The 48,357-nt window shown below is 35.4% G+C and carries 44 protein-coding genes and 1 tRNA gene; 18 read left to right on the top strand and 27 right to left on the bottom strand.

The window, feature by feature from the left end; all coding sequences use genetic code 11:
• Positions 1–89 precede the first annotated feature (89 nt).
• Positions 90–1,115, bottom strand: a complete 1,026-nt coding sequence (locus SB679_RS22680; protein WP_410704565.1) for an alpha/beta hydrolase — start codon at positions 1,113–1,115, stop codon at positions 90–92.
• A 480-nt stretch (positions 1,116–1,595) separates the two neighbouring features.
• Here SB679_RS22680 and SB679_RS22675 point away from each other — a divergent pair.
• Positions 1,596–1,669: transfer RNA gene (locus tag SB679_RS22675), tRNA-Arg, on the top strand.
• Here SB679_RS22675 and SB679_RS22670 read toward each other — a convergent pair.
• Both SB679_RS22670 and SB679_RS22665 read right to left on the bottom strand, forming a co-directional pair.
• Positions 1,623–3,197, bottom strand: a complete 1,575-nt coding sequence (locus SB679_RS22670; RefSeq protein ID WP_410704569.1) for a recombinase family protein — start codon at positions 3,195–3,197, stop codon at positions 1,623–1,625. The two genes, SB679_RS22675 and SB679_RS22670, sit on opposite strands and share 47 nt — an antisense overlap.
• A 51-nt stretch (positions 3,198–3,248) precedes the next feature.
• Complete coding sequence (locus tag SB679_RS22665) at positions 3,249–3,470, bottom strand: hypothetical protein (RefSeq protein ID WP_410704564.1); 222 nt, start codon at positions 3,468–3,470, stop codon at positions 3,249–3,251.
• 561 nt (positions 3,471–4,031) lie between these two features.
• On the opposite strand from SB679_RS22665, the gene SB679_RS22660 reads away from it, so the two are divergent.
• A complete protein-coding gene (locus SB679_RS22660; protein ID WP_410704563.1) occupies positions 4,032–4,475 on the top strand; it encodes a JAB domain-containing protein in 444 nt (147 codons plus the stop codon).
• A 229-nt stretch (positions 4,476–4,704) separates the two neighbouring features.
• Here the strand turns inward: SB679_RS22660 and traN are convergent, their stop codons facing one another.
• From traN to SB679_RS22615, 9 genes are read right to left on the bottom strand one after another with little or no spacing between them, the layout of a single operon-like run.
• Entirely contained in the window at positions 4,705–5,604 is a 900-nt protein-coding gene (traN, locus tag SB679_RS22655; protein WP_410704562.1) for a conjugative transposon protein TraN, read from the bottom strand.
• An 18-nt stretch (positions 5,605–5,622) separates the two neighbouring features.
• Positions 5,623–6,942: a conjugative transposon protein TraM gene (gene traM, locus SB679_RS22650; RefSeq protein WP_410704561.1), complete on the bottom strand. Its 1,320-nt coding sequence runs from the start codon at positions 6,940–6,942 to the stop codon at positions 5,623–5,625.
• A gap of 1 nt (position 6,943) precedes the next feature.
• The gene (locus SB679_RS22645; RefSeq protein ID WP_410704560.1) at positions 6,944–7,204 is read right to left on the bottom strand and encodes a hypothetical protein; all 261 of its coding nucleotides are present in this window, start codon (positions 7,202–7,204) and stop codon (positions 6,944–6,946) included.
• 10 nt (positions 7,205–7,214) lie between these two features.
• The gene (gene traK / locus SB679_RS22640) at positions 7,215–7,838 is read right to left on the bottom strand and encodes a conjugative transposon protein TraK (RefSeq protein ID WP_410704559.1); all 624 of its coding nucleotides are present in this window, start codon (positions 7,836–7,838) and stop codon (positions 7,215–7,217) included.
• A gap of 16 nt (positions 7,839–7,854) precedes the next feature.
• Positions 7,855–8,847 (bottom strand): conjugative transposon protein TraJ, encoded by a 993-nt coding sequence (gene traJ, locus SB679_RS22635; protein ID WP_410704558.1) that lies wholly within the window; start codon positions 8,845–8,847, stop codon positions 7,855–7,857.
• Between the two features lies 1 nt (position 8,848).
• Positions 8,849–9,454 carry a DUF4141 domain-containing protein gene (locus tag SB679_RS22630; protein WP_410704568.1) on the bottom strand — a complete coding sequence of 202 codons (606 nt, stop codon included), beginning with the start codon at positions 9,452–9,454 and terminating at the stop codon, positions 8,849–8,851.
• A gap of 48 nt (positions 9,455–9,502) precedes the next feature.
• Positions 9,503–12,010, bottom strand: coding sequence for a TraG family conjugative transposon ATPase (locus SB679_RS22625; protein ID WP_410704557.1), 2,508 nt, complete (start codon positions 12,008–12,010; stop codon positions 9,503–9,505).
• Complete coding sequence (locus SB679_RS22620) at positions 12,007–12,339, bottom strand: DUF4133 domain-containing protein (RefSeq protein WP_410704556.1); 333 nt, start codon at positions 12,337–12,339, stop codon at positions 12,007–12,009. The genes SB679_RS22625 and SB679_RS22620 overlap by 4 nt, the downstream gene beginning before the upstream one ends.
• Before the next feature lie 10 nt (positions 12,340–12,349).
• Entirely contained in the window at positions 12,350–12,655 is a 306-nt protein-coding gene (locus SB679_RS22615; protein ID WP_410704555.1) for a DUF4134 domain-containing protein, read from the bottom strand.
• A 335-nt stretch (positions 12,656–12,990) separates the two neighbouring features.
• On the opposite strand from SB679_RS22615, the gene SB679_RS22610 reads away from it, so the two are divergent.
• From SB679_RS22610 to SB679_RS22560, 11 genes are all read left to right on the top strand, one after another.
• On the top strand, positions 12,991–14,466 hold the full coding sequence (locus SB679_RS22610) for a tetratricopeptide repeat protein (RefSeq protein WP_410704554.1): 1,476 nt from the start codon (positions 12,991–12,993) through the stop codon (positions 14,464–14,466).
• 175 nt (positions 14,467–14,641) lie between these two features.
• Entirely contained in the window at positions 14,642–15,217 is a 576-nt protein-coding gene (locus SB679_RS22605) for a helix-turn-helix transcriptional regulator (protein WP_410704553.1), read from the top strand.
• A gap of 450 nt (positions 15,218–15,667) precedes the next feature.
• Entirely contained in the window at positions 15,668–16,594 is a 927-nt protein-coding gene (locus tag SB679_RS22600) for a hypothetical protein (protein ID WP_410704552.1), read from the top strand.
• 707 nt (positions 16,595–17,301) lie between these two features.
• Positions 17,302–18,285, top strand: coding sequence for a hypothetical protein (locus SB679_RS22595; RefSeq protein WP_410704551.1), 984 nt, complete (start codon positions 17,302–17,304; stop codon positions 18,283–18,285).
• Positions 18,286–18,408: 123 nt separating this feature from the next.
• Complete coding sequence (locus SB679_RS22590; RefSeq protein WP_410704550.1) at positions 18,409–19,644, top strand: hypothetical protein; 1,236 nt, start codon at positions 18,409–18,411, stop codon at positions 19,642–19,644.
• Between the two features lie 61 nt (positions 19,645–19,705).
• Positions 19,706–20,143, top strand: coding sequence for a hypothetical protein (locus SB679_RS22585; protein ID WP_410704549.1), 438 nt, complete (start codon positions 19,706–19,708; stop codon positions 20,141–20,143).
• A gap of 49 nt (positions 20,144–20,192) precedes the next feature.
• Complete coding sequence (locus SB679_RS22580) at positions 20,193–20,573, top strand: hypothetical protein (protein WP_410704548.1); 381 nt, start codon at positions 20,193–20,195, stop codon at positions 20,571–20,573.
• An 84-nt stretch (positions 20,574–20,657) separates the two neighbouring features.
• On the top strand, positions 20,658–21,347 hold the full coding sequence (locus SB679_RS22575; protein ID WP_410704547.1) for an alpha/beta hydrolase: 690 nt from the start codon (positions 20,658–20,660) through the stop codon (positions 21,345–21,347).
• A 385-nt stretch (positions 21,348–21,732) separates the two neighbouring features.
• Positions 21,733–22,164, top strand: a complete 432-nt coding sequence (locus SB679_RS22570) for a transposase (RefSeq protein WP_410704546.1) — start codon at positions 21,733–21,735, stop codon at positions 22,162–22,164.
• Entirely contained in the window at positions 22,140–22,487 is a 348-nt protein-coding gene (locus SB679_RS22565) for a helix-turn-helix domain-containing protein (protein WP_410704545.1), read from the top strand. Before SB679_RS22570 ends, SB679_RS22565 begins: the two co-directional genes overlap by 25 nt.
• Before the next feature lie 992 nt (positions 22,488–23,479).
• On the top strand, positions 23,480–24,733 hold the full coding sequence (locus tag SB679_RS22560) for a hypothetical protein (RefSeq protein ID WP_410704544.1): 1,254 nt from the start codon (positions 23,480–23,482) through the stop codon (positions 24,731–24,733).
• Positions 24,734–25,627: 894 nt separating this feature from the next.
• Here the strand turns inward: SB679_RS22560 and SB679_RS22555 are convergent.
• The gene (locus SB679_RS22555) at positions 25,628–26,473 is read right to left on the bottom strand and encodes a hypothetical protein (protein ID WP_410704543.1); all 846 of its coding nucleotides are present in this window, start codon (positions 26,471–26,473) and stop codon (positions 25,628–25,630) included.
• A 902-nt stretch (positions 26,474–27,375) separates the two neighbouring features.
• Here SB679_RS22555 and SB679_RS22550 point away from each other — a divergent pair.
• Positions 27,376–27,573 (top strand): hypothetical protein, encoded by a 198-nt coding sequence (locus tag SB679_RS22550; RefSeq protein WP_410704542.1) that lies wholly within the window; start codon positions 27,376–27,378, stop codon positions 27,571–27,573.
• A 665-nt stretch (positions 27,574–28,238) separates the two neighbouring features.
• Here SB679_RS22550 and SB679_RS22545 read toward each other — a convergent pair.
• Genes SB679_RS22545 through SB679_RS22535 form a run of 3 tightly spaced genes read right to left on the bottom strand, consistent with a single transcriptional unit; the run spans position 28,239 to position 30,059 of the window.
• Positions 28,239–28,874 carry a conjugal transfer protein TraD gene (locus SB679_RS22545; protein WP_410704541.1) on the bottom strand — a complete coding sequence of 212 codons (636 nt, stop codon included), beginning with the start codon at positions 28,872–28,874 and terminating at the stop codon, positions 28,239–28,241.
• 3 nt (positions 28,875–28,877) lie between these two features.
• On the bottom strand, positions 28,878–29,279 hold the full coding sequence (locus SB679_RS22540; RefSeq protein ID WP_410704540.1) for a DUF3408 domain-containing protein: 402 nt from the start codon (positions 29,277–29,279) through the stop codon (positions 28,878–28,880).
• Positions 29,280–29,291: 12 nt separating this feature from the next.
• Entirely contained in the window at positions 29,292–30,059 is a 768-nt protein-coding gene (locus SB679_RS22535) for a ParA family protein (RefSeq protein ID WP_410704539.1), read from the bottom strand.
• Positions 30,060–30,720: 661 nt separating this feature from the next.
• Here SB679_RS22535 and mobA point away from each other — a divergent pair.
• Complete coding sequence (gene mobA / locus SB679_RS22530; protein ID WP_410704538.1) at positions 30,721–31,152, top strand: conjugal transfer protein MobA; 432 nt, start codon at positions 30,721–30,723, stop codon at positions 31,150–31,152.
• A gap of 7 nt (positions 31,153–31,159) precedes the next feature.
• Positions 31,160–32,443, top strand: a complete 1,284-nt coding sequence (mobB, locus tag SB679_RS22525) for a conjugal transfer protein MobB (RefSeq protein ID WP_410704537.1) — start codon at positions 31,160–31,162, stop codon at positions 32,441–32,443.
• 32 nt (positions 32,444–32,475) lie between these two features.
• Here the strand turns inward: mobB and SB679_RS22520 are convergent, their stop codons facing one another.
• Entirely contained in the window at positions 32,476–33,483 is a 1,008-nt protein-coding gene (locus SB679_RS22520; RefSeq protein WP_410704536.1) for a PDDEXK nuclease domain-containing protein, read from the bottom strand.
• A gap of 169 nt (positions 33,484–33,652) precedes the next feature.
• On the opposite strand from SB679_RS22520, the gene mobC reads away from it, so the two are divergent.
• Positions 33,653–35,653 carry a conjugal transfer protein MobC gene (mobC, locus tag SB679_RS22515; RefSeq protein WP_410704567.1) on the top strand — a complete coding sequence of 667 codons (2,001 nt, stop codon included), beginning with the start codon at positions 33,653–33,655 and terminating at the stop codon, positions 35,651–35,653.
• A gap of 67 nt (positions 35,654–35,720) precedes the next feature.
• Here mobC and SB679_RS22510 read toward each other — a convergent pair whose 3' ends face one another.
• The 5 genes from SB679_RS22510 to SB679_RS22490 all read right to left on the bottom strand — a co-directional run bounded on the left by SB679_RS22510 (position 35,721) and on the right by SB679_RS22490 (position 40,451).
• Entirely contained in the window at positions 35,721–37,808 is a 2,088-nt protein-coding gene (locus tag SB679_RS22510) for a DNA topoisomerase 3 (protein ID WP_410704535.1), read from the bottom strand.
• Between the two features lie 49 nt (positions 37,809–37,857).
• On the bottom strand, positions 37,858–39,291 hold the full coding sequence (locus SB679_RS22505) for a DUF3945 domain-containing protein (protein ID WP_410704534.1): 1,434 nt from the start codon (positions 39,289–39,291) through the stop codon (positions 37,858–37,860).
• Positions 39,292–39,733: 442 nt separating this feature from the next.
• Positions 39,734–39,937, bottom strand: coding sequence for a hypothetical protein (locus tag SB679_RS22500; RefSeq protein ID WP_410704533.1), 204 nt, complete (start codon positions 39,935–39,937; stop codon positions 39,734–39,736).
• Positions 39,906–40,055, bottom strand: a complete 150-nt coding sequence (locus tag SB679_RS22495) for a hypothetical protein (protein WP_410704532.1) — start codon at positions 40,053–40,055, stop codon at positions 39,906–39,908. Before SB679_RS22495 ends, SB679_RS22500 begins: the two co-directional genes overlap by 32 nt.
• Before the next feature lie 108 nt (positions 40,056–40,163).
• Positions 40,164–40,451, bottom strand: a complete 288-nt coding sequence (locus SB679_RS22490; protein WP_410704531.1) for a hypothetical protein — start codon at positions 40,449–40,451, stop codon at positions 40,164–40,166.
• Between the two features lie 150 nt (positions 40,452–40,601).
• On the opposite strand from SB679_RS22490, the gene SB679_RS22485 reads away from it, so the two are divergent.
• Positions 40,602–41,210, top strand: a complete 609-nt coding sequence (locus SB679_RS22485; RefSeq protein ID WP_410704530.1) for a DUF4142 domain-containing protein — start codon at positions 40,602–40,604, stop codon at positions 41,208–41,210.
• A gap of 178 nt (positions 41,211–41,388) precedes the next feature.
• On the opposite strand, the gene SB679_RS22480 is transcribed toward SB679_RS22485, so the two are convergent.
• From SB679_RS22480 to SB679_RS22460, 5 genes are all read right to left on the bottom strand, one after another.
• Positions 41,389–41,748 (bottom strand): prevent-host-death protein, encoded by a 360-nt coding sequence (locus tag SB679_RS22480; protein ID WP_410704529.1) that lies wholly within the window; start codon positions 41,746–41,748, stop codon positions 41,389–41,391.
• Positions 41,749–42,478: 730 nt separating this feature from the next.
• The gene (locus tag SB679_RS22475) at positions 42,479–43,012 is read right to left on the bottom strand and encodes a hypothetical protein (RefSeq protein WP_410704528.1); all 534 of its coding nucleotides are present in this window, start codon (positions 43,010–43,012) and stop codon (positions 42,479–42,481) included.
• Entirely contained in the window at positions 43,009–44,409 is a 1,401-nt protein-coding gene (locus SB679_RS22470) for a polymorphic toxin-type HINT domain-containing protein (protein WP_410704566.1), read from the bottom strand. Before SB679_RS22470 ends, SB679_RS22475 begins: the two co-directional genes overlap by 4 nt.
• A 190-nt stretch (positions 44,410–44,599) precedes the next feature.
• Positions 44,600–45,019 (bottom strand): hypothetical protein, encoded by a 420-nt coding sequence (locus SB679_RS22465; RefSeq protein ID WP_410704527.1) that lies wholly within the window; start codon positions 45,017–45,019, stop codon positions 44,600–44,602.
• Between the two features lie 8 nt (positions 45,020–45,027).
• Positions 45,028–48,357, bottom strand: a 3,330-nt coding sequence (locus SB679_RS22460) for an RHS repeat domain-containing protein (RefSeq protein WP_410704526.1), incomplete at its 5' end; no start/stop codon positions are given.

Below are 48,357 nucleotides of genomic sequence, written 5' to 3'. Positions count from 1 at the left end.
AAAGCAAAAACAAATTTGCTCTGGTTTAATTATTTATTTTTGTCCTTTAATCTGTATCGGAGTTTCAGGACTAGTCACAATGTCATGCTTTATTTTTTGTCTGTGACGGTTGGCAGGACATCATTTAATAAAGTAACCAACATTTTTCCGGGCTCTTCCCAAGGGATCAGATGGGCAGAATTCTCAAACCAGATTCCTTTTTTGGCTGGGGCTTTTACATTTTGGAGCCAGATATCCGTAGGTTCAGATGGCGTTGTGTAATCATGGCGTCCCATGAACATGAAGACGGGGATCGGAAAGCTTTTAACGCCTTTGAAATCTACGTTTAAAAATTCAGGTAAAAGTCTTTTCAACGTAAAAAGACTTCCTGCGCCAAGAGCATCAAGATCCTTTTCCGAATAGTCTGAGAACAGCAGAGGAGCCTGAAAATAATACCTTGAATTATTCCTGAATGCAGTAAGTCCTCCATAATATTGTGGCCATTTTCTGGCAATGATAATTCTTGCTCTTGTTATGGGTTGATTTCCGGGATAGGGCGCGATAGATTTCAATTCTTTGATAGCTGTATCATTTTTTAAACTTATGGCTTCTTTTAGAGCGTATTCAACGCTTAGCCGTTCATTATCTCTTGTATTGATGATCTGTCCGATGCCTATGTATGAATAGAATAGATCAGGTCTTTTCAAAGCTGCGTTCATGGAAACAATAGTTCCCCAGCTGTGCCCCATCAGTATGACTTTTTTCTTCTTATATTTTTTCTCAATATACTCTGCCAGTTGAATAACATCTTTTACATACTGATCAATATGTATGGTTTCTCCTATATTAATGGTATCATTAATAGCATAGGTTTTTCCCGCCGCTCTCTGATCGTAATTAACTACCGTAAAATATTCCTCAATGGGCCTTTGAAACATCCACATCACCGGAGATATAGGGGAAGCCGGTCCTCCGTGTACAAACAGGATAATGGGGTTTTCCTTATTCTGGCCCCTTATATAGACCTGCTGTTTTATATTTCCTATAGTAACAGAATAGCTCGCCTGAATACCATTAGGCGAAACAATAGAATCTAAGTCTCTAATGAATTTCTTTAGCTTTTGAATACTCATCATTTAAAACCTTATTTTGGGCGAAAAATGCGACTGTCCAAAAAAATAAAAGGGCTGATAATATTTTATTTCTCATAATTTTTGATTTAGAAAAATTCGTATTGTGTTTACTTTATGAGTCTAAAATTTATTTTGAATGTTACAGTGTTATTTTAAGTGATTATATATCAGTAGTTTGTAATTTGTTTCTTTTGTTTGGAAAAAATATGTTCAATACATCGGGATTGTTATTGATTTGAAAGGCAAATCAAAAAATCAATGATTTTTAGAATTAACCTTTTTCATACGGGATAAATTGTAAAAAAATCAGTATTTTCGCAGTCGGAAATGATCTTCGGAACTCAAACTATCAAACGTACAAAGGATATAAAGTCTTAGGCGTACAGGTTGTAGGAGGAATGAAAAATGAAAAATTACTTTCTAATAAATGTATTGAGTGATCAATAATATATACATAATTGATTATTAATTACTTATATAATGGGCTGCGTAGTTCAACTGGATAGAATATCAGATTTCGGCTCTGAGGGTTGGGGGTTCGAATCCCTTCGCGGTCACACAGACGGACAAAGCATTTTTTTGGATGCTTTGTTCGTCTTTTTTATCACGTAACTTCCTGTTTATGTATAAGATATGATCGAGTGCGGAATTTAGTTTGGGTGTTCGAAATGCATTTTCTTCAAATTCAAGTTTTTCAGCTAAAATCGAACACAGAATTGAGCGTTTTGTCTCTGTATCTCCCTTGGCATATAGCTTTGAAAGGTTTGGGATAACATGTAAAGCATTGTCTATTTTTTGTTTTATGTCTAAATTTTTTCGTGTTAACTTTCGATCATGTAATGCAATTTCGAGGTTGTCAAGTCTCATTTTAGTATCGGATTTTACAAGTTGATAATCTTCATAATCAAGCATGTCATTAAGATACTTTTCACGGGCACTGTCTAATTTTTTATTTAGGACTTGAATTTGTTTTGAAAGATCTTTCTTTTTGTCATCTACATTTTTCTGAATATGTTTAAAATTGTATAAGATGATTTCTTTCAGAAGCTGCTTTGCTCCATCATTAAATTCCATGTTTTTCAATTGTTCTTCAAAGGCTAAATTGACGATTTTCGAATTGTGCCGATATCCGCATTTGGAATTACAATGGTAATAGTAGTAGATTCTTAGCTTTCCTTTTGATCCGCTACCGGAAATATGTTCACCACATCTAGGACATTTTAAAAAGCCTCGTAGAGGCAATTGCTCTAATGATTGTATTTTTCCTTGGGGGCGTTCTTCCCTGGTTTTTCCGTTAAGCACTTGTTGAACTTTAATGAATAGGAACTCAGAGATCAAACTTTCGTGTTTTCCTTCAACAATACATTCCTCTTCTTCTTTGTAAGCTTTTATAAATACTTTACCACAATAGACAGGGTTTCTAATAGAATTATAGAATGAACTTCGACTAATATCAGCCCCTTCCATAGAATTCATTTTCTTTCTTATCTGTTCAATAGCATATTTACCCTTAGAAAGTTCATTGAAAGCCCACCGCATATTTGATGCTTCAGGCTCTTTTATGGCGATATATTTCCTTCCATCTTCAGTACATTTATTAATATACCCATAAGATGCTGTTCCCATAACTCTACCTTCTTTCTGCGCTCTTCTCATTCCGAAAAATGTATTTAATGCTCTTCTGTCATTTTCAACTTCCGGAGCAGCAAGATAAATTGCAAGCATCATTTTATTCTCAGGAATGCTTGTGTCTAAAGGTTGTTCAATGGCCTGTGGAGATATATTATGATTCTCTAAAAGCTTTATCATTTGATAGGCATCACCGGCATTTCTGCTGAATCTATCCCATTTCGTAAATAGGACAAAATCAGATTTTGTGCTTCTTTTTTTTATATAACTAATATATTTGGCCCATTCTGGTCTGTTAAAATTTTTTGCTGAGTGGTCTTCAAATATCGTTTGACCGACCGTTAAATCATTTTGCTTGCAATATCTCTCAAGTCTTTCCAACTGATCTCGTTGGGAGTAACCTTTATCAGCTTGTTCGTCAGTAGAAACCCGAATATATAAATCTGCTGTCTTCATGATGCTTCTTGTTTAGATTTAAGGTGTTAGTATCCAGTGCAATATATGGAATTATTTTAAAATAAATTCCTTTATAGTAAGCTCTGCAATTTTGTGAATTAATTCCGAAATTTCTTTTATTTCTTCATCAGATAATGAAAATCCTGCGTCTGAAAGTATTTTTTTTGATTTTTCAAACGGTAGTTTTTGGACATGAGTTATAGAGTATATCGATTTAGACATCCTTGGTTTAAAATTATCTTTTTTAAATCTCCTTCTATGATCCTTTTTCATAAAGCTGACTTATTTACGGAATGTCTTTAACACTAGTCATTTTATTATTCAAACTTAAATTATGATTTATAACTGATGATAAACAGTTAATTACTTAGTAAGGGAGATAATGTCCTTTATTGACACTCTCATTTTTAAAGGGATTATACAAATCAATCGGAGTATACTTTGAGGTATTCAATTTTCTTCAGTATGTCTTATATGAATGAATAGAAATTTTGCATTCATTTTACTTCAATAATAATTTGAAAATGAAATATTTTCCATAATAAACCGGTAAAAAGGCAGCTAAGGTATAGCGGTCAGCTATCTTCTATTTCCACCCAAAAGACTACGGCATAAACGGTTTCCTCCCTAAAGGTGCCCTCCAATTATTCCGTTTCCTTTTGGCTTTCCGCATTGTCCGCTTAGATTATCTGCTTTCTTTTTTTCGGTTTTTCTTTTGAAAAACATCTACAGAGTCTTATGGAGGCTTTAATAAAGGAAGGAGAAAAGGTGGAAAATAGAGACATTAATTAAGTGCGGGAAATATCAGTCTCTGCCGTACTCAGAGCAAAAAAGATGAGATTTAATATAGTTAATGAAATTAAATTAAGTTATTCCAGACAAGGAAACTGTGAAAGATTAATAACAGACTCAAAAGATGCTGTTGATGTATTTAGGGAACATTTTGACAGTGATGAAATTGACTATAGAGAATCATTTTATACACTCTATCTAAGCCAGGCGAATAAAGTTTTAGGAATAAAGAAAATTTCTGAATCCGGAATTTCCTCAACTATTGTAGATGTTAGGATTATTATGCAGGCTGCTCTTTTATGTAATGCATCATGCATTATTATTGCGCATAATCATCCTTCAGGAAAGTTAAAACCTTCAACGGATGATGTAAAAATGACTCAGAAAATAAAAGAAGCTTCTAAATTTCTCAACATACAGTTGCTTGATCATTGCATTCTAACCTCTACCGAATATCTGTCATTTGCAGATGAAGGGATGTTATAGGTTTTTTTAAGAACATATAATACAAAGAGAACGGCAATTAAAAAATTGCCGTTCTCTCTATTTAATTTTTTTTGGCGAAAAGACCAGTCCCTCTCTTTGATCGGAAGTGTCTTTTCGCTGCTAATTAGAATAGTATGGACTTTAATAATCAAACAGTAGATTTTGCTTTGCTAATCATGTCTTATAGTGAATTATTGATGTAGGTGTAAGCATCAGCATGTACCGTATTTCACTTCATGTTTAAATGGATATTCTGAATAATCTTAGCATTAATAAGATCTGTATTTTTAATCCTAATTTTCTGATGACGACCACCATTTCTTTCAAATATTTCAATTTCCAATACCTGACCATCCAGCAAGGTAAATTGGTCCATAAGATAAATAGCCTTTGCTTCACTCTGATGACTGACAGCATGAATTGGTTCATATGTACGGAGTGGTGTTAAAACTTTATCTTGAACTACTGTGCGTTTCAGTCTCTTTTTATCAGCTATTTTGAAATTGATAAAGTCAACATTATAATTGATATTACTTCTGTTCTTTAACTGAATGATAAAATAAAACTTTCCGTCATCTACATACAGAGAATTTAACAGAAACTGAATCCCAAAACTTTTTGTGCTGATATGTTTAATAGTACGCTTAGTATTTTTATACAGTGTTCTCATCATATCTTCGATAATCGATGATGGGCCTCCTGCGAGTTCTTCAAACAGTACGTCAGTAGAATATCTATTTTCAGTAGTCCTTTGTAGCTTCAAAAGGTCATAGTTGAGGGTCTGGGGATAGGAACTGTATAACACATCAAAGGTGTAGAATCTGCCGTCCTGAGTAATCACAGAAAAATTGGTTTCTTCATCAAAATCTCTTACTGAAGATTTTATCCTAAGGACATTTCCAATTTCATCCGCTTTGCTGGCAATTAGATAATTACTTCCTAAATCTACATAGCGGATAAGAGAAGGAAATAATAGATGTGTCGTTTTATTGTATGTAATTTCCATTTTGTAAGGTTCTAATCTCGCTTGATTGAGGGAATTAAGACCTGTTGTTTCCTGAGCACTTATTTTATATGCTGAAAAAATAATAAGGGCTGATAACAGCCATTTATTTAGTATACATTTCATTGTTTTTTTTATTATTGATTAATTATTCTTTGAAACTAGAAAGACCTGATGTCCTGCTTTTATGGTAACTTTTGGTAATCTGATTTTTTTCTGAAAATAGCCCGATATACCCTGAACGACTCCACGGGTAAGATCAGCGGCGACCTGTTGTCCTGCAGATTGGGTCATCATAATATTTGTTCCCGAATTCTGGCCCATATTACCTACGATATCAGTCATGGCACTCTGTTCAGGAGAGTAGGGAATATACAGTCCCAACTGTCCGTCATTATCATGAACGTTGATTTCAACAGGCTGGATAAACCCATTATATTCTATAGCTGATATTTTCAGCTGTAATCTTCCACCCTGAAATTTACTCATAGCTTTTAGCAGTGTTCCCGGTGGAATTTTAACTTTCCCAATGATTATAGGTTCCAGCAGTCTTAAAGATAACGTGCTTTCAGCAGTCATCAATTTTGTTTCATGAATTACGGCGCGGATACTATTCCTATTTTCAAAATTGATCGAATGTTCACTCTGAATGCCTGTAAATCTGTTCTGATGAAGTCTTTCTAAAAATAAACTATCAGAAGGTTCATGATATAAACTGGAAACAATACTGCCTCTAACTTGCTTTACTGATGTAATATCTCCTTTGTGATGATATGGGACTTCTTCGGAGGTTTCTTTCACTCGAGCTTTTTCTTGCTGTGTAGGTATCGGAAGATATTTTGCCGCCATCTGATACGATTTTTCCATCAGTTCAAGCTGGTCGTTGATTCCGACACTCTTGGGTAGCAATTCTTTTTGAGATGCTTCATTTTTAAGCCTGCTAATCTCCCGCCTCAGATTATCAACTTCCTGTTGATCCCGACCATAAAAGGAACTAAGTGCCTGCTGTGTGTTTTGATAGCTGTTTACTGCACTCTGATTGGCTGCACCAATATTTTTAGAAGGGGCATTTGAATTCAAATTGAACGCTTTATCATTCAAATTATTTGACGAACTTGAATCATTCCAATAATCAGATAGGGTAGTTAAGGCTTTCTTTTTTTCTTCATTTTTCTGCTCCAACAACTGTTGTTCATAAGCTTTCTGTTTGTCGGACTGAAGTTGATCAGCAGCTGCCTGCGGAACGGACGCATTAAAACCTGCATTCTTAGCAATGACATGATCTTTATTCGGTTTAAAGATCAGGTATAAACACCCGGCACAAACGATTGTCATTAAAAAAAAGATGACAGGTTTCTTTAATTTTTCCCGTTGTTGCTTTCTGGTATCTTGAAATTCTTCTTTATTGGGAGATCCAGAAGATCCTTCTGTAATTCTTATTTTATTGTTGATTGAATCTTTCATTTTAATGTTTTTGATGTGAATGGATTTCAGGATTTTTCTTACGATCAGTGTCTGAGGGAACACTTTTAATATATGTTCCGGGAATAATCTTTTGAGTATTTACAGGTTTTGACCAGATCTGTAGAAATGCAAAAACATTTAACAGTAGATAGGTAGCAAAAAAGATCTTTGTAAACATTCGTTGTCTATCATAAGGCAGGGCTTTCCACTTTTGCTCTGCCTGATCAATATAACTGTCTATGGCTGTTCTTAACTTTTTCATGATACTCGGTTTAGCGGTCAACAGTTTCAATATCCCTGTTCTCAACAACATTAAATTTTTCTATGGTAAATCCTTGGGGATTGTTGTCTGACCTTACTGAGTTGACCAGTGAGCAGTTGGTAACCAGACTGCGTATGGTCAGATTGCTTGACCGTATAATGAACTGCCTGGCGAAGGTCTTCACCTCATAAGGGTAGTTGCTGAAACTGGCAACCACACTATCCACTTCAATTCTTTGCTGAATATTTCCGGAAATAATTCTGTTATAATATCCTTTTTCCGAAAGGTCTTTATAGTAGTCAAAGGCAGACTGATCAGCCATATTAAAAGCTCTTTTGACATTGCTTTCAATCGCATTTTTATCAGGAGCAAGGGTGAAAAGCAGTTCGTGAAAACGTCTGACATGTTCCCTTGCTTCTACAGGACGGTTGATCGACATATCCTGGGATAACGCTACCATGAGAGATTTTCCATTATCCAAAACATAGATCTTTTTTCTTTGCTCTTCGGCGAAGCTATAGGATTGATAAACAACCAGTCCTACAACACCAAAGCATAACAGGGCAAAAACAAAAGTGAATAACCTGATCTGCTTAAAACTGTTTTCAATATTTCTTAAGGTTTTAAATTCCATTAGGGTTTGATTTTAATTATTTCAGTAGTTTCCCGGATATATTACCTGTTGCTGATCCTGCCGCCGCTCCGGCAATATTTCCGGATTTCTGAGCGGTCTGATTGACATTGCGTGTAAAGTTTCCTGCTCCTCCAGCCTGAATAACCCAGCCTGTGACCGTTGGAACGGTAAAATATCCGATGATTCCAATAATCATATAAATGATATATACCGTGTTGGAAGTGTCTGGGATGAAATCAGGATCAGAAAGCATTTCAATATCCCTTTCCAGAATAAGAGACTGAATCTTGGCCAGTATCGCACTGAATATATCGGCAACCGGAAGCCATAAATAAACACTGATGTATCTGGTCAGCCACTGGGTGAGTGTCGTTTGAAAACCATCCCATACAGAAATCGCGAATGCTATAGGTCCGAGTATGGATAGTACAATGAGGAAGAATGTTCTTATGGTATCAATAACGAGTGCTGCTGCCTGAAAAAGAATTTCCAAAAACTCACGAAAGCCATCACGTATATCTTTTTTGATCGCAAACATTTCCCGCTCCATATACATTCCCGACATAGTAACCAGGTCTGAAGGCGACCAGCCAAGCTCCTCCAGTTTCTTGTCAAATTCTTCGTCAGAGATCAAATAGGCCATCTCAGGATTTCTGAGCATGGCCTCTCTTTCCAATACATCTTTTTTTTGCTGCAGTTCATTGAGATCGAGAACCTGACCTTCAAGCATGGAGTGACTTCCCTGTACAACAGGACTCAGGACCCCATTGATACTTCCCAGTACAATGGTTGAAAAAAACATAATGCAGATTCCTACGGCAAAAGGCCTTAACATCGGAAACAGGTCAATGGGTTCCGCTCGGCTTAGTGCCTGCCAGACCTTAAGAGAAACATAAAATAATGCTCCTAGTCCCGCAACCCCCTTTGCCACTGCTGCCATATCAGCACATAAAGGCAGCATCTCCTCGTACACCGAACGGAGTACCTCGTGTAAGTTAGCAGATTCCATACTACCAATATTTTTGATTAGAGGTTCCATAAAGGTCCAAAACCCTTTGGGTATTGTTTTGTTTCTTTGCTCTTAAATAGCTGACAGAAATGTTTTTGTTGGTATAGTATCGTACCAGATTATGATAATTTTTAACCTCTTTATACACTTTGTCAATCACATCCATACGTTCTTTATCATTCAATGAAAGTTGGGTAGAGGTGACGATTTGCTTGAGCTCTTTAAGAAGTTCAGTGCTCTCCGTTAATAGGGTAGAATAGCCATTGGCAATGGCTGTAAGTTCCTGCGCATTGAAATTCGGATCATTAAGCATCTTTCCAAAATTCTTCACATACATTTCTGAAACATCACCAACGAGTAATACAGTCTGTTGAACTTTGCGGGCGTCTTTAACCAGATTATTGACTGCTTTCAGCTTATCATAGTATTCTTTACCCTGTTCATAGACTTTTTTAACTTCATTAAAGTTTTTAACCACGTTACTTACCGTATTTGAGGTTTGAACGATTTCATTGGCTGAATTCAATATTCCGGATGCAAGATTGGCGGGATCTGTGACCACAAATTGTGCTTTGATCAATGTTGTTGTAGCAAGAAAAGCTACCATTAGTGTTTTAATGATTAGATTTTTCATTGTCGTAAATTTTTAAATGATTTAATTTTCTTTGTTCGTTTTAATCTTTTTGAGGGATATCCTCTTTATGGCCTGCTCAACATTTCCCTCAAATTCCGAGGCCAGGTTCATCACTTCCATTTTCTCAGTTTCCTCAGTCGTATAGGCTAAATATTCTTCATTGGAAACCTCCGTTGCATACACCGCTGAATGAGTTCCTCCCAGTCCAATCCATACCTCTTTATAAAGTCTCTTTGGATCGTTGTTCATATTGATCGACAGCACCTGAGATTTTTCTTTATCAGTAAGACCTAGCATGGCCTGAATGTCATCGAATTTATTCATGTACTTACGCTGATCCAGAAGGATCTTACAGTCAGAATTATTAATAATGCTTTCCTTGACAATGGGTGACTGGATGATATCATCCACTTCCTGAGTCACTACAATAGCTTCCCCAAAGAATTTTCTCACGGTTTTAAAAAGGTATTTAATGTATTCTGCCATCCCCTCCTTGGCAATCGCTTTCCAGGCTTCTTCAATAAGAATGAGCTTCCTGATTCCTTTCAGTCTCCGCATTTTGTTGATGAAAACCTCCATGATAATGATCGTCACTATGGGGAACAGGATCTTATGATCTTTGATGGCATCTATCTCAAAGACAATAAAACGCTTAGAGAGAAGATCCAACTGCTTATCTGAATTGAGTAAATAGTCATATTCTCCACCCTTGTAATAAGGTTCCAGTACATTGAGGAAATTAGCGATGTCAAAGTCTTTTTCTCTAACCTGTTTTTCGTTGAGTATCTTTCGGTAATCATCTTTCACATATTCATAAAACCCATTGAAAGAAGGGTACATATCACTTACCTTAATTCGTTTTATATAACCGCTGACTGCATTGGATAGAGCTACTTCTTCGGAACGGGAAGGAGGTTCATCATCTCTTTTCCAAAGGGTAAGGATTAATGTTTTAATGCTTTCCCTTTTCTCAATATCAAATACACCGTCATCCGTATAAAAAGGATTGAAAGCAATTGGATGATCTTCAGTGTAGGTGAAGTAAACACCATCTTCGCCTTTAGTCTTTCCTTTGATCAGTTCACATAAACCCTGATAAGAATTTCCGGTATCTACCAGAAGAACATGGGCTCCCTGTTCATAATACTGACGTACCATATGGTTGGTGAAAAAGGACTTTCCGCTTCCTGATGGTCCGAGGATAAATTTGTTACGGTTGGTGATGATTCCCTGTTTCATGGGAAGATCTGAAATATCCAAATGAATGGGTTTGCCGGTAAGCCGGTCTGCCATCTTAATGCCAAATGGGGATGGCGAATTTTGATAGTTGGTTTCCTGGGTGAAAAAGCACAGCGCAGGTTCGATGAAGGTGTAAAAGCTTTCTTCACTTGGAAAATCTCCCGCATTACCAGGAATTCCTGCCCAGTATAAAGTGGCAGCGTCGGTAGTATTATGACGAGGCTTGCATTCCATCAGTGCCAAGGCGCTTCCTGTGTCGTTCTTAAGCTGTTTGAGTTCAGCTGGATCATCAGACCATGACATCACATTGAAATGGGCCCGAATAGACTGCAGTCCGAATGAATGGGCTTCATTGAGATATTTCTCGATCCATTCTTTGTTGATCTGATTAGCTCTGCTGTATCTTGCGAGTGAGTGCATATTGCGGGCAGACTTTTCAAATTTACTGAGGTTTTCATCGCTGTTATCAATAAACAGGTATTGATTGTACATATGATTACAGCTCAATAAAAGACCAACAGGAGAAGCAAACGATAGGAGACAGTCACTTCTGTCTGTACTCAGTTTTTCATATCGACTATGTGAGGACACCGTTCCTGAGAGGTCATCAGTATCGGATAGAGTATGTATACTGATACGGTTGTTCCCAATTCGCATTTCCTCGGCACCAAGATTAAGATCTTGTAATGATGGATTAATTTCTCTGGATAAAGTCAGGTACTGCTCAAGTAAACCAGACTTTGTTTCAGTTCCTGTAATTTCATCTGCGGTCATTTTTTCCAGATGAATATAGCCACTGTCATTGATAATTCTTTCGAACTGATCGACAGCCTCCATAAATCGGGTAACGGTTTCTTTATCTCTTATATCCTTGGGGATAAGAATACCTCTGCAAAGCGATGAAAAATTGCTTTGCATTTTCATTCTTTCCTTGCTGGTTTGGGTAATAAAGAGATAACAGTAATGATTGAGAAAAGCCCTCTCATTAAAGTGCCTTTCAAAAGATTTTGAAAGAAAACTCTGGTCTTCTGCTGACAGATCAGGAGCATAATTTTCTTTGATGAACCAATCCTGCTTGTGAACTATCGTGTAGTCAGGGAGTGTCTTGATTGCTTTGAACCATGCAGAATGTATCGCATCATATTCCGATGAGGCTACTGTAAAGAGTTCCGGTAATCTAACTTTAAAGCAAACCGTAACATCTGCGTCTTTTGAAATAATACAATGATCTTCAACGGCGAGTAAAGGGAATTTACTCTCCAGTGTTGCTGCTTTGGAAGTATTTCTCATACAGCCTGTCTTTTAGGGATTATTTTGATATACCTCAATACATTCTTACGGCTGATGATGTATCGTGGATGCTTTTTCTTAGCACCCAGCTTCATGAGTCCGTGTTCTCCATATTTTCTGTTCATTGAGAAGGTCTGCCAAATCAAAAGACTACTTGCAGATCCTCCTGTAAAGAGGCAGATGTAGTGAGTAACTCCTGTCATATACATGATCATTACCAGTACAAGTAATGCTAATAATCCGCCTGAAAAAATGAACAGGTACTGAGCTTTGAGTCCATTGAACTCAACGGTTCTTCCTATGCCTTTATTGATGTGGTAGGTTTTCATAATAGATAACTTAAAGGAAGAATGAGCGAAGAATTGTTGCCGCTACAATAAGAAATATACAGGCTCCGAACCAGCTTGCTGCAGTCTTTGAGGTATCGGGGTCACCACTGCTGAATTTATTGTAAACCTTGGCGCCTCCAATGAGGCCTACCACAGCGCCAATGGCATAGATGAGTTTTGTGGCAGGATCAAAATAGGAGGTGACCATTTGGGTGGCTTCAGCGATTCCGGCAGTACCGTTTCCCTGTGCTATAACAGTTAAACTAATCAGTATCGTTACTGTTGTCAATACAATTTTTTTTCTTTGTCTTTCCATAATTAAAACATTGTTGTATGTGATAAAAAGGCCACGCTTTGAGAGCCTTGAGACAAAGGTGTTTTAGAACAGACGGCTTTTTAAAGATTTTGCGTTTTGAGGGATTACTTGGCAATCGATGGCAGGCACAATTTATAATTACTGTATAGGAAAGCTGATAAGACATGTGTAGATTAGTCCGAATTTTCAGGCGTTTCTTTATTATTTGTGTGTTTTTGGTAAGCCTTAGCATTCATATATTATTAGGTCGTCGTAATTATTTCTAATTAAAAGAATCATTTATTTCCGCGATTTAATAGAATTATTTTCTAAAATATTCTTAATTTTATCCTTCAATGAAATGTTTCCAATACCTATTTCAATTCTTAATTACTGCTGGGATTTTCTTCTCATCAGCAACTGTCTCTTCCCAAAATCTAACACCTAAAGAATTTGATTCTCTTTTAATCTATAATCATTATTGGGTAATACAAAATAAATCTTTTGATGAAGTCATTACCTGGAATCGAAAGCTAATGAAGCAGGCAGAGAAGCAAAATTATCCAAAAGGAATTGTTTGGGGACATCTTAATATTGCCAACCGATACTATAATTATGGACGTTTCAATGAAAGTCTTAAAGAACTGGATGCTGCAGAAAAAATTGCAGAAAAAAATGTTATAGATAATAATACCAGTGCAACTATTTATGGGTATTATTCTGTAGTTTATAAAATGATGAAATTATATGATTTGGGATTGAAATATAATGACAAGGCGGTATTCTATGGAAAAAAAATTGAGGACTCACCGGAAAGAAGAAGAAATTACCTTTTGAACTATATTTATAATGAACGTGCCTATCTCTTTTATGGCAAAAACAACAATGACTCTGCTGTTGTCTATCTCTATAAATCGAATAAAGAGTTTGAAAATCCCGCTGGCTATGCTTGCATAGCTCTTCATTATTTAGAACATAGGCCTAATCAGGATTCAGCGTATGTCAATTTAGAAAAAGCAATGGTATATGTTAAGCGGAATGATAATTATGCGACAAATCAGGTGAAATCATTAATCTATTGTGGTTACGGGCACTACTATCTGAACCAAGGCAATAAGGAAAAAGCCCGTGAATATTTAGAAAAATCACTTGAGTTTGGATTAAAGAAAAAAAATGTTGACCGTCTTGTAAAAATCTATAAGCTTTTGAATGAAACATACCAAGGACTGGGACAACCGGAAAAGGAAAAACTGTATCTGGAAAAGTATATTTTTTTAAAAGACAGTTTGGAAAATTCGCAAACCAAAGGAATAGAATTGTCTATAAAGAAAATAGAAGAAGAAAAAAATAAGGAAAAGAAAACTCTTAAAAAGACAACATTTTTATATAGTAGTATTGCCGGGTTTTTGAGCTTACTATTATTCACTTATTTATATTATCAGAATAAGAAAAAAAAGAGGCTGATAGTAGAAAATAAGAAAATCATTTCCCAAAAAGAAGACGAAACTTCCGAATTAAAAAGCAGGATTGTAGATGCTCACGAAGAAATAATGCAATTGGCAAAAAATAATGATATTGGATTTTTTGCGAAATTTCAGGAAGTGTATCCGAATGTTTTTAAAAAACTTCTGGAACTCAATCCTGAGCTAACCCAAGCCAATCTTATATTCTGTGCTTTAATCTGGTTGGGTTTTTCTTCTAAAGATATTGCAGAGTTTACTTTTATGCAGCACAGATCTGTACAGATAAAGAAAAGCAGATTGAGAAAAAAGCTCAACCTTGGGCCGGATGTAGATCTTTATCAATTTCTTAAGTCTCTTGTTGAAAATTAACATGCTTCAATGTATTTTTTAACTAGATTTTATAATCCATTACTTTTTATTCTAAATCCATTTTTATTATTGTTTTAGCATGTTTGTTATATTCATGCTGTACTTATGCTGCATTTGTTTTTTTCTTGGTAAAGATTGTCAAGTATAAATTTGTGTACAAAAATAAAACACAAAGATGTACTATTATATTAAATCAAAAGACAGTCTTGAAAATTTACAAACCACAGGATTGGAATTATCTATAAAAAAAATAGATGAAAAGAAAACCAAAGACAGCAAAACACTAAAAACAGCGACACTAATATGTAGTAGTATTGCAGGGTTTTTGAGTGTAGCATTGCTTACTTATTTGTATCATCAGAACAAGAAAAAAAAGAGACAGATATTAGAAAATAAAGCAGTAATTTTCCAGAAAGAGTGCGAAACAAAAGTATTGAAGAAAAGAATCGCAGGTGCTCAGGAAGATTTAATTCAATTAGCTAAAAATAATGATATTAGGTTTTTGGAAAAATTCCAGGAAATTTACCCTAATGTGTCCCAAAAACTTTTAGAACTCAATCCTGAGTTAACCAAAGCCAACCTTGTATTCTGTGCTTTAATCTGGTTGGGGTTTTCTTCGAAAGACATTGCAGAATTTACTTTTATGCAACATAGATCCGTACAAATAAAGAAAAGCAGATTGAGAAAAAAACTCAACCTCAGATCGGATGTAGATCTCTATCATTTTCTTAAATCTCTTGTAGACAATTAGGGTAATTAAACCTGTTTTTTAATTATATTCCACAATTCAGCTTTGGTTTTTATTTGTAATCGTAATTTTATTATGCTGATAATGTGTGCGTTGTGTGATACTGTACTTGTGCTGTATCTGGTTTTTGCATTTGTAGATAGTGTCCTGTATAAATTTGTTTCCAGAAAACAAGCACAAATAAAAAATGTCTTACGTAGCCATAAATTCTGCATCTGTCAGAAAATCAAAAATTGTCCATTTGCATTCTAAAGTATAATCTATCTGTTCCAAAGAAGTATCAACAATACCACATATCTTAACCCTTATCCACAAACGACGGAATCTGATATCAAAAATGATCTCAAAGAAAATACCCAACAGGCAATAGGATAATTGATACAGTTGGCGCACAAATAAAAAAAGTTCTTAGTAATTATTGAAAAACATAAATTTTATAATAAAAAAACAATTATGATGAAAAATAATTTAATTATCTTATCTGCAATTCTATGCTCAAGTTTTGCTTTTACACAAGTTGGTATTAATACTGCAAATCCACAAGGAGTTTTTAATGTTGATGGAGGAAAAGATAATTCCTTAACAGGTATACCTACTTCTATACAACAAGCAAATGATTTTGTCATCACTTCGGAAGGAAGCGTTGGAATAGGCATTACTAAACCCAGTTCTGAAGCAGCTCTTGATATTACTTCGAGTAACAAAGGTATTCTAATTCCTCGTTTAACAACAAATCAAATTAATGCAATAAGTACTCCCTCAAATGGACTCCAACTCATAAATACAGATACAGGATGTCTTCAGATTTATAGTACAATATCTAATAAATGGAATAATTTGTGTCCACAATCAAACACTTTTATCCCAAAATTTATTGCATATAGAACTACTGATATTACATCAATGACGAATAATGTCAGGTATAATATTATTTTTAATAGTTTGTTGTTCAATGAATTAAATACGTCGGGTGGCAGTTATAACGCCAGTAATGGAGGTTTTACTTTATCTCCGGGACTATATGAAATATCTTATGGATTGATTGGTATTTCAAATGATGCCGGTTATCAAAATAATCCAGCAAATGCTGATATTTTTATTGCTGCATTTGAAAATGTAAGCGGAAATGTTGCTGGTTCAGAAATATATGGAACCTCAATGGAGCCAAACAAAGGAACAACAAATTCAAATACAAGAAATTCAACTTTATTCAAAACTTTTTATTTTAGAAATACCATAACTCAGACCTTTTTTTTAAAGGCAAAATTTTTTAATGGAACAGGAGGGATAATATCTTCAGATAAAATTTTTAGTGGAACAGCTTCTTATAACCAACCACATCTGGATAATTTTATAAGTATCAAAAAGCTTATTGAATAAGATATTGACTTAAATATATATATGAAGAGTAAGGTTTAAATTTTTTTGTTTGAGCCTTTGTTCAAAAAATAAGGATACTGCAATTCTATTTAAATAAAGAAAGCATATTGAAAAAACTCAATCTTTAATCGACTATTTTCTTAAATCTCTTATAGGTATAATTAAGCCTGTTTTTTAATTGTATTTCACAATTCAGCTTTGGGTTTTTATTTGTAATCGTAATTTTATGATACTGATAATGTGTGCGTTGTGTTGGTGTTGTACTTTTGCTGTATCTGGTTTTTGCAATTATAAATAGTATCTAGTATAAATTTGTTTCCGAAAAAACAAAACACAAAGATGTACTATTCATGCAAATATTTTCTTGTCAATATACAGGTGACTTTTCACATGCATCCTCTCGGTTTATTTTTTATTTTAATACAATTAACACAAGAGCAAAACAGGGATATATGTATTTCTGGAGATGCTATTTTATTTGATCAAAATTCTGCAATTACAGAAAATCAAAAGTTTTTAAAGAAAATATTCATGAAGCAAGCATATGTTTCCAAAATTGAGATAAAAGTATATTCAATGTTTGCGTTCCTCTCCTCCTGGAGTAGTTTAATAAGCAAAAGAACTATTTAGGATTCAGTTATGAATAAAAAAATATGATCCTGCATTCTGTATTATCATTCTTAACAATTTACATAAAAATACAAACAATGAAAAACACATTATTAATTATTTCGGCCATTGCATTTTCCAGCTGGGTTTCAGGACAGGTTGGTATTAATACTCAGGCACCAAAAGCAACACTTGATGTCACTGCAAGTCCGACAGATGCCACAAAAAGTGACGGCTTTATAGCACCTCGCCTTACAGGAAACGAATTAAAAGCAAAAGATGCACTGTATCTTGCGGCGCAGACAGGAGCTATAGTATATGTTACACAGGCTGCAAGTCCTATTACCACTAAAACGGCTAAAGTAACCGGTACTGGTTATTATTATTTTGACGGAAGCGTCTGGCAAAATTTTATAGGACCTAATATCTATAATTCAGATGGTACTTTGCTGACGAACAGATTTGTAAATATGGCCAATAATGTACTGACATTTTACAATGGCTCCAATTCAATAGGAATCAATAATAACGGAAATCAAAGCATTATTGTTAATAATGGTTCTATGCGTGGGGCATCCCGGGTATCAGGCGGAAATGCATCATTTTTCGATATGTTTGTTGATAATGGCTCTGTTGCACAGTTGGTTACGTCAGGTACGACAACAGGGCTAGTTGTTGGTACTAATACTGCAACACCTGTCAGTTTTGTTGCTAATGGAGGAGTAAGAGCAACTATTTTGTCAACGGGAGAAATTGGTGTAGGAACAGCAAATCCAAACAGTACATTACAGGTAAACGGTTCTTTTTCAGCAAATTTAAGAACCTTAGCAAGCGGTACTGTAGCCAATAACGATTATACAGTTATGGTTACAGGAAATATCTCTTTACCAGTTGCAAATGCTACTAATATCGGTCGTATCTATAATCTTATTAACGGAAACACTAACAGCAATATCCTATCAGGAACTTTTATGACGAATGGAGCAACTATTTCAAATTATACCCTCAACAATAGTGATTCGGGAAGAGGTATTGTTGTACAAAGTACTGGTGCTGCATGGTTAATCACTAGTAAATACTAATTCATGGTAATACCGACCGTTGAGCATTAAAATATAAAAGCCTTCAGCTGAAATGTAATTCAATGTTCCAATTAGCTGACGAGGTTTTAATCATAAAATACAATAATCTTAAATACATAACAAATGAAAAACAGGCTTATCCTTTCCACTGCTTTATTACTAATAGGATTTAGTGATATTTATTCGCAAGTTGGGGTTAATACTGCAATGCCCAAAGCGACATTTGACGTTGTAGGGAGTCCTACAGATGCTACAAAAACTGATGGATTTATTGCCCCCCGTCTTACTGGCAACGAACTAAAAGTAAAAGACGCATTGTATCTTACTCCCCAGACTGGAACTGTAGTTTACATTACTCAAGCCGCAAGTCCCACTACTATTAAAACGGCTAAAGTAACCGATGCCGGGTATTATTATTTTGACGGAAGTATCTGGCAGGATTTTACGGGACCTAATATCTATAACTCCGATGGTACTTTGCAGGCAAACAGAACGGTAACCATGGGAACAAATACACTGCAGTTTAAAAATGGTTCAAATTCCATTGGATTAAATAACAATGGTACTCAGAGTACTTTATCTGCGTCAGGTTCGTCAACGGGATATATCCGGGCACAGGGTGGTGGTGCTACATTAGATATGTTTGTGACTGATTCGAATGCGGCACAGATCATGTCCGGAGGTACAGCAACAAAATTATTCGTAGGAACTCATAATGCAGAACCTATTAATTTTGTTACAAATGGGAGTATAAAATCAACTATTTTGGCCACGGGTGAAATGGGTTTAGGCACCTCAGCAACCACACCTACCGAAAAATTGGATGTAACCTCAGGTAATCTTAGAGTAAGAGATATTAATACCAATAGCAGTACAAATAATGCTGATAGAGTAGTAGTAGCTGATGCCAATGGTGTGCTGAAAACGACAGTTCTGTTTATACCTTCTACGGCTCTATTAGGTTTTAGAACTACGACTTCAGGAAATATAAGTGCCGATACTTTCAGAACAATTAGTATGGATACTAACCCATTATTATCAGGGATGACTTACAATAGTTCCACTGGTCAGTATACCGTAACCGCAGCTGGATATTATCAGATTACTGCTGCCGTTTCCGCAGATATATCAATGAACAGGCCCACAACTGGTGGGACCGCGCAGTTCGCACTTAGAGTCAACGGAACAGTGGTAAATAAAGTAAATGATGGATACGCAAATGGATCTATTATAACAACACAAAATATGAGTTATATGGTATACCTCGATGTCAATGATGTTCTTGATTTACGATACGCCTATACCAGAGTTTCTAAAATCACTGGTGGACAAATATCTGCCATTAGGATGAGCAATTAATAACTACGAGTTTATTCTATTTAATCATAAACTAATTTTTTTAACTATTAATAATTTAAAAATGAAAAAGATACTTATTATTTTCCTGGCATTGATGTTTTCATGTAAAACCAGTACTAATACAGCAGGGTCAGTGCCCTTTAAGATTGCAGATAATTATTTTGTCAAAAATACCCAAACGGTAAATTTACCTGTCGAAAAGGTAATTACATCCAAACAAGAATTTGATAAAATTTTTGGAACAGCAGCCCACATGGGGGAAAGCGGAATACCAACAGCAATTGATTTTTCCAAAGATCAGGTAATCGCCGTTATGCTTCCTGTAACCGGGATTTCTACAGAAATCGTTCCTGTAAAGTTGGTGAAAACCCATCCTGCAGAGGCCGAATTCCATTATAAAATTAAATCTGGAGAAAAATTGAGTTATACTATTAAACCCAGTGTATTGCTAATTGTTGATAAAGAATACAAAATGATACGCTTCAATAAACAAGAGTAACCCATTTTATCGACATGCACAACAGGCTATTAGTTAGAAAAATGATAAGATGAAAAATAAGCTCATCAAGTATAAAGCAATTTGGCTCGTAATATGGGCACTGTTTCTTTCAAACAATTTATTTGCACAATGTGAAAATAAATATAACAGTTTATCTATCATACAATATGTACATCAAAGAAAATTGCTGTTGTTGCCGGAAGGGTACACATTAGAAGAAACAGTAAAATATCCATCTATGTCACCAAAAGCAATTTTCGATAAAAATAAATGCAAATGGCTGATCACCTCAAAAAACTATAGAGGAATGATGCAAAACAATAATGCATATACCGTTGAAACAATATTCACAATTGGTGTTTCATCAAGTGATGGAAAAATAGCTAGTAAAAAAATAAGGCGGAAAAAATACCGCAACTACGAAAAGTAAAGTATCACTTTAGCGCTAGTAATTGAGAAAATCTATAGAATGCATATTTCAGATAATTTTTAGAATAATAAAAAAATAAGCACGATGACTACAAAAGATTTGACGATAATTTTGGTTCACGGAGCTTGGGGAGATGGCTCACATTGGCAACATATAATTCCTGCATTGGTAAAAGAAGGCTATAAAGTACGTAGCGTTCAAAACCCTTTGACCTCGTTACAGGACGATATCAACAAAACCAAGGACTTAATTGATGCTCAAGATAGCAAAGTGTTGTTGGTAGGGCATTCCTACGGAGGAGACGTAATTTCAGGAGCCGGAAACCACGACAAAATAGTGGGTTTGGTATATATCGCAGCATTTGCACCCGACGCAGGCGATAGCTTAGGTGGATTGTTAGGACGTAGAGCTTCATCGGGCGGAGCAAGTATTGCCCCAGATTCTAAAGGTTTTCTGTGGATTAAATATGATGAATTTCATAAATCATTCTGCCAGGATCTAGACGAAGAAAGTGCGTTGATAATGGCTTTGTCTCAAAGACCTATACACGGACAATGTTTTGGTGATGTAGCAGGAGAACCCGCGTGGAAAAGAAAACCAAGTTGGTATCAGGTTTCTGATCACGACAATATGATACCACCCGAAACAGAAAAAGAAATGGCTGAAAGAATGGTTCCAGAAAAGATTATTCATTTAGATGCAGGTCATGCTTCATTGGCATCAAAACCAAAAGAAATAATAACATTTATTTTAGAGGCTGCAGCAATATTTTAAAATCGATTTACTAAAACTGATACCACAAACTGTTCCGGAAAAAGGAAAATGTGATCAAACTGAAAAATAAATATAGAACTGAGTATAAATAAATTAAAACAATATTTTGATAGAGGAAGTGGGATTGGAAACGTTACTAATGTTATCATAATAAAATTATAAATCTAATGAATATGGAAGATTAGCTTCTTATGCAGCTTGCTTATAACAGGGATGATACTTTCTATTAAACTTCTTTAAAAGGAGCAAAAGATGATCCCGTTTGACATATAATAATGCAAAGGAGCAGTGTAATATGTTGGTGTAGTAAAGTAAAACTAATTTTTTCATTTGGGTATCATTGCTTATATCTAAAATAGATTGATATCCTTTTTAAATAATGCTTATGAATTTCAATTTTAAAGAAATACACATTGGGGAAATAATCCGGTTTCGGATTAAGGAACTGAATATTGAACAAGAAAGAATTCTCAATTTTCTTAAGTGCGATCAGGAGTTTCTTTTAAATGTTTTGTCTTCAGGAGAGATATCAACAGCCACCTTACTAAGGTTATCTAAACTGCTCGAATATGATTTTTTCAGATTGTATTCACATCATTTGATCCTATTTTCGCCTCCTTCTTCCAGTAAAAAGGATAGATCGAAAAACAAGAATTCTGAACTCCCTCAGTTCCGAAAAAATATTTATACAAAGGATATGATTGATTTTATTCTGGAGCTGATAGAAAATGGAGAGAAAACTAAATTGCAAATTATAGAACAGTATAAAATCCCAAAAACTACTTTATACAAATGGATAGAGAAATACAAAAAGTAAATAGAAAACCGGATTATCACAAAATTTATTCTGATATCATTCAATTAAGACATCCGGAAAAAGAAATGTATTGCCAAAATATCCTCTCTAAGAAGAATATTTCTGATTTAGATGTGATTAAACTGAATGATATCATTTTTCCCAAGCAAAATAAAAAAAGTGATATTTTTAACCAGCAGCACCGGGCTTATAATGAGCTGGCAATTTTACAGATGTTACGCTATCAAAAGAAGAATAATTTAAATAATACCCAATTGGCCGTTTATTTTAAACTCAGTAGAAATACAGTAGTCAAATGGAAAAAAATATATAAAATCCTTTAAAAACGCTTAGAAAAGCTAAAATGTAGATGGACTAAAACCACTAGTATCTCATCTGTAAAATTTTATTGTATCTATTAAACCTTTCCCGATTACCAAAGATTGGGAAAGTTTTTTTTTACAATATTTGTTACCCTATAATGAAAAATCCGGAAAACAAATGTGGCTGTTTCCGGATGAATTTAAATATATAGATTTTGTGTTTTTAGAGTGCTATCAATTTGCTAAATACGTTAGTAAGATTCAATACATATTTGTGTTTCGCTTTTCTGGAACAAAGTTATATCAGATACACTTATAAAAATGAGAAACTACTACATCATAGATACAGCACGATTTTAACGGTCATGTTTTCAGTATGGTAAAGATCTTTTTATAAATATAGAATTACAAAATCTAAAAAAATAGGTGTATTAATAGTAAAGAAATATTAATTTTACAAGAGATTAAAAAAATGATAGAGATCTACATCTGATGCAAGGTTGAGTTTTTTTGTTAATCTGTTTTTTTTATTTGTACGGATCGATGTTGCATAACAGTAAACTTATTTGTACCCTATACTGATAATCCGAAAAATAAGTGTGGCTGTTTCCGGATGAATTTAAATGGGTAGATTTTGTGTTTTTAGAATACGATCTATACCTTAAATAAGTTTAGGGTAAGATTTCCACTGTAGAGTTAAGTTCAAAATACAAGTAAGGTTTATTAACGCTCTCAATATATAAACATATACGTCACAGGCAAAGCATTTTATTAGGTCTTTTCAGGTAATAAAATATAAATCTTTCTAAAGCCTGGACCGACAGGATTTCACATTTTGAATCTTAACAACACCTATTTCTCAGTACTTTCTTCTGTATAAAACCTTTTATTTATTTACGTTATGTGGTATCATATAGTATTTTTACTAATTATTATGATAAAATAATGTTTTTTTTATGTAATAATTAATAAAAATATTACATTTACTGTGGAAACAATTAAACCATAATCACATGAAAAATGCAATTTTTACCTTCCTGATTCTTGTTCCCGTATTGTCGGCAGCACAAGTAGGCATTAATACTGTTATTCCTAGTGCAACCTTGGACATAACTGCCAAAAACATAACTGGTACAGATTCAGCAGTAGATGGACTTCTTATTCCCAGAGTAGACAGGGAAAGAGCTCAAAGTATGTCCGGAATTCCGGTTTCAACACTGATTTATGTAAATAATATTGCCACAGGCTCCCTAACAGGTACAGCTTTGAATATAGATGCTGTTGGTTATTATTATTTCAATGGCACTGTATGGACAAAATTGAATCTTCCCGTTAATATTTATAATTCAAATGGCACGCTCTCCGGAAATAGAGTGGTTACTACCGGTGGCAATTTGCTCTCCTTTACAAATGGAGCAAATACGATCAATATAGGAACGACTGGTACTGAAAGTATTGTAAGGGCAATTGGTTCTTCAAGAGGAACAATCCGGACACAGGGAGGTTCTGCCATAATAGATCTATTTGTGGATAATGCCAATTCTGCACAATTGGCTACATCCGGCAACGCCACCAGCTTAAATTTAAGTACACAGGCTGCAGCACCTGTCAATTTTATTACTAATACTGCGCAGCGGGCTACTATTAGCGCAACGGGTAATTTCGGGATTAACACAACCGGACCTACCCACAAACTTCATGTAGTGCCTTCGGCGGGTGATGACCCGGTAAAAGTTGAAGGATTAAAGACGGCTTCCGGAGCTGAAAACAATGTCGTTGTAGATATATCCACCGGAATATTGAAGTATTCACCTACCGTTGCACAACCACTTTTTCATGCTAAGCTGGCAGCCAATCAAACTAGTCTTACCGGAACCAATACAATATTGCTGGGAACACCGGAGGCTACATCTTCCTTATACAGCTATAACACGGCTACCGGGGTGATGACATTCAACAATGCCGGAAATTATCTGGTACAGATGCAGATGAGCTTCAGAAATGTATCAGCAAATGAGCAGGTCATTATTGGTATACGGGATGTGAGTGGTGATTTTATAGGAAGAGGATCTACCAGGATAGCGACAACTATTCCAGTTTCAGCAACCGTGGGGCAAATCCATAATTATAACACCGTTATAAGTGTTACAGCTGGCCAGCAGATTACCTTTGCAGCCAACGGTATTAATACTTATGCACTCTTGAGAGATGAAATAGGGACTATTGGTACCGGGAACGTAAGTAATATAACGGTTATTAAATTATAAACCTCATGAAGATAGACCCAGCAATTTTTTAGAACTTTATTGTAGTTTTACAAGTTAAATCTTATATCATTTGAATAGACTCATGAATAGCATCACTACTTTTTCTAAAATTATTATTTGTGATTGTAAAAAGCAGAAATAATTAACAAAAAGAATTTGTCTCACAACTAAATGATGTGGCTTGACAATCTTCTCTAGAATAAAGGAAGCAGGGTAAAAATAGGAAAAAGGCCGTCTTCACTAGTTGTGGGACGGCCTCTTTGGTTAATAAAGATTGGTTATTTTTTCATAGTTTTCATAGTTTTTATCCTGCCATCATTCATTTTTAAGGTAATAAAATAAATTCGTTCTTTTAAATCGCCCAGATTGAGGGTTTTCAATGGTTTTAACCAGTCTTCCTGAAGTATCTGCAACACTTACTGATTTTATTTCGGATACATCGGAAATCGTAAGAAGATCACTGGATGATACACTTATTTTTAGTGTTTTCCGCTACTTGAATTACAGGATGGAAGAGTACCCCAGCAGTGGCTCATATATTGGTGGCAATAATAGCTCCTGAAAAGTTGTCATTTTGGGCGTTTGCCAACATTGCTATCAGTAATGCCGGATAAAACAATTGTTTCTTTTCATAATTTTTTTGGTGAAAAATCAATCTTACGGATTATTAGAATTGCTTTTATCAAAACCTATTTTTTAATATATAAGAAAACACGATTGTAATTTTCTTATTTTAATTGTTTCAAAGATACCTGAGGGGATAGGTCCAGTTTCTGAAGAACCTGAGACAAATATTATAGCGTTATGCTCGATGTACAAAATAGCTTGAGAGAATATTGGCAGCTAGAATAACGCTCGTTAGAACGTATTACATGATTAAAGTTGAATTTGAATTTAATTAGGGAAATAAGTGATTACCATATTGTTGGTAAAGGTTCTATCATAGTTTATTGCTTCTACATCTAATGAATATTGTCCCGCAGATGTTCCCGGAGTAATGTACCTCGTAAGAGGAATTATTTTCTGTCCTGTTGTCATAGATACTAATCCATTAAATAATATTGACACAGGAGAAGTACCATTTGTATTAAAAGTATCTTCTGTTAAAGATGAGAAAGTAGCATTACTAGCACTTGTTAAACTTCCGGTATAAGGTTTAGATAGTCCTAATCTCAGGTCTATAGAGTTATTCTGATATGCTTTTAATAATATATTTATCTGTATCTGATACAATCCTGTTTTAGGAGCGGTAAATTCTCCAGTCGAAGGGTTGTAAGCATCGTAGGAATCAATAATCTCATTATTAAAGAAATATTTTCTTATATTTGAGCCAAGGTCACCTCCTAAAAAAGAAGTATTATTTCCTGATGCAGCAACATTTGCAACTACTGCTATTTTTGGTATTCCTAACGTTTCCAAGTCTGTTACTATAACAAATTTTTGCCAAACTGTTCCGTCAAAATAATAATAGCTTGGAGAAGTTATGTTCATCACTTGTCCTGTTAAAGAAGAGGCGCCAGCTGATGCATACACTATTGCTCCTGTTTGTGCTGTAGTATAAGTTTTAGTTGCCAATTGATCACCTGTAAGCCTAGGAGCAATTATTCCATCTAATTTATTGGCATCAGTGGGTGCACCTGTTACATCAAATGTTGCTTTAGGATTGGTAGTGTTAACACCCACCTGGGAGAATGTTGAAGAACTTGCAATTAACATTGAAACTAGGATAAATTTTTTCATAATGTTTTGGGCTTAAATTTTAGAATAGTTATTTATACTCTTCTTAATGTATTCATTTGGGAGATGGAACTTGGATTTTTTATTTTTTACATAAAATAGATTTTGATCGGCAAGCTGTTCCGTTGGTATATAATTGTTTCTGAACATTTATCTTCACCTGAGAATTATATAAGCAGATACCCTCTTAAATAATAATTTTCTAATTTTTGATTAATTGTATATGAATACACTGCAATTTTAGAACAAAAAATACATAAGACAAAAAACTAACATACAGCACACATACATCATAGTTTTAACTAATTGATATAGTGTGTTTTAATAATTAATGCGCGTCCAACACACGTATCCCGTGATTGTCTAGCATAAATGATACAACAGTTTTTAATAATTTCATTCGATTGTAAGGTAATAAAATAAATTCCTTCTTTTAAATCGCCCAGATAGAGGGTTTTCAATGGTTTTAACCAGTCTTCCTGAAGTATCCGCAACACTCACTGATTTTACTTCGGATACATGAGAAATTGTCAGAAGATCACAGAACGGATTTGGAGAGGCACTGATCTTTTTTGTGTTCAGTCACTTCATGGGTAGAAAGTGGTGTACTGTTATATGCGGAAATCCGGAATTCTCCACTCTCTATCTCATAATCATATTTTGATACACTTACGTAAAGGGTTACTCCCGGAGTTTGTCCCGTTACCCATTACCTATAAAGACTCATGAATATAAATACCAAACTTAGAAATAATGGAAGATAAGTTGAAGGGAACACGGATGAAAACCAGAGATAATAACCGTTTTATTTGTATTAAAAGAACAAATTTATTTCAATGAAAAAAATGATACCAGTTATCGTTATTTGGATGTACCGGCAGGGGGCCGTGATTGTATGGCGATAAGTGTTCTGCAGAATCCTGAAAGACCTTATCCTGTACCATTCGGAAGGTCTATCGAATATAACCTATGTGAGTGCCAATTTAAATTCTCTTAATCAACTTAAAGAAGTTTGCAAAGGAGCTGATGCTTTGTTTCTTTTAACGGCAACTGCTCCCCATCAGGTGGAGTATGAAATTAATATTATTGACGCAGCCAGGTAAAGTGGTAAAAGGCAGATCGTTAAGTTATAGGCTCCCATAGTTAAGTTGCCTGCATAGGTAGAGGTAAGCCAATGGTATGGTAAAATAGATGACTATCTTTCGCAAAATATGGATGAATTTTGTTGCCTGAGGCCACATTCTTTTATGCAAAACTGGGAACGAAATACTTTTAACGTTCAGTATTTTGGGGAAATTTACGGAGCATTGGGTAATGCCCGGAGAAATTATATCGATTGTCGTGATGTAGCTAATATAGTCGTCAATTATTTACTGATACCCAAAGAAATAAAAGAAAAATAGGTGGTTCGTGCCGGCCGCAAGCCATTAGCCATGTAGAAATGGTAGCAAAACTATCTCATGTGATCGGGCGTAGCATTGAATATGTAAATATAACATCAGAAGAATTGTTTGATCAGTTAGTCAAGAAAGCAAAATTACCCATATTGTGGAACTTGATGAGCTGACCATCAAAATTCCTGAACCGGATCGGGATACTATTACACATTTAATTTCAAGAAAATCACGTATTATAGAAGAATATTTACAGGAAAACAGACATTTGTTTTAACGAAAACCACTATGGAGGTCTTTGTTTTGGCTGTTTTCATGTTAATACAATACTGTTATTGCTTAAAAATTTGTGGTTATAGGTTAAAAATAAGGTGTTATAAATACTCCTTAATGTCAAAATCGTTCAAATCATTTTTCTTAACATGAGAAGAGTCGGTTTCTGCTCGATGAGAAAGGCTCCCGTCAAGTAACTCAGCTATTTGACGGGAAGCACTTTCCATAGAATTTTCCAGTAGATTGAATAATTCGGTTCCATGTATTTTCTGAACAATGGCTGCCGCTGTTTCCTTTTGAGATGACTCCAAATGATCTCTTTGCAGCATCGTCTCCACGGAGCTTAGTTCTTCAAAGGTAACCCCTTGGGCAAAACCGTTATCCTTACCGGATATTCTGTATTTTTTCCATTCTTCTTCCTCCTCATCATAATTAGGGCTAGTCATTAAAATCGGGCCCTGTTCTTTATGAGCAAGCTGAACTCTGAGATTTTCATGAATGTCATATTCTATGTCTAAATTATCAGGATTTATTTCCAGTTCCTGAATTTGGCGCTCTGAGGAAGTACCTTGCTTATAATATCGTCCTTTAGTTGTGGGTTCTCCTATAATGACAGGGAATTCCATATTGTTTTTGCTTGATCTTTGAATTTTAGCTGGTCTTGTGTTGTCTGTGATCTTATCCTGCAAGAGCAATATTATAATGATCAGCAGGCAAGTAATGATAAGTATTTCCATTGCTTATAAAATTGGTTTGAAACGCTGATTGAAATAATGGGTAATATCATCCCCAAACTCTCTGAAATGATATTCCAGAATATTGTCTATATAAGAATAGAGGGTTGTTTTTTCATCTCTTGTTAACTGAACAAGCCTAAGCAGCCTTTCGTGGTATTCGGGACGTATGTAGACTACTTTGCCGTTACGCCCCGATGGAAATCTGTTAGTTAGAAATGTTTCCTGGTAACCTGCTTTTTTTGATGAATTGCTTCTGATCTTTTCTTTAGGTTTATTTTCTTGGGGAGGATCTTGGTATTTGATCTCAGAGGGGGGCAGAATTTCTTCTCCGCTAATAATATTCATCAAATATTCCTCATCTACGTGGGGTTTATCAAAATCGCTGTTTTTGTTATCCTTAGCCATGGTAAGATATTTTTAAAGATGAACGATGCTTAAAAATTCCTCGACGAACAAGTCCATTCTCGTTGCTTTCATAAGATGAGTTTCAGCAGGTAGCAAACTTGATCGGAATACATAATTACCACTGTCATCGGACTCTTTTCTAAAGCGCTTACTGTCCATGATTCTTGTTTTCATAATAGGCAGTTGAAGCTCATGAATGACATGTTCATAGCCATTATACAGACCTGTTTTTTCTCTTCCATCGACCTGATTCCAAAACAACCATAGCGCCTGATTGTGATGGTCTCCACTGCTTTGCGGAAGTCCGAGAAAAGCCTTGGTGAATCCTAATGTACTTTCTACCACAAGACGGTCAGCAGTGATAGGCGAAAAGATAAAGTCCATCGCCTTTAATGTAGTCAGAACACCTTTTGTATTAGCTGTTCCGGGCAGATCAAAAAATACAACCTCAGGGATAACTGTGGATTGTTGTATGTATTCTAACGCTTGGTCCAATGCATTTTCAGATTTGCATTTGATAATAGGGTAGGCTTTCTTATTGATAGATTGGAACTGCTTCATGGCTGACTTCTTGTGATAGTCATTTTCCATGATGGTCTTCTTATCCCGTTCCCGCATATTGCTTATACTGTGCTGAGGGAAATCACAATCCATAATGACCACATTGAACCCTAAACGGTAATGAAGAATACTGGCAAGCAAGGTGGTCATAGTCGATTTTCCGACACCTCCTTTTTGAGTAGAGAAGCTGATTTTTAAAGTTTTCTTTATTGTTTCCATTATTTAAAAATTTATAGTTGTCTTGTTATGTTGTAGTGCAGTAGAGGTCTATGTTTTTACATTGTTCTTCCTTTATGTATTTCTGCGAGTATTTTTGGGGTTTTGCTTTCAAATAGATATGCTTTTCTGCCTGCCCAGCTAATTCTATTCTTTAGAAATTAGCAGGTCTTACAAGATGTAAAATGCTTTACTGCTTTTATACTTTTATAACTGTATGCTTTTATAATAAACTTCCAGTATGCATTTCCTTTTTATTTTCTTACGTGAATACCCTTTTTATATCCCGTATTACAACTTTAGGGTAAAGAAAGAGATTGATGGATAAGAGGAATGATCTCTGGTAGATCTTGACATTGAGTGGCAGTATTTGATCCTGTTTTCGATAGCAATAGTTTGTTATATAGAACTTTACTTTGTAAATGAGTTGTTGTTTTGGAGGTGTACAAATGTTGTGTGAGAAAGAAAGAGGAAAAGATACACTGAGGTGAAAAGCTTACTGCTTTTCCTTATTATATCGAATGCATCGAGTGAGAGGGATTATAGTGTTCACCAGAACACGGCAAGTTGTGTTTTGAGTGCCTCAAAACAACTTGCCCGGCTGGGAGCTTGAAAACCACACTCCGAAGTCGAGGTTTTATTGAATAATTAAAAATTGATACTAATGGATGCAAAAAAAAATAATTACAGAAAGAAAGGAGGGAGGAAGCCTAAAACCAATCCAAGTATTCACCGTCATGTATTTAGATTGACTCAGGAGGAAAATGATAAGTTAATGTCGCTTTTTGAATCATCAGGAATGGTCAACAAAGCCAAATTTATTATCTCTTTATTATTTGCCAGGGAGATAAGAACCGTTATAATTGATAAAGGAACTGTAGATTTTTACATGAGGTTAACCTCTTTTTACAGTCAGTTTCGTGCAATTGGAGTGAATTATAACCAGTTGGTTAAGTTGTTATACACTCATTTTTCGGAGAAGAACGCCGCTGTATTTCTGTATAAATTGGAAAAGCAAACTGCTGAAATGGCCGTGTTATGTCAGAAGATTATTAAGATAACAGAGGAATTTGATAGGAATCATTTGAAAAAATAAGAAGAAAATGATTGCAAAAATTGGAAGAGGAAGTAATTTATATGGAGCATTGGCATATAATCATGTGAAAGTTGAACAGGAAAATGGAAAAATTTTATTGACCAATAAAATCATTGAAACGTCTGATGGGAAGTATACCGTTTCAAAATTGGCTGAATCTTTTGATCCCTATTTGGCTGCTAATAGAAATACTGAAAAGCATACGCTGCATATTTCGCTTAACCCTGATCCAAAAGATGAGGTTAGTGATGAGTGTTTTGTACAGATGGCAGAAGATTATATGCGGGAAATGGGCTATGGAGAACAGCCTTATATAGTATTTAAACATATGGATATCAGTCGCACCCATATTCATATTGTATCAGTCTGCATAGACGAAGATGGAAAAAAAATATCGGATCAGTTTGAAAGAAAAAAGTCTATGAAAATATGCAGGGAGCTTGAACAAAAATATGGACTTCAGTCTACAGTCGGGAATAAGGATCAGAAAAAGGGAATGATTTTTAATCCGATTTATTATCAGGCCGGGAATGTTAAAAGCCAGATTGCTTCTGTAATAAGGCATCTTCCCAAATATTATAGGTTCCGAACATTAGGCGAATACAATGCGCTGCTTTCACTTTTTAATATAAGTGCTGAAAAAGTTGAGGGTGAACTTCATGGAAAAATGCAGGGCGGTTTATTATATTTTCCGTTGAATACAAATGGAGAACGAGTAGGACATCCTTTTAAAGCATCATTATTTGGTAAAAGTAGCGGGCTTCCAGCTTTGGAATCACACTTTATTAGGTGTCGGGAAACTTTAAAAAACAATGAATTAAAAGTGCATATCAAAGCTGCCATTGTCGGTACGATGCAATCTTCAGATAATGAAAAAGATTTTAAAAATAAGTTAATAAAGCAGGGAATCAATACAGTAATTCGCAGAAATGACTCAGGACTTATGTATGGGATCACCTTTGTTGATCATCAATCCAAAACAGTATGGAACGGCTCAAGCTTGGGAAAAGAATTTTCTTCCAACTCATTTAATGAACGATGGGGAAATAATATAAGACCAGAGAAAGAAATTCCTGTTGATGAAAAGCGAAGAGTTACAGATGCATATGACTTAGAGCATTTTTCTTTGGAAAAACAACATCATATCTTTGATAATAGGGAAATCTCTGATCAATCTGAAGCAGGTGTAATTGATGCATTAGGCGGACTCTTCTCTTTTACAAATGGAGAAGTTGATTCCGAACAGGATTTTGCTCATCGGATGAAAAAGAGAAAGAAACGGAAACGCTGAGGCAGCTTCATGGGTCTTGCTCAAATCATTTTTTAGCTTTCTGTATTCAGGATGGCTTTTACCTTGTTTTGTAATTCTTTTTTATCAGGTAAGTAGAGCTGATATTTGGAAACAAAGATTTTGTTGGAAATACCTCCTGTTGCATATTCTACCAGCACTTCGTCTTTTTCAGCAGAGAGTATAATACCGATGGGCTCATGGTCATCTTCCACGTTTTCTTCTGATTTGAAGTAATTCAGATAAAGATTCATTTGCCCGATATCATAATGTTCAACCTGCTTTATTTTTAAATCGATCAGTACAAAACATTTTAAAATACGATGGTAGAAAACAAGATCGATATAAAAGTGTCTGTTACGGAGCGATATTTTATATTGTCGTCCCACGAAAGCAAAGCCTTTCCCTAATTCAAGGAGGAACAATTGAAGATTATCAATGATTTTCTGTTCCAGAGCTTTTTCCGTCACCCGGTGGCTTTGAGGTAGCTGAAGAAAGTCGAGGACATAGGGATCTTTTATAGCTTCTGTTGAGTCGGTGATGATATGACCCTTTTCGGCAAGTTGTAAGACTCCTTTTTTATCTTTACTCAGTGCCAGACGTTCAAATAGGGAAGAGTTAATCTGTCGCTCAAGTTCCCGGTAACCCCAGTTCTCCAGTACGGTTTGTTTTTCGTAGAACTTTCTGGCAGTGTCATCTGAAACCCCTAGTAAAGTGACGATATGGGTCCAGCTTAATTGGGCAGGCACTGCCTGCCATTTTTGATAGGCAAGATAAAACCTTCGCATATCCAGGATATTCCGCCTGCCAAATCCTTTGCCGTAACGTTGTTTTAAGTCTTTAGAAAGTGTTGATAATAAGTTGCTTCCATATTCTGCGCGTTCCTGTCCATGCTGCTCATATTCCACAATATGCCTGCCAATTTCCCAATTTGCTTTTACCAGCTCAGTATTAACAGCTTTGATAGCATTTTGCCGGGCTGTTTCAATAGTTGACCCGATAGTATCCAGAAGTTCAATGTATTTTGCTTGTATAGGTATCATATACTTTTCTTAAACAAACAAATTTAAACATTCTCAGCCAAGCATTACGCATCATCAAAAGCAAAATGTCCTATTGATATAATGCCAAATACGGCCATTACCTGCCAGTTTATAAAGATGATTTTTGGAGGGATTTATATTCGACTTCTTAACAGTAAATATTACAGAAATGCAGGGAGAAGACGACGTAAGAGGTTTAGCGAAGATCATAGCATTAATGAGGGCGGTAAGTATACTGATTATCTTGATGCACCTATACTGGTATTGTTATGGTTTTTTCCTGGATAGAGGGTGGACACTGGAGATCATCAATAAAATTCTGCATAATTTTCATAGAACAGCCTATCTATTTTCTCATCCCATTTATACCAAAGTATTTGCATTGATCCTATTAGCTTTAAGTTGTCTGGGAACAAAAGGGGTGAAAAATGAGAAGATCACGTGGGTTAAAATTAATCTAGCTCTACTCTTCGGGTTTATATTGTACTTCTTAAATACACCATTACTGTTGTTAACTCCTATAATTGGGGATTTCTTTTATATTCTGACGTTGATTTCGGGCTATATGGTATTATTGATGGCTGGACTATGGATGCATCGGTTGCTGACTCACAACATGATGGATGACGTTTTTAACCATGAGAATGAAAGTTTCATGCAGGAAACCAGACTGATGGAAAATGAATATTCGGTCAATCTACCCACCAAGTTTTATTATAAAGGAAAATGGAATAATGGCTGGATCAATATTGTCAATCCTTTCAGGGCAACCATCGTATTAGGAACGCCCGGATCGGGGAAATCCTATGCCATCATCAATAATTATATCAAGCAGCAGATTGAAAAGGGCTTTTCAATGTACATCTACGATTTTAAGTTTGATGACCTTGCCACCATTGCCTATAATCATTTGCTGAAGCACCAGCATCAATATAAAGTAAAACCAAAATTTTACATCATCAATTTTGATGATCCCAGAAAAAGTCACCGTTGTAATCCTCTAAACCCGGATTTTATGACGGATATTTCAGATGCCTATGAAGCAGCATATACCATTATGCTGAATCTGAACCGAAGCTGGATACAAAAGCAGGGAGATTTCTTTGTAGAATCACCCATTATTCTGCTGGCAGCAATCATCTGGTTTTTGAAAATATATGATAACGGAAAATACTGTACATTTCCCCATGCTATTGAGCTTCTCAATAAAAAATATTCGGATGTATTTACCATTCTGACTTCTTATCCGGATTTGGAAAATTATCTTTCCTCTTTCATGGACGCATGGCAGGGTGGAGCACAGGACCAATTGCAGGGTCAGATTGCATCGGCAAAAATACCTTTGTCGAGAATGATCTCTCCAAGTTTGTATTGGGTGATGACCGGTGATGATTTTTCACTGGATATCAACAATCCTAATGAGCCTAAAATATTATGCGTAGGAAATAATCCGGACCGCCAGAATATTTACTCTGCTGCGCTTGGGTTGTATAATTCGCGTATTGTTAAGCTGATTAATAAAAAAGGACAACTGAAGAGCTCGGTTATTATCGACGAGCTCCCAACCATTTACTTTAGAGGATTGGATAATCTCATAGCCACCGCAAGAAGTAATAAGGTAGCTGTTTGTCTGGGATTTCAGGATTTTTCACAACTAACAAGGGATTATGGCGATAAGGAAAGCAAGGTAATACAAAATACCGTAGGGAATATTTTCAGTGGCCAGGTAGTGGGAGAGACGGCTAAAAGCCTGTCTGAGCGTTTCGGTAAGATCTTACAGAAACGTCAAAGTATGACCATTAATAAAAATGATACATCAACATCCATCTCCACTCAGTTAGACAGTTTAATACCGCCTTCTAAAATTTCTACCCTTACACAGGGGATTTTTGTGGGGGCTGTATCGGATAATTTTGATGAGAGAATTGAACAGAAAATTTTTCATGCTGAAATTGTAGTGGATAATGATAAGGTGGTTTCTGAAACTAAAGATTATCAGAAGATACCGGAGATTTTGTCATTTGTAAATGACCATGGTGAGGATACCATGAAACAGGTAATTGAGGCTCATTACAGAGAGATAAAGCAGGATGTTGTTCAGATCATTGAAAAGGAATTGGAACGCATTAAAAACGACCCCGATTTACAGCATCTAGTACAGCAGGAATAATGGTGAAATAAAAAATGAGACGATTAACAATCAGGCTCATTTCTTTTTAATAATTAAAGTAGGGTAGTTATTTTCGATGCGGGTTTTTATTGTTCTCAAATTCAAAAGATGTTGTATAATCCTTGTTGAGAACGAGATAAGCGTCAAACTTTTTTCCAGCTTTGCTTTTCATTCCTTTTATTAATGAGGTTTTACCTTTGTTAATAAGGGTTTTGATATCTTCTATACTGATATGCACTCCGCAAACACTGCGGAATTGCATCCAGTTACAGGCCTGGTCAGGACATTTGATAATGGTATCCCGTATCATCAGCTGATTGGTCTTGCATTGGGGGCAAATGAGTTTCGGAAGATTGGGCTGTGCGATGGTAATTTGAAGCAATTCATCCGTAACAGATCTTGTGTAATTCTCTATTTCATGTTGAAAATCAGAGGGATTGAGCTCATTGTTTTCGATTTTTTGCATGGCTAGTTCCCATTCTGCGGTCATGGCTACATCAGCAATTTTCTTGTCTTTAGTGAGCTGATAAACCTGTAATCCTTTTTCAGTGGGAATTAATGATTTATTGTTTCTTTGAATATAATTTCGGGTACATAAGGTTTCAATAATGGAAGCTCTGGTAGCTGGAGTACCTATTCCAATATTTTTTAACGCTTTCTTTTCCTCCATATTTTCGATCTGCATTCCTGCATTTTCCATGGCTGAAAGAAGCCCAGCTTCAGTATAAAGTACAGGTGGTTGGGTTTTCTTTTCCAGAATGCTGGCAGATTTAATTTTGAGCACGTCATCCTCTTTGACTTCAGGAAGTTCCTGTATAGACTCCGTGTCATCAGAAAAACTGCCATGGATGGAGCGCCACCCTGCTTCCAGAATCTTACAGCCCTTTACTATAAAATCATAGTGGAGAGACTGTAAAGAAATATCAGTAATTTCTTTTATGCACGATGTTGAAATAGCTTCCAGCAGTCGAAAAGCAATTAAATCATAGACTGCATTTTCTTTAGGAGGCAATGCCGAGGGGATTTTTTCTGTGGTAAGCAATCCATGGTGATCCGTAACCCTTAGATCATTGACGATACGCTTGTTGAAATGACCCCATTTGATTTGACTTACTGCTTGTTTGCAATCTTCCTTTTCCTGCAGAGCTCTTATCAGGTGAGGAATTTCTGTCCATAGATCTTCATGAATATATTTACTTCCTGTGCGGGGATAAGTGATAAATTTCTTTTCGTACAGACTCTGTGCGATAGTGAGCGTTTCTTCAGCCGATAGGTTAAGTTTTTTATTGGCTTCCTTCTGTAAACCTGTCAGGTCAAATAATAGAGGAGGCTGCTCTGTTACATTTTTGGTTGTAACAGAGGTAACCGTTGCTGTATTCCCGTTCCTTTCGATGGATCTCAATAGGTCTTCTGCCTGCTTTTTATTACTAAGGTGAGTCTGGGAAAGACTTTTAAACTCAATAAAATTCCTGATGTGTAATAATTCTATCTGCCAGTATTTCTGTACGGAAAATTCTTTATTTTCCAGATAACGCCGGCATATTAAAGCCAATGTCGGGGTCTGTACCCTTCCCAGTGAATAAATGCCATTACCCGCAGCTATACTTAATGCTTGTGTAGAATTGATTCCCAACAGCCAGTCGGCACGGCTTCTGCTCTGAGCGGCCTGATACAGCCCATCAAAATCATGACCACATCTTAAGTTTTCAAATCCCTGCTTAATGGCTTTTTCGGTAAGGGAGCTTATCCATAATCGCTCAAAAGGTTTTGTGCATTTCAGGTATTGGTAAATGTATCTGAAAATAAGTTCTCCTTCTCTTCCTGCGTCCGTAGCGGCAATAATGCTTTCACAGCGATTGAAAAGTTGTTCAATCACTTTAAGCTGTTTCAATGCCCCTTTATCGGGAGCAAGTCCTTTTTCTTTTTTGACCTTTCTGACAGTCAGTAGAAAGGGTTGGGGAAGGATGGGAAGAGTTTCTTTTTCAAATCCTGAAATCCCATAATCCTCAGGCATACCTAAGCCAACCAAATGGCCGAATGCCCAGGTAACACAATAACCATTACCTGACAGGTAGCCTTCTTTTTTCTCAGTTACGCCCAGCACATGGGCAATCTCTCTTGCTACGCTTGGTTTTTCTGCTAGTATTAATTTCATGGGTAACTTTTGTGGATGGTTAATATTCTATCAAATAACAAGGGATAGGCTATATTTTTCGTCCTCCTGATTTAACAGGTACTTTCTGCTGTTCCTGCTGTTTTTTGTCTTTAGGTACTTGTTGCCGCGATTGGAGTGGTTTTTTGATATTCTTAGTGGCTTCATTCGTTTTACCTTCTGAGTTAACAGCGATCTGCGTTTTATGAGCTTCTACAGGCTTTATCTGTTCTTTAAGTTTGTTTGGATTCTGGAACGAGAAGTCTATTTTACCAGTATCCTTATTAAAGGTAATATACCCCTGGTATTTTTGACCTTTCTTATCGGTAAGATCATCAATGTAGACTGTTTGTCCGGCTTTAAATTGAGTGTACTGTTCCTCATTCAGTTCTTTTCCTCTAAACGTTCCAGGAATCTCTGATGACTGGCTTTGCTCTGTACTTTGTGTTTGTTGGTGGTTATTTCTTCTCTCAAACAGGAATTCTACATATTTCTTATCTGCATTAAACTGCACAGAAGCATTGAAGGGCTCTCCCTTTTTAGAGATCATCCCTTCGATATACAAAGGTTTGCCTTCCAGTAAAGTTTGTGTTTGATGGTCATCCAGTTTTACGCCTTTAATCTCATTTGGAATTTTGATGTAATCAGTTTTTAAAGCAATTAATTCATTGGTAAGCCTGTCGATACTGATAATCGAAGGTATTGTTTCTCCGGATTTGGGATGGGTGAGATCGACTATTCTGCCCATATTTCCTGTAGTCAGAAGATTTTCTTTATCTTCCTTGGTAAATTCATGTCCAAAAAAAGGAAAATTGAACTGAGGCTCTTTCCTGATTCCGTGAATAGCAACTACGATTTGTCCCTGATCATTCGGCTGTAGTGATAACCGTGCATCCAGTTTTGTAATGGCAGTACCAAGGTTAAGGCTGATAGGAATAAGTTCATTGGTTTTATATCCCTTTAATAAAGGTTCCAATACATTCAGTTTCTCTAGTCGTTCCTTACTGAGTCCAAGGTTGGAAAGGGTTTCCCAATCTAATTGCTGTGGTTGGTAACGGTAGTCATTAGGTTCTGTGGTTGGCTGTGTTGTTTCCATATCGATTTTATTTTCTGGTTTAATATTATTTTCTGGTTTTACTTCCATAGACTCTATGAGTATCTTTCCCTCTTCTGTAGGGTGGTTGAATTGTTGTTGTATTTCTTTAGCCTTTTGTATAGCCACAAGGGATGGTACTTTAAAAAATGAAAATCGGGTAGGGTCTTTCAATTGGCTGAAAAAATTGGAAAAGAAATTGGAAAAGATATCTCCCGATTTATCTACCCGCATAAACTGGTTCTGATTTTTTTTCGACGGGTCAACCGTTTTTAATTCTCCATTTTCTCCGATACCGATAACTGCCTGAATTTTCATTTTGGCTTTGTCAAGTACCAGTAAGATATCAGAAAGCTGTTCTAATTCTTGTAATGTCTTTTTACTCTCATCCATAGTAATAGAATTTAAATTGGATGATGAAATTAGTGCAGAGAATCAGGAAATATAGACTATGGCTTTTATTGGTGCTATTTGTCTCGATTTGACATTAAAGGCTTCGAAAGGGTGGAAGATATAGCAGAATGTAATAAATAGATTAGGATATGAGAACTGAAAATAAGCTGAAAGATTTATATATCCAACGGGAACGTTCGGATTAAGTCCGGGAAAATCGAAAAATTCCATACAGCAATGAGGTTCCTTAAACTAGGCATCAATTGGCTAGTTTAACTGGTCTTCGGATATAAACGGTTATAAGAGAACTTCATAAGATGGAAAAGCAAAAGCTAATAAAACGATTTATTGTAGATAGCGTTTTTAACAATAATAAGAACATCCTGTTTCCATTTGAAAACAGAGTGTTCCTTAGCTATAAATTTTTGTTATAGATTAAACGTTATTGATGTCTTATTCCTTTTTGATGATAACTTACATTCCTGCCAACCGATTGGTAATTTTTGGAGACACTTTCGTTATCTACTTCATAACTTTTTGAGGTAATAACATGATTTAGGTCTGATTCAGGTGTTTTAAAACGGATCTCTTTACCGTTTTTATATATTTTGTTATCATAAGTGATATAGGTTTTGATTTTCTCCATAGATATTGCCATCAGGAGCTGAAAATATTTTAACTTTCTTCTTTTTCTTTTTTAATGCCAAAAAGAGTAAAGATCCGCCTGCTAATAAGCCGAATGCTATTTTTACTTTCCTATTCATAATTTTGATTTTTTATTGATAAACAAAGAACAACAATTTACACAGCTGGAAAAAATGATCAGCTAATAGAGGTATAGTAAAGATCTCTATGACAACAAGAGATTGGCTTTATCTGGCAGGCCTTGCACTGTCTGATACTACAGCATTAATATTACCAGCGCCATTACCGGTATTGTTATTGCTGGTTTTTCTACCGCCTATATGAGTCTTTGTGTTGATGCTGTCACTGCTTCCTAAACTGTCTTTGGAAACCTTTGGTTTTGAAATTGCTGTATCAGAATAACTTCTTTGTGCTTGGGTAGAATCAGCATATGTAGTACCTGTGTTTGTGTCTTTTTTTTTACAGGCTGCAACTAAAAGACTTATTGCAACGATAGGTAAAAGTAAATTTTTCATACGTTATTTTATTAATGAATTAGTAATTAATGTATTTACGGAATTCTTTGGTGATTCAAAATTAAATATTTAACCATCAGAAGTATATGAGCGAGATCATAATTTCTTAATGTCTTAAAATTTATTTTTGTCTTACTAAAATTTATTAATATGAAAAATTCTGCTTTAACAATTTTTGCTGTCATTGCATTAATGGCCTGCAAAAAAACGGAAACAACAAGGGTAATTCAGTCTACAGACAGTACAACAGTATCTGCTCCTGTAGATTCTTCCACTATGGTTAGCGATTCGACAAAAATCACAAATTCTTCATCTGGGAATTCTCTCAGTGATCAGGATAAAAAATTTGCTGATGCTGCTGCGAAAGGAGGACTGATGGAAGTGATGATGGGGCAGTTAGCGGCTGCTAATGCTGCTGGTGCTACAGTAAAAACTCTGGGAGAGATGATGGTCAAGGATCATAGCAAAGCCAACGAAGAGCTCAAAAAATGGGCATCAGCAGCTGGCTATACATTGCCAGGTAGTTTGGATGCTGAGCAGCAAAAAAAATATGATGAGTTAAAAGCAAAAAAGGGAGTGGAGTTTGACCGTATGTATACTGATCTGATGGTTAGCGATCACAAAAAAGACATTGAAGAATTTAAAAAAGAAAGCTCTGAGGGTAAGGAAACATCCTTAAAGTCTTTTGCTAACAAAACACTTCCCACTTTAGAACACCATTTAATGGAATCTGAAAAAGCAAAAAGTAGTGTTAAATAATATTCTTAAAGTACAGCCTTTATGATCTCAGTCATAAACGGAAAATGTTATATCCAATAATTTTGAACTGGACTTATACATCAGTATTTGCATTCGTATTATCTACTCTCCTAATTTTAGGAGAGTTTTTAGTATGTAAAACAGATGTTTAATTAAATGTAATATCTACATGAAACTTTTAATTAATCTCATAATTAACAATGACTAAACTTAAAATGAAATGAACATAATCTCTTTGTGCTTCCTGTCTGTTGATTAACTTATTTTTGTAATCATAAGATTTGAGCACATCTGTCAATTTGGTGTAAGTATCAAAATGATTTCCTTTAATTTTAACCCTTCCATTGTCATCTCTTGTTCTAATGATATCATTCTCTGGAGTTCGGACTTTAAATAAAGCATAAGATAATTTTGGATTGAAATTCATCCGGCCTGTATATCTTTCAACTATATTCACCTTAAATGAATCAAAAATGATCGTATTAAAAATAACATTAGAGTAAGATTCCTGAGTTTTAAGCTCAAGTGTATAATTCATGACTTTATTTTTATGCAAATGTATTGACAAACTAAAAAAAATCAAAATAAGGTGATGTTCATTATTTTTTTCTAGTGTCCGAATGATATTTAGGGAGTGAATTTTAATTGCAATAGATATTATGTAAATGATGCTTGAGTTACAACGTGTATTAAAGTTTGAAAAAAAACGAGTCAGGCTAATGTCAAGTATTCCAGATGATCAGTTACCCTTTTATGAAAATAATAGAGTAGTAGGTCTGCCATCTTTTGTGAGCTGTCACAGCAGAAATATAGATTGTTTTTTCTTCAATAAATGTGGCTTAACCTGCCGGTAGGTTTGACCTGCATACCATCATGATCTATGAAAGAGACCGGATTATTCATCACATACGTATACGGGCTAAAAGAATGATAGCTTTCCGCAGCTGATCCATCCCGTTCCATCTCCCCAGATCCGGCATATACTGTCTCCAGCCGTAATCATAAAAAACCTGTTTTCTGTAATTTTTTTACACTGTATTTAGAAAAATAAAAATTCCCAGAATTAGAATAAGAAGAAGCGCCAATACGGTTTACCCAAAAGGATAGAAGTTTATTGGTATCCATAGCCTGAAGAACACCTGCGCTGTTTAAACTTATTTAATTTTAAAATTAGGGCATTGGTGTAATGCCCTAATTCATTATGAAATTTTCTCGATTTAAAGAGTATAAGAAGTATAAAACTTTTGTCCGAAAAAAGATAACAAACTTCAAGATGGCATTGCATCAATAATTGCACTAATTCCGCAATCATTATGTACCAAAATCGCTTTCTCAGAAACATAATAATTATGGTTGCCTTCTATTTCAAATATTAAAGAGTAGCCTTGACTACTCTTTAAACTTAAATGCCTTATAATAAAATTAAGAATATTAAAAATTACATACCATGTTGATTTCTCTAATTTCAAAGTGTTAATATCAGAGTTCTTTTTAACAATTTCTAAACTCTCACATTCTGAATTGCTTTTTCCTTCATCAAAAACTTCTGGGATCTTAATTATTTTAATGTCATCAAGATAAATAATAAAACTATCTGTTATTAGTCTCATATCTGTTAAAAGCCAATAACTATTTGCAGAAACGAAATAACCCAAAATAGGAATTTCATTATTTATAAATAATATTTTATCCTTTATTTGCTCTTGTACATTTTTATCTAAATTTTCGTATAACTCTGTTTTAAAAAAATCTTTTTTAATTCTTTTAAACTTAGATTTAATAATATTTACATTTTTTATCATTTTAAAAACTTTACTAATTCTATACTATTTTTACTAAGTTCTTTATAAGTATAACCCATAAGTTCTGCTGCTCTTGAGTTCATTAATCTAGTTTCTACAATATCAACACCTTTTATAACAACTTTATCCATGCCTGCACTTTTAGCTTGACTTTCAAATGCCCTTACAAGTTCGAAGAGGCTTTTTCCTTCATAATTAACAAGGCCTTGAACGGTTCTGTTATAAACTCCATTTTCCATTGTAGTCATACCTCTTACATAAAACCCTTGAATAAATTCTTTTGTGTATTCACAGTTATTATGCACCAAAATTCCTTTCTCAGAAACATAATAATTATGGTTATCTTCTACCTCAAAGTTATAGACTTTTACTTTGCCATCCAAGAAATTAATAGATTCTACAGGAGAAGTTGTTCCATCTAATATGGTTAGAAGTGTTCCTTTTGTAAGATTTTTAGCTTCTATCCAGTTTCCGTTTACATAGAACGGGTGTTCCGGTGTACAGGTAATTTCTGTACCGTTTACAGAGATTTTCACTAATGAAGAAGATGTATTGCGGGATAGCTCAACTACTTTTTTCAGTTCTTTTTTACCTGTTTCTTCGTTGTAGCTCCATACAAGATCGCCTTCTTTAATATCTTCAATCTTTTTGCTGCCTTTTTCTGCAGCCACCAACGTTCCTTCTGTGAAACAGATTTTAATAAGACCATTGGTGAGCCTGCCTATAGGTCTGCATAAGTATTGCCCTATTCCGCTTGCTCTCCATCCTGCAGAAAGAAGCTCTCCGCCCGCAAAGCTCATAGGCATCTCCAAGAACAGGAATTTTTCTAATGAACCTATAGACTTACCGATTTCCGTTTCGTTGATGGCAGTTTGCCAGGCACTCATTGCCTGCTGAGTATTTAAGTCTTGTAATGCTCCTAAAATACCGCTATACATAACGGCACCATTATAAGTACCTTCCCCAAAACCCGTTCCTTTTTTTCCTTTGACTATAACTTCAGAAACATAAATAGTTCCCGGTACATCTCTGCGGGAAGAATACCCTGAGATTAAAACCCCATTGTCGTCTACAGCCATATTACCGCCATTTATAGACCAGGTATTATCATTATTGTTATAAAATGTTGTTCCACTTGCAAAGCCCATAATACCTCTAATAAATGCCTGAGACAATCTTCCATCAGGATCAAACATATTAACAGGATTATTCAGTACATAGGTATAAGGGCTGGTAGAGAGATAACTTTCAGAAAGTTGATCCATTACTCCCCATCTCCCTATTTCAGGCATATACTGTCTCCAGCCGTAATCATAAAAAACCTGTTTCTGTAATTTTTTTACACTGTATTTAGAAAAATAAAAATTTCCAGAATTAGAATAAGAAGAAGCGCCAATACGTTTTACCTAAAAGGATAGAAGTTATTGGTATTCATAGCCTGAAGAACACCTGTGCTATTTAAACTTATTTAATTTCAAATTAGGGCATTGGTGTAATGCCCTAATTCATTATAAAATTTTCTCGATTTATAGAGTCTAAGAAGTATAAAACTTTTGTCCGAAAAAAGATAACAACTCCATTTGAATATTATTTTCTAGACTGTTGGCTCAAGCAATAAAATGAAAAAATTAAATTAACAATAATTAAAATTATTATACTCCAAATTATAATTCCTCCTCTTTTATTTTTGGCTTCAGGCAATTTATCAAATTCTTCATTATACTTTTTCCATACGTCTGTATTGATAAACGAAAAATAATTCAAAATAAAAATTAATATTAATGGAAAAAAAACTATAGGATCCTGAATACTTAATTCTCTATTTTCTCCAGTGATACTTGAATAGTAATTTCCTATTGATAATAATAGCCAAATTTCTAATGCACCTAGAGCAACTATTGTTTTAAAATCAGTCAAAAACTCGCCTCCTAAAGATTCAGATGTATAAATGATTGATTTATATATTTTATAGAAAAAATAGTAATATATTTTTTTTATTTTTTTCATAAGTATAGTTATTTAGGTTCGTGTGCTCCCATTATATGAAATCTATAGGGACCAGCTTGATTAAATCCTTCGTCTAACATTTTTTGATCTGTATTTGCATCATTAAAAAATCCAGGCCAGCCTTGTCCTCCTGGTCCATCATAATTGTTATCTACTCCAAAATAAATTGTCCCAATAGATGCACCAATCGGCCCCCCCCAATTACCAGCAATACCCATGATGGTATTTAATCCAAATTTTGCAGGATGCACAGCATTTTTAGAATTTGGATTTTGTAAATAATTTCGCACTCCTATTCCATCAGATGCTAAGCCAAAATAAAATGAAGCTGTCCCCAAACCTTTTCCAAATTTTGCTACTTTAGAAATAGGTTGTGTAACCTCTGTCATGGGTGCCTTGCCAAATAAACTTAAATTTCTTCCTGTTAACTGATAATTTCCAGATACTCCCCTTCTAATTCCTTGTGAATACATATTTTTAGAGTTTACTCCACCTTTAAAAGCTATTGCTATTGCAGCACTCCCTAAATACCAGTTGGTTTTACCACCTAGACTGTACCATTCGCTGTTCAGCTTTTCTACAAAACTATTAAAAGCATCTTGAAAGGCTTGTCCCCATTCATTATGCTTACCAGTAAGCCTTATAGTAGGAATATGTATAATCCCAGGTTCATTGCCTCCTCCTTCTGCATCCATTGCTGTGTTTAAACTCATATAATTTCCTTCATAGCCTATTTTCACACCACTATTACTCTCTAAAGACCCACCTATATTATACCAATAAGTAGGTTCATTATTTGAAGAGGAATTCCAGATGGATGTTAAAAATTTTTGTGTTAATCGTCCATCCGGATCAATTAAAGATAATGGATTATTCATCACATACGCATACGGGCTAAAAGAATGATAGCTTTCTGCCAGCTGATCCATCCCGTTCCATCTCCCCAGATCCGGCATATACTGTCTCCAGCCATAATCTAAATTTCCATTGGCCTGAAGTTCTTTTCCGTTGTAAAGATATTTAAATTTATTGTTCGTTGTATCACCCGTATTATAACCGGCATGTTTTAGTCCGAAAGGATAATAGCTGTTTTCTTCCAGAATCTGGGGGCTGCCATCTGTATTTCTTGCATATGAAAGCCTGATATTCCCAAGATGGTCTTTGTACTGATACACATACCTGCTATTCTTAAAATCATAATACCCTTCTTCATTAGCAAGCACAGATGAGATTATGTTACCCCCTGAACTAGTATATTGAAAGTTCCCCAGATAATCGCTGATTTCCGTATCCCTGCTCATCTGTACCTTAGTTCCATCCGCAGAATAAATATAATTCAGAGAAGCTGCGGGAGATGCTCCCGTTATTGCAGACGGAAGATTCAGGAAGTTAAAAGCAATTTTCGTGATTCCTTTATCTAAATGACTGATCATATTACCATTCGGGTCATAAGTAATCTGTTTTCCTATACCTTGTGGCAGAGGATATCCACTCAGAGCATTTCCCTGTCCCATCTCTTCAATATAATCCAGCTGGTTACCACCATTGGTATAATAATATTTCAGATCATCTGCTACTTCAGCATTTGCCTTAACAATACCTCCGGTTCTGAGAAGGGAAGAAATATTACCATTCAGGTCATAATCTACCACTTCCGTATATTCCTTAGTATACGGATTGGAACCTGGTTGAAAGAATCCGGCCTGCAAACGTTCTGCACCATCATATACATATCCATACCTTCTCAGCGGTTCATTAGCTCCATAGGCTGTTTTCCAATCTACTTCAGCAATACCACCATTGTACTTGGGCTTTACCTTCAGGTCAGTATAGGAGTTGTTGGGCACCTCAGCTCCTTCTACAGTATTGTATTTAATTTTGTAGGCAAAAAGCTTAGTATTCAGCGTTTCGATATCATTAGGATTAATACCTGTAAGCCAACCTCTGATATTATAGGTATAATCGATATTTTGAAGATTATTTCCTACTTTCTTATTGATGAGCTTACCAAGTTCATCATAAGTATAATCTGCCAGCAGTTCTTCAGCGTTAGTATTGATCTTCTGATAATGCTTACTTAAGAATTGTTGTGGATTGTACACAAATCTGTCGGTTACTGCCACTTCAGCCGTTCCTGAATTTCTTGAATGCTGGGTATCTACCTCAAGAGTTCTTCCTGCAAAATCCAGCAAAGTTTCCGTTTTGGTAAATCCACCCAAATGGTTCTGTCCGTAGGTACCTACCGGGCGGCCATTCGTGTCATACCAGATCACTGCAGAGGTCCAGCCATTATTTTCAACATTCCTTACATAACTTACCGTAGGTGAGTTTTTCAAACTTCTTATAGAAGAAAATCCGTTGGAAACAATTGTTGTGGGAGATGCGGCTAATATTGCCTGATTTTTTATCTGTGCTGGTGCTGCCGGAGACCCTGCCGGATATTCGTCATAATAGTTAACACTCAAGACCGTCACACTTCCAGTAGGAAATGCCTCTTTGGTATAGTAGATATCCATACTATTCTGGCTGAATGCTGTAGTACTGGCCTTTTCATTATTCAGAGCATTGGCGGACATGCTATTTAAAGCGGTCTGCATGGCTGCCCTTGTTCCTGTATTGGCAAAGAAACCTGAGTAAACGGATCTTCCCAACGCATCATATTTAGTGAACATCCAGCCCCGTTGTCCAAATGTATTAACAGCGGTTCTTAAGTTTCCATCCTGGCCAAGTACCTGTCTGTTCTGCTTATCATACACAAAATATTCCCAGTCTTTCCCCGGAAGTTTTTTCTCCGCCAACCTTTGATATTGATCATATTTATACTGGTAACATAAGGTATTTAAATTACCATTAAGTTCTGCAGCAGTATTGAATAAGGCTGCTTTCGGAGGAATCACGAAAGACAGGTTTCCAAATTCATCGTATACGTAATACGTATCAAGATTTTCAACCGTTCCATTGTTTTTTTTGTTAATTTTCCGAATCATTATATTCCGGCCTGAAGAATCCACAAATGAATAAGCTTCTTTTCCATCTTCATCTTTTGCTACCGTTTTGTACAAGGTGGAAGCATTATAATATCCACCGGAAGTGTAGGCATCATCGGGAGCAAAGATTAATGAAACATCATTGATCATCGCAACAGCATTCCATGAAGTCACCGCCTGTATTCTTTTGACCTCTCCGGTATTATTAGAAAGATATTCCATCTTCCGGGTATGGCCTCCGTTTTTCTCCCAGTCGGCTCCCGGGGAAGCCTGTTGTTCCACTCTTGCGAGTGGAGAATTCTCATATACCACTTCAGAATAGGCGTTCGATACGCCGTAATAGGCATTGAC

The organism is Chryseobacterium sp. SIMBA_029 (genome assembly GCF_046535275.1).
In the GTDB taxonomy this organism is placed as follows: Bacteria; Bacteroidota; Bacteroidia; order Flavobacteriales; family Weeksellaceae; genus Chryseobacterium.
Note: the sequence above shows the minus strand (reverse complement) of the source record. Positions and strands in the feature narration are given on the sequence as shown.

Coding starts and splice junctions, on each gene's coding strand:
- SB679_RS22630 (WP_410704568.1), bottom strand. CDS start 9,454: ATGGTAGCTTTTCTTGCTACAACAACATTGATCAAAGCACAATTTGTG.
- SB679_RS22575 (WP_410704547.1), top strand. CDS start 20,658: ATGACTACAAAAGATTTGACGATAATTTTGGTTCACGGAGCTTGGGGA.
- SB679_RS22605 (WP_410704553.1), top strand. CDS start 14,642: ATGTACTATTATATTAAATCAAAAGACAGTCTTGAAAATTTACAAACC.
- SB679_RS22615 (WP_410704555.1), bottom strand. CDS start 12,655: ATGGAAAGACAAAGAAAAAAAATTGTATTGACAACAGTAACGATACTG.
- SB679_RS22680 (WP_410704565.1), bottom strand. CDS start 1,115: ATGATGAGTATTCAAAAGCTAAAGAAATTCATTAGAGACTTAGATTCT.
- SB679_RS22555 (WP_410704543.1), bottom strand. CDS start 26,473: ATGAAAAAATTTATCCTAGTTTCAATGTTAATTGCAAGTTCTTCAACA.
- mobA (WP_410704538.1), top strand. CDS start 30,721: ATGGATGCAAAAAAAAATAATTACAGAAAGAAAGGAGGGAGGAAGCCT.
- traK (WP_410704559.1), bottom strand. CDS start 7,838: ATGGAATTTAAAACCTTAAGAAATATTGAAAACAGTTTTAAGCAGATC.
- SB679_RS22535 (WP_410704539.1), bottom strand. CDS start 30,059: ATGGAAACAATAAAGAAAACTTTAAAAATCAGCTTCTCTACTCAAAAA.
- SB679_RS22560 (WP_410704544.1), top strand. CDS start 23,480: ATGAAAAATGCAATTTTTACCTTCCTGATTCTTGTTCCCGTATTGTCG.
- mobC (WP_410704567.1), top strand. CDS start 33,653: ATGCAGGGAGAAGACGACGTAAGAGGTTTAGCGAAGATCATAGCATTA.
- SB679_RS22540 (WP_410704540.1), bottom strand. CDS start 29,279: ATGGCTAAGGATAACAAAAACAGCGATTTTGATAAACCCCACGTAGAT.
- SB679_RS22490 (WP_410704531.1), bottom strand. CDS start 40,451: ATGAAAAATTTACTTTTACCTATCGTTGCAATAAGTCTTTTAGTTGCA.
- SB679_RS22665 (WP_410704564.1), bottom strand. CDS start 3,470: ATGAAAAAGGATCATAGAAGGAGATTTAAAAAAGATAATTTTAAACCA.
- SB679_RS22595 (WP_410704551.1), top strand. CDS start 17,302: ATGAAAAACACATTATTAATTATTTCGGCCATTGCATTTTCCAGCTGG.
- SB679_RS22505 (WP_410704534.1), bottom strand. CDS start 39,291: ATGGATGAGAGTAAAAAGACATTACAAGAATTAGAACAGCTTTCTGAT.
- SB679_RS22600 (WP_410704552.1), top strand. CDS start 15,668: ATGATGAAAAATAATTTAATTATCTTATCTGCAATTCTATGCTCAAGT.
- SB679_RS22475 (WP_410704528.1), bottom strand. CDS start 43,012: ATGATAAAAAATGTAAATATTATTAAATCTAAGTTTAAAAGAATTAAA.
- traN (WP_410704562.1), bottom strand. CDS start 5,604: ATGAAATGTATACTAAATAAATGGCTGTTATCAGCCCTTATTATTTTT.
- SB679_RS22585 (WP_410704549.1), top strand. CDS start 19,706: ATGAAAAAGATACTTATTATTTTCCTGGCATTGATGTTTTCATGTAAA.
- SB679_RS22520 (WP_410704536.1), bottom strand. CDS start 33,483: ATGATACCTATACAAGCAAAATACATTGAACTTCTGGATACTATCGGG.
- SB679_RS22480 (WP_410704529.1), bottom strand. CDS start 41,748: ATGAATTATACACTTGAGCTTAAAACTCAGGAATCTTACTCTAATGTT.
- SB679_RS22625 (WP_410704557.1), bottom strand. CDS start 12,010: ATGAGAAATACTTCCAAAGCAGCAACACTGGAGAGTAAATTCCCTTTA.
- mobB (WP_410704537.1), top strand. CDS start 31,160: ATGATTGCAAAAATTGGAAGAGGAAGTAATTTATATGGAGCATTGGCA.
- SB679_RS22565 (WP_410704545.1), top strand. CDS start 22,140: ATGGATAGAGAAATACAAAAAGTAAATAGAAAACCGGATTATCACAAA.
- SB679_RS22510 (WP_410704535.1), bottom strand. CDS start 37,808: ATGAAATTAATACTAGCAGAAAAACCAAGCGTAGCAAGAGAGATTGCC.
- SB679_RS22660 (WP_410704563.1), top strand. CDS start 4,032: ATGAGATTTAATATAGTTAATGAAATTAAATTAAGTTATTCCAGACAA.
- SB679_RS22580 (WP_410704548.1), top strand. CDS start 20,193: ATGAAAAATAAGCTCATCAAGTATAAAGCAATTTGGCTCGTAATATGG.
- SB679_RS22610 (WP_410704554.1), top strand. CDS start 12,991: ATGAAATGTTTCCAATACCTATTTCAATTCTTAATTACTGCTGGGATT.
- SB679_RS22570 (WP_410704546.1), top strand. CDS start 21,733: ATGAATTTCAATTTTAAAGAAATACACATTGGGGAAATAATCCGGTTT.
- SB679_RS22500 (WP_410704533.1), bottom strand. CDS start 39,937: ATGGAGAAAATCAAAACCTATATCACTTATGATAACAAAATATATAAA.
- SB679_RS22465 (WP_410704527.1), bottom strand. CDS start 45,019: ATGAAAAAAATAAAAAAAATATATTACTATTTTTTCTATAAAATATAT.
- SB679_RS22645 (WP_410704560.1), bottom strand. CDS start 7,204: ATGAAAAAGTTAAGAACAGCCATAGACAGTTATATTGATCAGGCAGAG.
- SB679_RS22620 (WP_410704556.1), bottom strand. CDS start 12,339: ATGAAAACCTACCACATCAATAAAGGCATAGGAAGAACCGTTGAGTTC.
- SB679_RS22495 (WP_410704532.1), bottom strand. CDS start 40,055: ATGAATAGGAAAGTAAAAATAGCATTCGGCTTATTAGCAGGCGGATCT.
- SB679_RS22485 (WP_410704530.1), top strand. CDS start 40,602: ATGAAAAATTCTGCTTTAACAATTTTTGCTGTCATTGCATTAATGGCC.
- traJ (WP_410704558.1), bottom strand. CDS start 8,847: ATGGAATCTGCTAACTTACACGAGGTACTCCGTTCGGTGTACGAGGAG.
- SB679_RS22670 (WP_410704569.1), bottom strand. CDS start 3,197: ATGAAGACAGCAGATTTATATATTCGGGTTTCTACTGACGAACAAGCT.
- SB679_RS22545 (WP_410704541.1), bottom strand. CDS start 28,874: ATGGAAATACTTATCATTACTTGCCTGCTGATCATTATAATATTGCTC.
- SB679_RS22590 (WP_410704550.1), top strand. CDS start 18,409: ATGAAAAACAGGCTTATCCTTTCCACTGCTTTATTACTAATAGGATTT.
- traM (WP_410704561.1), bottom strand. CDS start 6,942: ATGAAAGATTCAATCAACAATAAAATAAGAATTACAGAAGGATCTTCT.